The sequence below is a fragment of the Hahella sp. HNIBRBA332 genome, from assembly GCF_030719035.1.
In the GTDB taxonomy this organism is placed as follows: Bacteria; Pseudomonadota; Gammaproteobacteria; order Pseudomonadales; family Oleiphilaceae; genus Hahella.
Window position 1 is genome coordinate 6,588,719 of sequence record NZ_CP132203.1, and the last position, 57,671, is coordinate 6,646,389.

At 56.3% G+C, this 57,671-nt stretch carries 51 protein-coding genes (2 of these 51 running past the window's edge); 35 read left to right on the plus strand and 16 right to left on the minus strand.

All coding sequences use genetic code 11. The annotated features are described in order from the left end of the window. From O5O45_RS29375 to O5O45_RS29390, 4 genes are all read right to left on the minus strand, one after another. Positions 1 to 414, minus strand: the 5' end (the start) of a protein-coding gene (locus O5O45_RS29375; RefSeq protein WP_305902812.1) for an efflux RND transporter periplasmic adaptor subunit. Its footprint begins 708 nt before the window's first position; 414 of the gene's 1,122 nt are visible here — the first part of the coding sequence; it begins with the start codon at positions 412 to 414; the stop codon falls past the left edge of the window. Next, entirely contained in the window at positions 411 to 989 is a 579-nt protein-coding gene (locus tag O5O45_RS29380) for a metal-dependent hydrolase (RefSeq protein ID WP_305902813.1), read from the minus strand. Before O5O45_RS29380 ends, O5O45_RS29375 begins: the two co-directional genes overlap by 4 nt. A gap of 10 nt (positions 990 to 999) precedes the next feature. Then, on the minus strand, positions 1,000 to 1,575 hold the full coding sequence (locus O5O45_RS29385) for a serine O-acetyltransferase (RefSeq protein WP_305902814.1): 576 nt from the start codon (positions 1,573 to 1,575) through the stop codon (positions 1,000 to 1,002). A 213-nt stretch (positions 1,576 to 1,788) separates the two neighbouring features. Continuing rightward, positions 1,789 to 3,066, minus strand: coding sequence for a glycosyltransferase family 4 protein (locus O5O45_RS29390; protein WP_305902815.1), 1,278 nt, complete (start codon positions 3,064 to 3,066; stop codon positions 1,789 to 1,791). 874 nt (positions 3,067 to 3,940) lie between these two features. On the opposite strand from O5O45_RS29390, the gene cysC reads away from it, so the two are divergent. The 25 genes from cysC (at position 3,941) to O5O45_RS29515 (ending at position 29,364) form a co-directional block, all read left to right on the plus strand. After that, complete coding sequence (gene cysC / locus O5O45_RS29395) at positions 3,941 to 4,603, plus strand: adenylyl-sulfate kinase (protein ID WP_371748016.1); 663 nt, start codon at positions 3,941 to 3,943, stop codon at positions 4,601 to 4,603. A 77-nt stretch (positions 4,604 to 4,680) separates the two neighbouring features. Further along, the gene (locus O5O45_RS29400; RefSeq protein WP_305902817.1) at positions 4,681 to 5,745 is read left to right on the plus strand and encodes a GHMP family kinase ATP-binding protein; all 1,065 of its coding nucleotides are present in this window, start codon (positions 4,681 to 4,683) and stop codon (positions 5,743 to 5,745) included. A 60-nt stretch (positions 5,746 to 5,805) separates the two neighbouring features. Further along, entirely contained in the window at positions 5,806 to 6,615 is an 810-nt protein-coding gene (locus O5O45_RS29405; protein ID WP_305902818.1) for a glycosyltransferase family 2 protein, read from the plus strand. Between the two features lie 17 nt (positions 6,616 to 6,632). After that, positions 6,633 to 8,072 (plus strand): class I adenylate-forming enzyme family protein, encoded by a 1,440-nt coding sequence (locus tag O5O45_RS29410; RefSeq protein WP_305902819.1) that lies wholly within the window; start codon positions 6,633 to 6,635, stop codon positions 8,070 to 8,072. A 29-nt stretch (positions 8,073 to 8,101) separates the two neighbouring features. After that, a complete protein-coding gene (locus O5O45_RS29415; protein WP_305902820.1) occupies positions 8,102 to 8,683 on the plus strand; it encodes a chorismate--pyruvate lyase family protein in 582 nt (193 codons plus the stop codon). A gap of 74 nt (positions 8,684 to 8,757) precedes the next feature. Continuing rightward, positions 8,758 to 9,009 (plus strand): acyl carrier protein, encoded by a 252-nt coding sequence (locus O5O45_RS29420; protein ID WP_305902821.1) that lies wholly within the window; start codon positions 8,758 to 8,760, stop codon positions 9,007 to 9,009. A 22-nt stretch (positions 9,010 to 9,031) separates the two neighbouring features. Next, positions 9,032 to 9,631 (plus strand): serine O-acetyltransferase, encoded by a 600-nt coding sequence (locus tag O5O45_RS29425; protein WP_305902822.1) that lies wholly within the window; start codon positions 9,032 to 9,034, stop codon positions 9,629 to 9,631. A 9-nt stretch (positions 9,632 to 9,640) separates the two neighbouring features. Next, on the plus strand, positions 9,641 to 10,222 hold the full coding sequence (locus O5O45_RS29430) for a serine acetyltransferase (protein WP_305902823.1): 582 nt from the start codon (positions 9,641 to 9,643) through the stop codon (positions 10,220 to 10,222). Continuing rightward, on the plus strand, positions 10,215 to 11,060 hold the full coding sequence (locus O5O45_RS29435; protein ID WP_305902824.1) for a sulfotransferase family protein: 846 nt from the start codon (positions 10,215 to 10,217) through the stop codon (positions 11,058 to 11,060). The genes O5O45_RS29430 and O5O45_RS29435 overlap by 8 nt, the downstream gene beginning before the upstream one ends. 407 nt (positions 11,061 to 11,467) lie before the next feature. Further along, complete coding sequence (locus tag O5O45_RS29440) at positions 11,468 to 12,397, plus strand: type IV pilus biogenesis protein PilM (protein ID WP_305902825.1); 930 nt, start codon at positions 11,468 to 11,470, stop codon at positions 12,395 to 12,397. Further along, entirely contained in the window at positions 12,397 to 13,086 is a 690-nt protein-coding gene (locus O5O45_RS29445; RefSeq protein WP_305902826.1) for a hypothetical protein, read from the plus strand. Before O5O45_RS29440 ends, O5O45_RS29445 begins: the two co-directional genes overlap by 1 nt. Further along, the gene (locus O5O45_RS29450; protein ID WP_305902827.1) at positions 13,083 to 13,721 is read left to right on the plus strand and encodes a hypothetical protein; all 639 of its coding nucleotides are present in this window, start codon (positions 13,083 to 13,085) and stop codon (positions 13,719 to 13,721) included. The genes O5O45_RS29445 and O5O45_RS29450 overlap by 4 nt, the downstream gene beginning before the upstream one ends. Beyond that, positions 13,714 to 14,085, plus strand: coding sequence for a general secretion pathway protein GspB (locus O5O45_RS29455; protein ID WP_305902828.1), 372 nt, complete (start codon positions 13,714 to 13,716; stop codon positions 14,083 to 14,085). The genes O5O45_RS29450 and O5O45_RS29455 overlap by 8 nt, the downstream gene beginning before the upstream one ends. A gap of 2 nt (positions 14,086 to 14,087) precedes the next feature. Continuing rightward, positions 14,088 to 15,773, plus strand: a complete 1,686-nt coding sequence (gene mshL, locus O5O45_RS29460; RefSeq protein WP_305902829.1) for a pilus (MSHA type) biogenesis protein MshL — start codon at positions 14,088 to 14,090, stop codon at positions 15,771 to 15,773. Between the two features lie 18 nt (positions 15,774 to 15,791). Further along, positions 15,792 to 16,640 (plus strand): ExeA family protein, encoded by an 849-nt coding sequence (locus O5O45_RS29465; protein WP_305902830.1) that lies wholly within the window; start codon positions 15,792 to 15,794, stop codon positions 16,638 to 16,640. Further along, positions 16,637 to 17,962, plus strand: coding sequence for a tetratricopeptide repeat protein (locus O5O45_RS29470; protein ID WP_305902831.1), 1,326 nt, complete (start codon positions 16,637 to 16,639; stop codon positions 17,960 to 17,962). The genes O5O45_RS29465 and O5O45_RS29470 overlap by 4 nt, the downstream gene beginning before the upstream one ends. A 34-nt stretch (positions 17,963 to 17,996) precedes the next feature. Further along, complete coding sequence (locus O5O45_RS29475) at positions 17,997 to 19,733, plus strand: GspE/PulE family protein (protein ID WP_305902832.1); 1,737 nt, start codon at positions 17,997 to 17,999, stop codon at positions 19,731 to 19,733. Between the two features lie 2 nt (positions 19,734 to 19,735). Continuing rightward, positions 19,736 to 20,965, plus strand: a complete 1,230-nt coding sequence (locus O5O45_RS29480; protein ID WP_305902833.1) for a type II secretion system F family protein — start codon at positions 19,736 to 19,738, stop codon at positions 20,963 to 20,965. 2 nt (positions 20,966 to 20,967) lie between these two features. Next, the gene (locus O5O45_RS29485) at positions 20,968 to 21,540 is read left to right on the plus strand and encodes a hypothetical protein (protein WP_305902834.1); all 573 of its coding nucleotides are present in this window, start codon (positions 20,968 to 20,970) and stop codon (positions 21,538 to 21,540) included. 84 nt (positions 21,541 to 21,624) lie between these two features. Further along, positions 21,625 to 22,083 (plus strand): prepilin-type N-terminal cleavage/methylation domain-containing protein, encoded by a 459-nt coding sequence (locus O5O45_RS29490; RefSeq protein ID WP_305902835.1) that lies wholly within the window; start codon positions 21,625 to 21,627, stop codon positions 22,081 to 22,083. Positions 22,084 to 22,113: 30 nt separating this feature from the next. Beyond that, complete coding sequence (locus tag O5O45_RS29495) at positions 22,114 to 22,635, plus strand: pilus assembly FimT family protein (protein ID WP_305902836.1); 522 nt, start codon at positions 22,114 to 22,116, stop codon at positions 22,633 to 22,635. Continuing rightward, positions 22,613 to 23,116: a type IV pilus modification PilV family protein gene (locus O5O45_RS29500; protein WP_305902837.1), complete on the plus strand. Its 504-nt coding sequence runs from the start codon at positions 22,613 to 22,615 to the stop codon at positions 23,114 to 23,116. The genes O5O45_RS29495 and O5O45_RS29500 overlap by 23 nt, the downstream gene beginning before the upstream one ends. A gap of 8 nt (positions 23,117 to 23,124) precedes the next feature. Then, on the plus strand, positions 23,125 to 23,907 hold the full coding sequence (locus O5O45_RS29505; protein WP_305902838.1) for a PulJ/GspJ family protein: 783 nt from the start codon (positions 23,125 to 23,127) through the stop codon (positions 23,905 to 23,907). After that, complete coding sequence (locus O5O45_RS29510; RefSeq protein ID WP_305902839.1) at positions 23,897 to 24,322, plus strand: hypothetical protein; 426 nt, start codon at positions 23,897 to 23,899, stop codon at positions 24,320 to 24,322. Before O5O45_RS29505 ends, O5O45_RS29510 begins: the two co-directional genes overlap by 11 nt. 32 nt (positions 24,323 to 24,354) lie before the next feature. Then, entirely contained in the window at positions 24,355 to 29,364 is a 5,010-nt protein-coding gene (locus tag O5O45_RS29515) for a LamG domain-containing protein (protein WP_305902840.1), read from the plus strand. A gap of 1,167 nt (positions 29,365 to 30,531) precedes the next feature. On the opposite strand, the gene O5O45_RS29520 is transcribed toward O5O45_RS29515, so the two are convergent. After that, positions 30,532 to 32,019, minus strand: a complete 1,488-nt coding sequence (locus tag O5O45_RS29520) for an AAA family ATPase (RefSeq protein ID WP_305902841.1) — start codon at positions 32,017 to 32,019, stop codon at positions 30,532 to 30,534. A 170-nt stretch (positions 32,020 to 32,189) separates the two neighbouring features. Between O5O45_RS29520 and O5O45_RS29525 the strand changes: the two genes are divergently transcribed. Beyond that, positions 32,190 to 33,053, plus strand: a complete 864-nt coding sequence (locus O5O45_RS29525; protein WP_305902842.1) for a phosphoribulokinase — start codon at positions 32,190 to 32,192, stop codon at positions 33,051 to 33,053. A 31-nt stretch (positions 33,054 to 33,084) separates the two neighbouring features. Here O5O45_RS29525 and rrtA read toward each other — a convergent pair whose 3' ends face one another. The 3 genes from rrtA to O5O45_RS29540 all read right to left on the minus strand — a co-directional run bounded on the left by rrtA (position 33,085) and on the right by O5O45_RS29540 (position 35,305). Then, positions 33,085 to 33,675: a rhombosortase gene (gene rrtA / locus O5O45_RS29530; RefSeq protein ID WP_305902843.1), complete on the minus strand. Its 591-nt coding sequence runs from the start codon at positions 33,673 to 33,675 to the stop codon at positions 33,085 to 33,087. A gap of 45 nt (positions 33,676 to 33,720) precedes the next feature. After that, the gene (gene speD, locus O5O45_RS29535; protein ID WP_216737679.1) at positions 33,721 to 34,515 is read right to left on the minus strand and encodes an adenosylmethionine decarboxylase; all 795 of its coding nucleotides are present in this window, start codon (positions 34,513 to 34,515) and stop codon (positions 33,721 to 33,723) included. A 358-nt stretch (positions 34,516 to 34,873) separates the two neighbouring features. Continuing rightward, positions 34,874 to 35,305, minus strand: a complete 432-nt coding sequence (locus O5O45_RS29540; protein ID WP_305902844.1) for an OsmC family protein — start codon at positions 35,303 to 35,305, stop codon at positions 34,874 to 34,876. A gap of 536 nt (positions 35,306 to 35,841) precedes the next feature. On the opposite strand from O5O45_RS29540, the gene crp reads away from it, so the two are divergent. Continuing rightward, positions 35,842 to 36,489, plus strand: a complete 648-nt coding sequence (gene crp, locus O5O45_RS29545) for a cAMP-activated global transcriptional regulator CRP (RefSeq protein ID WP_011399839.1) — start codon at positions 35,842 to 35,844, stop codon at positions 36,487 to 36,489. Positions 36,490 to 36,794: 305 nt separating this feature from the next. On the opposite strand, the gene O5O45_RS29550 is transcribed toward crp, so the two are convergent. Next, entirely contained in the window at positions 36,795 to 37,004 is a 210-nt protein-coding gene (locus O5O45_RS29550; RefSeq protein ID WP_305902845.1) for a DUF1127 domain-containing protein, read from the minus strand. An 86-nt stretch (positions 37,005 to 37,090) separates the two neighbouring features. Here O5O45_RS29550 and O5O45_RS29555 point away from each other — a divergent pair, with 86 nt between their 5' ends. After that, positions 37,091 to 38,014 carry a LysR substrate-binding domain-containing protein gene (locus O5O45_RS29555; RefSeq protein ID WP_305902846.1) on the plus strand — a complete coding sequence of 308 codons (924 nt, stop codon included), beginning with the start codon at positions 37,091 to 37,093 and terminating at the stop codon, positions 38,012 to 38,014. A gap of 69 nt (positions 38,015 to 38,083) precedes the next feature. Here the strand turns inward: O5O45_RS29555 and trpC are convergent, their stop codons facing one another. The 7 genes from trpC to O5O45_RS29590 form a co-directional block, all read right to left on the minus strand. Then, complete coding sequence (gene trpC / locus O5O45_RS29560) at positions 38,084 to 38,881, minus strand: indole-3-glycerol phosphate synthase TrpC (protein WP_305902847.1); 798 nt, start codon at positions 38,879 to 38,881, stop codon at positions 38,084 to 38,086. Positions 38,882 to 38,891: 10 nt separating this feature from the next. Continuing rightward, complete coding sequence (trpD, locus tag O5O45_RS29565) at positions 38,892 to 39,932, minus strand: anthranilate phosphoribosyltransferase (RefSeq protein ID WP_305902848.1); 1,041 nt, start codon at positions 39,930 to 39,932, stop codon at positions 38,892 to 38,894. 89 nt (positions 39,933 to 40,021) lie between these two features. Continuing rightward, positions 40,022 to 40,612, minus strand: coding sequence for an anthranilate synthase component II (locus O5O45_RS29570; protein ID WP_305902849.1), 591 nt, complete (start codon positions 40,610 to 40,612; stop codon positions 40,022 to 40,024). Positions 40,613 to 40,664: 52 nt separating this feature from the next. Next, complete coding sequence (gene trpE, locus O5O45_RS29575; protein WP_305902850.1) at positions 40,665 to 42,140, minus strand: anthranilate synthase component I; 1,476 nt, start codon at positions 42,138 to 42,140, stop codon at positions 40,665 to 40,667. Between the two features lie 256 nt (positions 42,141 to 42,396). Continuing rightward, positions 42,397 to 43,440, minus strand: a complete 1,044-nt coding sequence (locus O5O45_RS29580) for an ACP S-malonyltransferase (protein ID WP_305902851.1) — start codon at positions 43,438 to 43,440, stop codon at positions 42,397 to 42,399. 54 nt (positions 43,441 to 43,494) lie between these two features. Continuing rightward, positions 43,495 to 45,732 carry a thiamine pyrophosphate-dependent enzyme gene (locus O5O45_RS29585; protein WP_305902852.1) on the minus strand — a complete coding sequence of 746 codons (2,238 nt, stop codon included), beginning with the start codon at positions 45,730 to 45,732 and terminating at the stop codon, positions 43,495 to 43,497. Between the two features lie 71 nt (positions 45,733 to 45,803). Then, positions 45,804 to 46,991: an acyl-CoA dehydrogenase gene (locus O5O45_RS29590; protein WP_305902853.1), complete on the minus strand. Its 1,188-nt coding sequence runs from the start codon at positions 46,989 to 46,991 to the stop codon at positions 45,804 to 45,806. 141 nt (positions 46,992 to 47,132) lie between these two features. Between O5O45_RS29590 and O5O45_RS29595 the strand changes: the two genes are divergently transcribed. The 7 genes from O5O45_RS29595 to O5O45_RS29625 all read left to right on the plus strand — a co-directional run. Continuing rightward, a complete protein-coding gene (locus O5O45_RS29595) occupies positions 47,133 to 48,002 on the plus strand; it encodes a LysR family transcriptional regulator (RefSeq protein WP_305902854.1) in 870 nt (289 codons plus the stop codon). A gap of 169 nt (positions 48,003 to 48,171) precedes the next feature. Then, entirely contained in the window at positions 48,172 to 48,741 is a 570-nt protein-coding gene (locus tag O5O45_RS29600; RefSeq protein ID WP_305902855.1) for a zinc ribbon domain-containing protein, read from the plus strand. Positions 48,742 to 48,849: 108 nt separating this feature from the next. Continuing rightward, positions 48,850 to 52,224: a zinc ribbon domain-containing protein gene (locus O5O45_RS29605; protein ID WP_305902856.1), complete on the plus strand. Its 3,375-nt coding sequence runs from the start codon at positions 48,850 to 48,852 to the stop codon at positions 52,222 to 52,224. Further along, entirely contained in the window at positions 52,221 to 53,405 is a 1,185-nt protein-coding gene (locus tag O5O45_RS29610; protein WP_305902857.1) for a DUF1266 domain-containing protein, read from the plus strand. Before O5O45_RS29605 ends, O5O45_RS29610 begins: the two co-directional genes overlap by 4 nt. A gap of 213 nt (positions 53,406 to 53,618) precedes the next feature. Continuing rightward, a complete protein-coding gene (locus tag O5O45_RS29615) occupies positions 53,619 to 55,826 on the plus strand; it encodes a type I secretion system permease/ATPase (RefSeq protein ID WP_305902858.1) in 2,208 nt (735 codons plus the stop codon). Continuing rightward, entirely contained in the window at positions 55,823 to 57,193 is a 1,371-nt protein-coding gene (locus O5O45_RS29620) for an HlyD family type I secretion periplasmic adaptor subunit (protein WP_305902859.1), read from the plus strand. The genes O5O45_RS29615 and O5O45_RS29620 overlap by 4 nt, the downstream gene beginning before the upstream one ends. 1 nt (position 57,194) lies before the next feature. Then, positions 57,195 to 57,671 carry the 5' portion of a hypothetical protein gene (locus tag O5O45_RS29625; protein ID WP_305902860.1) on the plus strand. Its footprint extends 60 nt past the window's final position, so 477 of the gene's 537 nt are visible here — the first part of the coding sequence; its start codon is at positions 57,195 to 57,197; its stop codon lies off the right edge, out of view.

Sequence of the window (57,671 nt, forward strand, 5' to 3'; positions counted from 1 at the left end):
GGCGCTGTAGTAATCCAGCAAGGTTTTGCGGTTTTCCACCAGGGACTTCGCCAGGGTGTAATTGGATTTATAGAGCGTGTCATCCAGGCGGAATAACTCCTGGCCTTCGACCACCAGATCGCCCAGCTTGACCGGCTGCGCCCTGATGGCGCCTTCAATTTGCGGCCGAATGGCGACGGATACTCCCTCAGTGGCCACGGCGGTGGCGGCGAAACGGGAAGTGACGGCGCCCGCACCGACCTTATGCAGTTCCACTGGCGCGGCGTTGCCCACCGTGCGTGCGATTTCCGTGTTGGTGATTTCCATATGCTTCTTGGCGGACAGCAGCAGGTAGCCAATCAATCCGACGATCGCCACGATGAAAACAGAAAATACGAAATTGCGCTTCATGATGTTCAGCATGCGTCCAGTCATTTGAATCCTTCTGTGATGTTGCGAGCCCTGCGCGCCTGTCGCCAAAGCAACCAGGTAAGCGGCGCGAACAGCAATAACTCGGACGCCACCGCCCACACATTGCGCCAGCCGATAAAGCGCGCCAGGGTGTCGTGGTGAGGTCCAATCAATAAAGTAAACGGCGCGGAGGTGCGCGTATCGCTTAACGGCCAAAGCAGCGGCGCGCCAAAGCTGCTGTGCAGCCCCCGTTGCGGGCCGGTGAAAAAGTCCAGTAGGGTGTGGCTGAGCAGGGCGCAGGCGATCAAAGCGAAGCGCTGAACATAACCAGGCCAGAGCGCCAGCGGACTCCAGCGCGGCCAGGCCAATAAGGCGGCCACGACCAATAACGCCGCCGGCGCATGAGACGCGCGACTATGATAGGCGAGATGATCACCGCTGACGAAGTAGCCGTACAGCATATCCAGATCCGGCGCATTGCCGAGCAGCGCGAAAAACGCCAGCGCGGCCGCTCCAGGCATAAGCGCGCCGCCGCGCAGCGCATGGGCCGCCAGGAGGCAGTCGATACCGCAAAGTGCGTGGGCTACGGTGGTCGCCATAAGTACGCCGTCAACTCTTGGGCTGCTTGAACTTGAGATAACTGCTGGTGTTGTTGCGGGAAACCACTCGGGCCGGCGCGCCGACGACAGTACAGTTGTCCGGAACCGAGTCGATCACTAGCGCGTTGGAGGCGACCACTACGTTGTCGCCGATGGTGATGTTCCCCAGAATCTTGGCGCCGGAGCCGATAAAGACATTGTCTCCCAGTCGGGGACGGCCTTTGCGTTGATAGTCTGGACCGACGGTGACGCACTGGTTGACGGTGCAGTCTTCGCCCACGATGTCCGCGTCGATAAAAACGCCGGAGAAATTATGGATGACCAGACCGGGGCCGATAGCGACCTGGGGAGGAATGCGAATGCCGGTAATGGAGCCCAGCAGAAACTCGGTTGGGAAATATAAAAGCCACGCCGCCAGCTTTAGCAAGGGATTGCGCGCTCGCGAGGCGTAATGTCCCAGACGATACGAGCACAGATAGAGCGTGCCCAACTGGAACGTGATTTTCAGGTACTTGTTGACGAAATTATCGATGCGCACATAGTGTGAACGCTTCCTGCGGATATCCGCCGCCAGTAAACCGGCCATGGTTACCTAACCTCCATATAAATCGGCTGCAAGAGCCTGTTCCCTGGGCTGGCGCTGACGCCTGACCCCACCGGCGTGACGCGGACGCCGGCTTCGCCGTTGTATGAAGGCGAATGCGCAGATTGCCAGAATCCGCGCATTCGCGCCAGCGTTTCAATGACGTTGGAAAAGGACGGTTCGCTCCCTTGCCGCACTACATTCCATTTATACACTTCAAGATCTTGCGTCGTTTGGAGAGTAAGTCTCCAGAATGAACTCACGCAGCTTTTCCCTGGGCGCTCGTTCTCCTCCCGTATACAAATGTTCGTACAGCACTTCAATGCCCTGCGCCAGTTGTCGCCAGGTGTAGAACTTGTCCACCACTTGTCGGGCGGCCTGTCCCAGACGCTGGCGTTTGGCGTCGTCGTCCAACAATTGAATGGCCGCGTCGGCGAGCGCGTCGCAGTCATGGTTGTCTACGATCAGCGCATTGCTTTCATGGGTCAGTCCCTTGGCGCCGCCGCGAAAGCCGGCGATGGCGACGCCGGCGGACATGTAATTCAACACTTTCACCGGATGTCCCGGGCACTCTGGACGAGGAATCACCGCCACATCGGCGACCGCCAGATAGTCCGGCAGTTCATCCAGGGGCACCTGATCACAGAACAGCACCTGATGGGCGATGCCGAGTTCCTCCGCCATGCGCTGGTATTTGCGGTGGGCTTCCGGGTTGGAGATATTGCCGACCAGTAGCAGCTTCACGTCATTGCGGCGGGCGGCTACCCGCGCCATAGTCTCCAGCAGGTAGTCGATTCGCTGAAAGGCGTCTAGACTCCCTGTGTAAACCAGATAATGATCGTCTTTGCTTAATTGGTGGCGGGCGTAGATCCGCTCAGGATTGGGGTTATCGAACATCTCCGGTACGACGCCGGCGGGCAGTACGGTGATTTTGTCCGCGTCCACGCCCAGCTCCACCAGAAAGTGTTTGAGATCGTCGGACACGGCGGTGACATGATCGCCTTTGAAGGGCAGGGTTTTGTCCAGAAAAGCCGCCAGCTTACGGGCGAAGTCTTTGTTTTTGAAAAAGTCGTAGGTAGGCAACTCGTCGGTCATGCTGTTGACCGCGTTATACAGCAACGGCCGGCGCGTGATCAGTTTGGCCAGCCAGCCGATCAGCACGCCTTCATAATTATGGGCGTGAATGATGTCGATATCATATTTGAGGATGACGCGTATGAGCTTGAACACCATCAGCGGGTTGAACAGAAACTTCTCAGGGGAAGGGCCGACCCGAATGGCGTTTTTCTTGAAACCGGGAACCCGCACCCGATGTATGTGCGGCCCAACTACGGGAATATCCTCTTTAATAGGATAAGTGACGATATGGACTTCATTGCCCAGGCTTACCAGCGCTTCCGACATTTCCCTGATGGAAGCGGGCGATCCATGATTGGCGGGAAAAGGGCAGGCCGCCACCATGGCGATTTTAAATTTCCTTTTTTCTGGCTTCACTTTGTATGCATTCCTTCTAAAAGTGACGTAGATCCTGGCTGAAAAGCAAACAGGCTTAACCTGCTGTTAACTCCGAAAAAGGCAATATTCGAGCCAAAGGAGGCGGGCCAGAATGACAGGTTTGTAAAATGAAAACCCGTGGTGATGACGATAAATGAGCGCAAATTCTCCTTTTTGACGCCAGCTTTTTCTCGCTGAAATACCCGATGAATAGAGGCTATGGCCCGGAAACCCTTTAGTGGCGCGGGATATTGGGAATAAGTTGACCGAGTGGTCAAAGGTGGTGCAAAAACGGAGTGTAAAAAATATAGACACTTCCGGTTTGTTGTGTCGTTAAAAGTATTGAGAATGTTTACAGAGATTAATAAGTAAACAGGGAAAATGGGTAAAGCGTAAACTGAATCGACATTCATCTTATTATTTTCTTTACACTTAGCGCATAAGCGGCTGCACTTTCTTCTTCATCGGCGCCCTCAAATGAATCAAAAATGGATGTAAAAATCGGGCTGTTTTCATTCCGGTGCGTGAGAAAGAATTCATTTTTTTTCGGTGTTTTTTACGGAGGCGTAGGCTCAAAGTCGTGATCTCGCATCTCGACTTCTTCCCGCGTAGGCCATCGTTAAACCCGCCTTAAGTGGAAGATAAAACAGTTCTTTATTTGTTCAGGTCGTAACCGGCGCCCGTGGACTGTGTGTTTTCCTCTGACTGTCATATAAACGTCATCTGTGTTTTTTCCCTGTTTTGGCCCTTGCTCGGGCATGCTTTTTGCCTCGCTGAGGACATTGGGCTGCTGCTTTACTCTGCTGAGATTGCTCCCACGGATAAGGAAATGAACGCGGATTTGCGTTTCGCTCATGGCTTCAGGAGTACGACGGTGGCTAAGGAATATACAATAAAGTCTGGGAATGACGTCTGCGCCGACATTGTCTGGCATCAGCATAAAATCAGTAAATCCCAGCGCGCGTCTATCAAGACGCAAAAGCCTTGTCTACTGTGGTTCACCGGCATTAGCGGAGCAGGCAAATCCACGATCGCCAATGCGGTGGAGGCGCAGTTGTTTGAGTTGCAGCGCCACACCTATCTGTTGGACGGTGATAATGTCCGTTATGGGCTGAACAAAGACCTGGGTTTTTCCGACGAATCCCGGGTCGAGAACATCCGCCGAATAGGCGAAGTCGCCAGACTGTTTGTCGACAGCGGCATGATCGTTCTGAGCGCTTTCATCTCCCCCTTCCGCGAAGATAGAAAAATGGTGCGTCAAATGCTGGAGCCCGGCGAATTTGTCGAGGTCCATGTGTCGACGCCTCTCAACGTATGTGAACAACGCGACCCCAAAGGCTTGTACAAGAAAGCCCGCGCGGGCCGCATCGAAAAGTTCACCGGCGTTGATTCTCCTTATGAACCGCCAGTCAATCCGGAATTGACTCTGAATACTGATGCAGTATCCCTGTCCGAATGCGTGGAGAGGGTTATCGGTTATCTCATTGCACAGCAATTTATTGTTGAAAGGGACGCAACACTGTATCGCGCTTCCTGAAGCGCAAGGACGGCAGTTTGTTGTAACTGGACGTATTCAAAATGATTAGGTTACAAAACTAGGGAAAGGACTACTTTATGTTTTACCGATCAAAAGCTCCGCTAAGGATCAGCTTCGCCGGAGGCGGCACCGATATCGCCAGCTACTCCGATATATATGGCGGCAATGTGCTGAACGTCACCATAAACAAATACGCATACACTCACCTGGAGTTGCGGGAAGTTCCGCAAATAGAAATCTACTCGCAGGATTTCGAAAGCATCACTCGCATCAAAGCCAACAAGGATCTTCAGTTCAATGGCGAGAGCGATCTGGCCAAAGGCGTGATCAAGCGCTTTTACGAAGGTTCGGCTGGGTTGCGCATCGTCACCCATAATGACGCCCCGCCAGGGTCTGGTCTGGGCTCTTCGTCAGCCATGGTGGTGTCGTTGATCGGCGCTTTCCGAGAGCTGAAGAACCTGGCGTTAAGCCCCTACGACATCGCCCGTCGCGCCTGCGAAATCGAACGAGGTGATCTCAGTATTCTGGGGGGCATGCAGGACCAGTACGCCAGCGCTTTCGGCGGCTTCAATTTCATGGAGTTCCAGAAAGACCATGTCATCGTCAATTCGCTACGCATCGACCCCTGGGTTATTCATGAACTCGAATACAACCTGATTCTGGCGTACACCAGAAAAAACCGGTTGTCTTCGCGCATCATCGAATCTCAGGTCAAGAACGTGGAGCGCAACGACCAGGCGAGCCTGAACGCCATGCACAACCTCAAGGCGCATGCGGTGGAGATGAAAAAAGCGCTACTGACCGGTCGCCCGGATGAATTCGGCAAACTGCTGGATTACGCATGGCAAGAGAAGAAGAAAATGGCGGCGACCATTTCCAACGGTCAGCTCGACCAGATCTATGAAGACGCGGTGAAAGCCGGCGCCCTGGGCGGCAAAGTCAGCGGCGCGGGAGGCGGCGGCTTCATGATGTTCTATTGTGAGTCCACCCGTAAACGTCGGGTTATGGAAGCGTTGGTGAAAGCCGGCGTGGAAGTGATGTCTTTCAACTTTGAACTATCTGGCGTGCAGTCCTGGCGCAGTTCCCGTGAGCTGCGAACGCCGCAGACGGTGTTCACCAAGGACAAATTTCTGGCTGCGTGATTTACGGGTGGTTAAGTAAACGCCGCAATGGAATAACCCAGCGAAACAAAGGACAGTTCAATGGAAGCGGACATCATATTACGTAAGGTGGATAAGGCGCCCACAGAGGATGCCCAGACGGAAGCTTCGGTTTCCGCGCAAAATAAAAAATTATCTAGCGTATCTGTCGTATTCCCCGCCTATAACGAAGAAACGAATATAGAAATGACGGTCCTGAAGGCGATAGGAGCGTTTAAGAAGCATTTTGAAACCGTAGAGATCATTGTCGTCAACGACGGCAGCTCCGATGGCACGCGGGATATCCTCGAACGCCTGCGTCAGGAGCATGAAGAAGTGCGCCCTATTCACCATGTGCAGAACAAGGGATATGGCGGCGCGGTCAGGACCGGCCTGAAGTCGGGGCGGGGGGATTTTATTTTCTTCTCCGATTCCGATGGTCAGTTCGACCTGGAGGAAGTCGACCTGCTGCTGCGGCACATCAACGATTACGACATCGTGGTGGGTTACCGGGCTCAGCGCGCCGACCCCTGGCATCGCAAGCTGAACGCATACTGTTGGGGAGCTCTGGTGCGTTACCTGTTCGGTATCCGGGTGCGGGATATAGATTGCGCCTTCAAGATTTTCCGGCGCGATTTTATCCAGAGCATTCGGATTGAGGCGGAAGGCGCCATGATCAACACCGAGATTCTGGCTCAGGCGGGCATGATGCACTGTACGATCAAGCAAGTGCCTGTCAGTCACTATCCCAGGTTGTCAGGGGCCGCCACCGGCGCCAATCCGTTAGTCATCTTCAAGGCGTTCGTAGAGCTGTTCAATCTCTACGGCAAATTGAAGGCCACCGGCTATAAAGAGCTGCAAACCAAAGCATAGAGTGAAGTCGTAAGCATATGTTATTTGCACGTTTTATTGAGCAGGCGCAACGGTTTCCTGACAAGGAAGCCGTTGTTTGGCGCGAGACTGCCTACAGTTATCGCGAAATTGTCAGCGCCGCCGTTGGTTACGCCCACGCATTGCGGGCGGCCGGCGTCGGCCCCGGTGAGGCGGTGGCGGCGCTGGTTCCCAACTCCATTTACTTTGTGGCGACCTCGCTTGCGGTCTGGGCCAACGGCGGCGTACTGTTACCGTTAAACGTGGCTTACACGCAGGAGGAAACTGCGTTATACCTCGACAACGCCAGAGTACGCTTCGCCTTTGTCGTTCCTGAGGCGGAAGCGAAGCTGCCCGCTGAGATGGCCCGTTGTGTGATCGGGTTGGATGACGCGTTGCCGACGTCAGATGAGGCCACACCAGAAAGTCGTTACCCGGGGGCGGCGGACGCCGTCATTATGTTTTCGTCCGGCTCCACCGGCGCGCCCAAGCAGGTAGTGCGCACGCAGGCGCAAGTGCTGGCGGAAGTGGAGGGCTCCGCCGCCACGTTGCGCATCAATCATGAAGACGTCATCGCCTGCAGCGTGCCGCTGTTTCACGCTCATGGCTTTGGCAACTGTTTCCTGGCGGCGTTGATGAATGGCGGAACCTTGTTGATTCATCATGGCGAGTTCAATGCGCGAAAAATGATGCGGCTGGTGTCGGAGCATCAGGCGACCTTGCTGCCTTCCGTGCCGTTTATGTGCAAAATGATGGCGATGACGCCATTCAAGCAGGCGCCGGATTTGAGTCGATTACGCCTGGCGTATACGGCTGGCGCACCGCTGGAGGAAGACATATTCATCGGCTTCCGCGAGGCCTTCGGTATTCCTCTGGGGCAGTTATACGGCTCTACGGAAACCGGCGCCGCGGCGGTGAATGCGCATGTCTCGGCCGCCAATTTCCGCTCTGTCGGCAAGCCGGTGTCAGGCTCCGTTATCCGTTTGATTGACGATGAGGGAGAGCCTGTGGCCGCAGGACAGGAAGGCGAGGTGGTGATCGACTCCCCGGCCATGACCCATGAGTACCGGGGGCTGCCGGAATTAAGTGCGGAAACCTTCCGCAAAGACGGTTACCATACGGGAGACTTGGGGCGCCTGGATGAGGAAGGCAATCTGATCATCGTTGGACGCAAAAAGCTGATGATCAATGTGGCCGGTCATAAAGTCGATCCAGCGGATATTGAAGAAGTGATCCGGCGTATTCCCGGCGTGCTGGAAGTAGTGGCGTTGGGCAAACCCGACGGCATGTACGGCGAGATGGTGAAGGTGGCGGTGAAGGCCGGCGCCGGCGTCACCAGGGAGATGGTGGCGGCCTGTTGCGCGGAGCGTCTGGCGGCTTACAAAACGCCGAAAATTATCGAATTCGTAGACGAAATTCCAAAGAGTCCTCTGGGCAAGGTGCTCAGAAAATATCTTTAATCCGCAAAGTTAAGTACAAGGTGGAGAGCATGTTAGATTGTTTTAAAGCAAAGGGATATATTGCTGGCGGCATCATTACCAACAAGCGCGATGAGAGTCTCGACATCGCCGCGATGCCGCCGATTTTGCGGACGCTGCTGGTCACTGACGGCACTGTGACCAAAACTCTGGAAGCCTATTACTGGGAGCCGTTGATGGTCGAGCAACTCGGCCAGCACGAACAGGCGTTGGAAGAAGATGTGGAGGAGATGTCCTGCCACAAAGGCGATACCGTATTGCGACGCAATGTCTGCATTCGCGGCGTGGAAAGCGGCGACATCTACGCGTACGCCACCTCCATCATCAAAACGCAGGACCTGCCTGAGCAAATCAGCGAACAATTATTACAGGGTAAAATCGGTATTGGCGAGCTGCTGCGGGAGATGGGTCTGGAGACCTATCGTCAGGTCGCGGATATCTACCGCGAAATCAAACAGGAAGTGGTCCCGGGCAGCTCCAGTTACTACTGCGGCGAGCTGATCTGCCGCACTTATTATATCTACGTGGGTCACAACCCGGTGATTCAGGTGACTGAGAAATTCCCCTATCGCTTGTATATCAAAAAGGGCTGACGCTTAACCGCGCAGTCCCCAGGAAGGATTACGGAAACAAAGGCTTAAACGGAAGTGAACATGGAGAAAATAATATGAGCCAATCAGATACGCTAGAACGCTTGAAGTCAGTCGTAGGCGGCGTCACCCGCATCGATTATGACGGAGTGGGCCTCGATGAACCCCTGAACCTGGATTCCATTCAGCGCATTTCACTGATTGTGGCGTTGGAGGGAGAGTTCGATATCGAGATCGACAGCGAAAGTCTGGAGCCGGAAACGTTCGACACTTTCGGCGCCATGGCGACGTATGTGGCGGGGTGCGTAGCGGAATCCGCCAGCGTCTGAGCAACGGACAGCAAAAGGACTTATGCAAAAGATGGGACTTATCAGCCTGATCAAGGCGGACGTCAAATTCAAGCAGCAATGGTTTCTCAGCCAGAAAAGCTGGTTCACCCGTAATGTGCGGGTCTTTCTGGAGCCGGGCACCATCGCCGTCATCGTCTATCGTTACGGAAGCTGGGCGCGCGGCATCAAGCCCGCGCTGCTGCGCATTCCTCTGTACATTCCCTACGCTCTCGGCAAGGTATTGGTGGTGCTGGGATTCGGCATTTACATTCCCTCCAAGGCCAAAATTGGTCCGGGGTTCGTCATTCACAACTTTTCCAACATCTTCATCAGCGAAGGCGAAATAGGCGGCAATTGCATTGTGTTCCAGGGCGTGACCACCGGTCACCTGCGTGAACAGCCGGAGCCGCCGAAGCTGGGGAACAATGTGTTTCTCGGCGCCGGCGCCAAGGTGCTGGGCAGTGTGAAAATTGGCGATAACGTGGTGGTCGGCGCCAACTCGGTGGTGATCTCCGACGTGCCGGACAACTGCACGGTGATGGGAAACCCCGCCCGTATTATTTCCCGGGAAACCAACTGGATGGCGGAGAAGCGGGAAGGCAAGAAGGTGGTTAATTACTGAAGACGGATCATGATAACGAACATTAAACAGGATGTGAGGCGCAAGGCGGAGCTGCTCTACGGCGACGCCTCCACCGCCAATTGTCTGCGCGCATTGCCGCACAGAGGGACGTTCGCGGCGATGGTTTATCGCTTCGGGAGACTGGCGGGCTCCGTCAGATTCAAACCCTTGTCGTTGCTGTTAAAAGCGGCGTACTTCGTTTTGTTTTATCTGGTGCAAATGTTCACCGGCATCAGCATCCAGAGCTATGCGAGGATCGGCAAGGGCATGGTGGTGTGTAATTTCTCCGGCATCTTTGTACTGGCGGAGGAGATCGGCGAGAACTTCACCGTGTATGAAGGCGTCACCGTCGGCAATATTCGCGGCAAACCGCGTCTGGCGATCATCGGCGACAACGTCACCCTGGAGCCTGGGTGCAAGGTTTTGGGCGACGTTACTATAGGCGATAACGTAGTGGTGCGCGCCAACAGTCTGGTGATCACGGACGTGCCCGCCAACTCGATTGCCGTCGGCAACCCCGCGCGCATCGTTCCCATGAAGACTGAGGAAAAAGTGGAAGAGCCCAAGGAGAGGATGGCGCAACATGGCTAAACCATTCAACGTCGACTTTATCGGCATCGGTTCAGGAAAATGCGGGTCCACCTGGTTTTTCGAAAATCTGGTGCAACACCCGGAAATATTCGATGGCAACCCGAAAGAAATTAACTATTTCAGCGACCTGTACGATCAGCATGAATTCGCCTGGTATGAGTCACAGTTCAAAGGCTGCGATGACCGCCTGCTGAAGGGGGAGTTCTCCGTGACGTACATGTATCGACCGGGAACGGCGGAACGCATACGCCGCCATTTCCCGGAGGCCAAGATCATTGCGATTGTGCGTGATCCGGTGCAGCGCACGTTTTCCGACTACCTGCACGCTATCCGCAAAGGCGATATCGCCGGCAGCACCTCTTTCGCGGAGTTTATCCGCAATGAAGAGCACCTGAAGTTCGGCTGCTACACCCAGTACCTGGAGCCTTTTTTTGCGAGCTTCCCCAAGGAGCAGATCAAAATCATCGTGCTGGAGGATTTCAACAGGGATTACGCCAGAGGGTTTCGCGAAGTATACGAATTCCTCGGCTGCCAGGACGTGAACTTCCTGCCTGAGGGAGTGGAGCAGCGCAGAAACCAGGCGCGGTCATACCGTTTTCTGTTTCTGGAAAACATCATGGTGCGCACCTATCGAATGCTGGCCAAATCCGGTTACACCCGGCTGACGGAAGTTATCAAGCGCACCGGCGTGCCTGAGCTGTTGCGGCGCTTGAACGTGAGTTCCAAACCGCTGCCGAAAATCGACCCGGACAGCCGGGAAGTTCTCAGCAGCTACTACTCCGGCGAGAAGAAATTCGTCGCCGAATTGACCGGCAGTAATCTGTCGGCCTGGCAGTAAGAACTCTTGTTTGCATCTTCGCCCGGAAGGGCTTTCAAGGGGCGCGGCGGCGCCCCTTTTTTGTCGTTGCGCTGGCGCGCAGGCCTTCGTAGCAGCCTCTGGACCGCCGGTGCAGCCTAACGTTCTGTTGATGGCGCGGAGTGAAGCGGTCATTGCCAGCTATGCTCACAGTGCGGATTTTTCACTCGCCTGAAAGCCTTTAAATGACGTCGCATTTCACTATTTGGGACACCTGGAAAGCGCCGTTTTTGTCAAATCCTTTTTTACACTTTTACATTTGCAACAATAAGTTAGTGGTCTAAGCTGAAGTTATGTAAAAACTAGGATCAGTGTGCCCGTTGTAAGGATACCGGCCGTTAAATATCGCTCTGTGATGCGGCTGTCGGCGCTTAAAACGAGGTATTAGATTGCTTTCATGGCTTTCCTTTTCCAAAGGCAAAAAAGGGCTGGTCGGCATTGAAGTAAGGCCGGACGGAATGGCTATCGCCGTCTCGGAGCCGTTCGGCGGGCAATCCCAAATACGCGTCATCGATTATCTGGACGCCCGCGCTGCGCAGCGGGCTGGCGCGCTCAAGGCGTTCGTGAGCGAGCGCAAACTGGAAAAAATGGCCTGCAATCTGGTGTTGTCGCCGGAAATGTACGCCCTGCATCAAATCGAACGTCCCAGTGTCGAGGAAAGCGAACTGCGTGAGGCGGTGCGCTGGAAGGTGAAAGACCTGCTGGATTACGCCATCGACGACGCCATCGTGGATGTGTTTGAGTATCCCAGCGACGCCCTGCGCGGCAGACCCGCCCAAGTCAACGTGGTGACGGCCCGTAAATCCCTGCTGAAAGAACTCATCCGCGTTATCAACGACAGCGGCCTGGTGTTGTCCTCTATCGATATCACAGAATTGGCTCTGCGCAATCTGGCGCAGCCTTTCGAAGAAGACGGCAAGTCCCTGGGCCTGATGATGATGCGGGAAAACACCGGTCTTATGCTGCTGATCAAAAACGGCTCTGTCTACCTGTCCCGTCGTCTGGATGCGGACATGGAGGCGCTGGCCGATCCTGAGCGTAAATCCTGGGTAGGGCAGCAACTGGCGTTGGAAGTGCAGCGCTCCTTTGACTATTTCGAAAGCCAGATGGGCCAGGCTCCGCCCCGCCGATTGATGGCGGGTTCTGTGGTGAATGAGGCGGAGCTTCTGTCGCAGTTGGACGAAGCGTTGGGATTGACCGTGCAGACATTGCAGGAAGACAAAGTCGGACTGCCGGACGATCAACTCGCGTCAGCCATTCACTGGGTGGCCTGCGGCGGCGCCATGCGCAAAGCCGCCGGGGGAAGGAAAGGCGTCTGATGCAGCAGGTTAACTTATACGTAGAAGAGTTTCGCCCACGGCGAGATCCGCTTTCCATCCCCGTGATGATCGCCGCTGCAGTGGCGGTGATGGTGTTAGGCGGTTTTTACTCCGGCTATCTGGTATGGCGCAGCGCCGAAGTGACGATGAGCCAGGTCGCCGCCGAATCCCGCAAACAGGCGTTGGTGATGGAAATAGATACCATGCGCAAGCAACTTGAAGCCCGCGCCAGAGATACCCGCCTGCAGTCGGACAATGATCGTCTGCGTCTGCAAATGCAGAATACGGAGGCGTTGCTGGCGGCGCTGGAATCCGGTCTGAAAGCGGACGGCGGCGCTATGTCCTACAGCGAGCTGATGGTCGCCCTGGCCCGGCATCGTCAGGAACCTTTGTGGTTGCAGCGCATTCGGATTCAACAAGGAGGCGAGCGCCTGATTTTCAGCGGCGCCACCCTGCAGCCGGACTTACTCCCCGCCTATCTGCAAGCGCTGGGCGATGAGCCGGCCTTGCGCGGCCGCGCATTCAATATGCTGACCTTGAAGCCGGAGCAGGAAAGCGCCAGCGCCCGATTATTCGAAGTAGACACTTATTTAGAGACGCCTGAACAGGACGGCCAGTCACCCCGCCCAGTGGCGAGCAGCCGAGCGCTCAATCAACCTGTGGTCAGCGCGGGAGGCAAGCAGCCATGATGAAGAAATGGATCTCCCGCGTGAACCGCCTCAGCTTGCGGGAGAGAGCCATCTTGTTGGCGACGGTGCTTGTCGCACTGATATTGCTGTACGCCCAGTTCGCCTGGGAGCCGTTGTGGCGAAGCAATCGTTCGGCGGAGCAAGCGATCGCCGCCGCCAATTTGGAGCTGGTGGACCTCAGCGCTCAGGCGGATGTGTTGCGCAGGCAATTGGCGCAGGATCCGGACGCTGCTCTGCGTAAGGAGAACGAGCGTTTGCGCAACCAGCTCAGCGCCCGTCAGGAGCGGCTGAAACAAAGTCTTTCCCGTCTGGTGGCCCCGGAAGAAATGCCCGAATTACTGATGGAGCTATTGCGCAAACATTCCGGCTTGCAGGTGATCGCCGTCGCAAAACTGCCGCCCAGAAAAATTCAGCACGGCGAAGGCGAGGCCGCGGCGGTGTTATTCAGTCACCGGGTGAAAGTCGTGCTCAGCGGCGGGTACTTTGACACCTTGCAATATATTCAGAAGATTGAACGCAACGAATCCCGCCTGCGCATCGTGGACATGGATTACAAGGTGGACGCCTATCCCAGGGCGGAAGTGACGCTGGAGTTTGAGACCCTGGGCCTGGATGAGAGGTGGCTGGGTGTCTGAAGTAAAGAAATGGTCGCTGAGTCTGCTGCTGTTGGGCGTGGCGATGCTTGGCCGAGCAGAAAGTTTCCGGTTGCCGGATGGCGAAGTCCTGGCGGACCCCACCCGGCCCATGGGATGGCGCGCGGATGGCGTAGTGGTCAGCGGGGCGCCCAGCCGTCCGGCGATCAGTGTGGATTCGATCCTGTATTCCTCCTCCCGCAAGGTGGCGACGATTAATGGCGTCGCCCTGGCGGAAGGACAGCAAACCGGCTCCGTGCGCGTGGTGAAAATCGAAGCGCGCAGGGTGTTATTGGACTGGCGCGGTCAGCGCTGGTACGAAAGTGTTCAAGGCGCGTCGCAGGATGCGCTGATTATTCGGAGATAAGAATGAGAAGTCTTTGGCGGACCTTGTTGTCAGTTTGGGTCGGCTTCGGCCTGGCGGCGTGCGCCAGTCAGCCTGCTACGCCCAAGAAGGATGAGCCCGAGCCGCCGCCGACCAGCGCGCAGGCGATCGGCCTGGCGATGCAGGAAGCCGAAGAGACCATGGCGCAGGCGCAGCAGCCCGCGCCGCCGCCGGATGTTATGCAGGCGCTGCTGCCGACCATACCGGCGGCTGAGACGATGCAGGCGGCGGAGCGCTTTGACATCACCGTCAATAACGCGCCGGCCAGAGATTTTTTCATGGGACTGGTGAAAGGGACCGGCTACAACATGGTGGTGCATCCGGCTGTGGAAGGGGCGATTTCCCTGGACTTGAAAAATGTCACGCTGGATGAGGTGATGGAGATCGTGCAGCAGCTCTACGGCTTTGAATATCAGCGTAAGGGCAACCTGTTCAAAGTATTGCCCGGCGGCGTGCAAACCCGCATCTTTCAGATCAATTACCTGAACGTCAAACGCAAGGGCGCGTCGGACATCATGGTCAGCTCCGGGCAGTTGTCCAATTCCTCGGGCTCTTCATCCAGCAGTTCCAGCAACAGCAATAGTAACAACAACAGCAATAATTCAGGCGGCTCCGCCAACGCGGTGCTATCGCGCATCACCACACAGACCGACTCGGATTTCTGGAGCGCATTGCAGGAGAGTCTGATCACGATCGTTGGCAACGAAGAGGGCCGCAAAGTGGTGACGAATGGCGGCGCGGGCATTGTGATCGTGCGGGCGACGCCGAGTGAACTGACGGCGGTGGAGGAGTATCTCGATAAGGCTCAGCTGATTATGCAGCGGCAGGTGATTCTGGAAGTGAAAATTCTGGAAGTGGTGCTGAACAAAGGCTTTGAGCAAGGCGTGAACTGGTCTTATTTCGATGAATTCACCTCCAAAGTGGACGCCTCTGGCGATCCCACCAAAAGCCTGACTTTGGGACAGACTTCCAGAAGCGTCACCAACCCGGGGTTGGAAGGCGTCTTCAGCGCCGCGCTGCGCATCAACGACTTCACGACGCTGCTGCAGTTGCTGGGTGAGCAGGGCACGGTGCAGGTGCTGTCCAGCCCTCGCATCTCCACCATTAACAACCAGAAAGCCGTCATCAAGGTGGGGGATGACGAGTTCTTCGTCACGGGAATCGAGACTAACGACGCCACCACCACCAGCGGAACCAGCAATCTGATTTCGGAAGTGGAGATCACGCCGTTTTTCTCCGGCATCGCTCTGGATGTCACCCCGCAGATTGACGAGAACGGCGATGTGACGCTGCACGTGCATCCGACGGTAAGCGACGTAGAAGACCAGACCAAGACTATCTCCCTGGGCTCCAATGATCTGGTGCTGCCGCTGGCGTTCAGCTCAGTGCGGGAGACCGACAGTGTCATCAAGGCCCGCAATGGGCAAGTGGTGGTGATTGGAGGCCTGATCCGCAACCTCACCGAAAAAACGCAGGCGAAAGTGCCGCTGCTGGGGGATATCCCGCTGCTGGGGCAGGCGTTCAGACAGAAACGCGACACGGAACTCAAGAGCGAACTGGTGATTCTGATCCGGCCGATTATCGCTGACAGCGAAAGTTACCGTCAGGATCTGCGCGGCAGCCGCCAGCGCATGGACAAACTGCAACACCGGGCTAGCGAGCAATTCTGACCGGCGAAAGGAGGGCGTATGTACGAAACACATTTCGGATTGCGCGAGGCGCCGTTTTCCCTCACGCCCAATACGCATTTTTATCTGGACGCGTCCACTCACCGTAACGCCTTTGAAACGGTGCGCGCCGCGCTGGAGAGCATGGAAGGCTTTATCAAAGTGGTCGGTGAGGTAGGCACGGGGAAAACCCTGCTGTGCCGCCGCTTGTTGAATTTTCTCGATGGCGAATACGTCTCCGCCTACATCCCCAACCCGCGCCTGTCGCCGCAGGACCTGTATTTGGCCCTGGCGGACGAGCTACGGGTGAATTTGGGCGAGCTGAACGGCGGTCGTCATCAGTTGTTGAAACTCATCAATGAACAACTGATCGCCCATTGCGCGGAAGGCCGGCGCGTCGTACTGGTGATTGATGAAGCGCAGGCGATGCCCGAGCAGACAATCGAGGCGCTGCGTTTATTGACCAACCTGGAAACCGAATCGCGAAAATTGCTGCAAGTCGTGCTGTTCGGTCAGCCGGAACTGGACGTCATGTTGTCGCAGCCGCAATTGCGGCAACTGAAGCAGCGCATCACATTTCAGGAATACATCCGTCCGCTGGATAAATACTCGGTGGAGCAATATATCCGGCATCGCCTGATGGCGGCTGGTTACAACGGCGACAGCCTGTTTCGCGCCGACGCCGCCAAACTCATATTTCGCGCCAGCGGCGGCGTTCCCAGACTGGTGAATGTATTGGCGCATAAAGCCATGCTCGCCGCTTACGGCGATGGCGATAAAACTGTGGCGGCCGGTCATGTGCGGCGCGCCGTGAAGGATACGGAAAGCGCACGTCCGCTCAGGTTCGCCTGGTTGGGAGGTTGGGCGTGAGTTTACTCAACGATGTGCTCAGAGATCTGGATAAGCGGGAGTCGGCGCCACGGACGCCTGTTCCCCATAGCTTGCAGAAAGCGCCCCCCGGCGCGACCCGGCGTTGGTCTGGCGTGCTTGCGTTGGTCCTGGTGACGACGGGACTGGCCGGCGGTTACTGGTGGATGGCCGCGCCATCGGAACCGCCGACGCCAGTGGTGTCTCAGGTGGCGATGGTGAATACGTTGTCGGCGCAGAACGAGAAGCCAAGTACGCCTGATCACAGGATAGAGACTCCATCGGAAGTCACGGAGTTGGATACGCCTGTTGTCGCAGAGGTTCCGCCGGCAATCAGAGAAACGTCGCCGCAACCCGCTTCCCAGTCTGTCGTCGCAGCGCCGCAATACCCTCAGGAACCAACGCGACAAACGCAATCCAAACAAGCGTCAGTTGTGATCGTCGAGGACGATCCGCTCCCCCCCTTGGCGATGCAAAAAACGCCTCCCACCGTCAAGCAGGAAAGCCCGCTCGCCAGTGAAGCGAAGATGAATAACGCCAGTGCTGATACGGAGCCCAGGGGGCAAGTCAGTGCGGCGACAGTTTCTCATAATGCGCTGGAGACGCCCGCACCGCCGGCGGCTGAACCGGATCGAGTGCAGGAGAAGACGTCTACGCCAATGCGTCATATTGATATCGCCGCCGCTCAGGCGGAGGAGATCGCACCTTCTCCGAGCGCGATGAATATCGCACCGTCGCAAACACCGGAAGCCATCGCCGCCCGCGCTTTGCAGCAGGCGCGAGAGGCCTATCGCCAGGGCGATGTTGACGCGGCTGAGCAAGGTTTGCGGGATTTGCTGACGTCCATGCCGGAACATGACGCCAGCCGTTTTCAGTTGGCGACCTGGCTGATCAGCGCTGGCGATTACGCTCAGGCGCTGCAAGTGATGCAGAACGTCGATGCACACAGCAGCGTGGACTTTAAATTGATGAAGGCGCGCACGCTGGCGGCCACCGGCGCGGTTACGCAGGCCATCGCCCTGTTAGAGAGTGAAGCGCCGAAAGTGGAAACGGCGCCGGATTACCACAGCTTGTTGGCAGGCCTTTATCAACAGACGCGTCGTTATGAAGACGCCATCGCTTCCTACGCCGCTCTGATCGAAGCCCATCCCCATAAAGGCGACTGGTGGGCGGGACTGGGCATCGCCCTGGATCAGACAGGGCGCAGTCAGTCGGCGTTGCAAGCCTACCGTCAGGCGGTAGGCGATCCGGCATTACAGACGACTCTGGCGCAGTACGCCAGCCGCCGCATCCAACAGTTGGAGCCGGGCGGCGGGGGCGGCTGACACCGCAAGCGCAGCGGAGAGATAGAGAGTAATTATGGTCGAACCGAAAAAGAAAATACGTTTGGGCGATTTGCTGGTGCAAAACGGCGTCATCACGGAAGAGCAACTGATGACGGCCTTGAGCGAGCAGAAAAAGGCCGGCCGCAAGCTCGGCCGCACTTTGATCGACCTGGGGTATATGGATGAGGACAGCCTGCTGCGTTTCCTGTCGCAGCAAATGGGCATTCCTTTCGTGCAACTGCGCCATTACCAGTTCAATCAGGAACTGATCAAGCGCCTGCCGGAAACCGCGGCGCGCCGCTTCCGCGCTATCGTGCTGTCGGAAGAGAAAGGCGAGTTGCTGGTGGGCATGTCCGACCCCATGGATATCTTCGGCTATGACGAACTGGTGCGAGTGCTCAAGCAGCCGATACGACAGGCGGTGGTGCGCGAAAGCGAGCTGCTGGACACGCTGGATCTGGTGTATCGGCGCACCGAGGAAATCGCCAGCATCGCCGGCGAACTGGAAGACGAGCTGGGCGAAGACGCCTTCGATCTGGCGGAATTGGCGGCGGGAGGCGATGACACCGAAGCGCCGGTAGTGCGCCTGCTGCAATCCATATTTGAAGACGCCGTGGTGGCGCGCGCCTCGGATATCCACATCGAGCCGGACGAAAACGTGGTGCGTCTGCGCCAGCGTATCGACGGCGTACTGCATGAACAGGTGATGAAGGAAAGGCGCGTCAACGCGGCGTTGGTGTTGCGTCTGAAACTGATGTCCGGTCTCAATATTTCCGAAAAGCGTCTGCCTCAGGACGGCCGTTTTAACGTGCGTGTCAAAGGCCGTTCCATTGATGTGCGTCTGTCCACCATGCCGGTGCAGTATGGCGAGTCGGTGGTGATGCGCCTGCTGGATCAGACCGAGGGCATGCTGAACCTGGAAGCCACCGGGATGCCGAAAAAGCTGCTGGACAGGCTGCGCATCCTGATCAAACGGCCTCATGGCATCCTGCTGGTGACCGGGCCGACCGGTAGCGGAAAGACCACTACGCTCTACGGGGCGTTGACGGAACTGAATCGACCGGAAGTGAAAATCATCACCGCGGAGGACCCGGTGGAATACCGCTTGCCCCGGGTGACCCAGGTGCAGGTGAATCCAAAAATCGGACTGGACTTTGCGTCAGTGCTGCGCGCCGCATTGCGGCAAGACCCGGATGTGGTGCTGGTGGGGGAAATGCGGGATCAGGAAACTGCTGAAATCGGCTTGCGCGCCGCCATGACCGGCCACTTCGTGCTATCCACGCTGCACACCAACGATTCCATCTCCAGCGCCATGCGCCTGATCGACATGGGCGCGGAACCCTACCTGGTGGCCAGCGCGCTGACCGCGGTGGTGGCGCAGCGTCTGGTGAAGCGTATTTGCGATAACTGCAAGCAGCCCTATCAAGCCAGCGAGCAGGAAAAAATCTGGCTGCACGCCATGACCCAGGAGTCCTTGCCCGCTCACTTTTTCAGAGGCGCAGGCTGTTATCAATGCGGCAACTCCGGCTATCGCGGCCGTATCGGGGTTTATGAGTTACTGGAAATGAGCGACGCGCTACTGGATGCGCTACGTAAGAACGATCAGAGCGCTTTCACTCACGCCGCCAAACGTTCTCTGCATTATCGTCCGTTGGCGCTGAGCGCGTTGGACTATGCCCGTGAAGGCGTCACCACGTTGGACGAAGTATTCCGCATCTCGGCGTCGTTGGGCGATCTGCCGCACTCACCGAGCCACCTGGAGTTCAGCTGATCGTGGCGAATTTTGCATTCAAAGGGCGGGACAGCAAGGGCGCGTTGATCGAAGGCGTGCAAGAAGCCGTCAACCGGGAAGCGCTGGCCAATGAACTGCTGCGTAAAGGCGTGACGCCCACCAGCATTCAGGAGCAGGAAGCGCAAACCGATGTGCTGTTGTGGCTGAAAAAACTGCCCATCTTTCGTAAAAAAGTGACGCTGGATGAGCTGGTGATTCTCTGTCGTCAGATGCATGCGCTCAGCCGCGCCGGCATCCCCATTATTCGCGCCATACGCGGATTGGCGGACTCCACGCGCTCCGAGACGCTGGCGGAAGTGCTGGACGATGTGGCGCGGCGTCTGGAGGGCGGGGTGAATCTGGCCACCGCCATGCGCGCCCATCCCCGCACCTTCAACGAGTTGTTCGTCTCCATGATTCTGGTGGGGGAAAACACCGGCCAACTGGAAGAGTCATTTCGTCAGTTGGGGGAAAATATCGAATTGGAGCGAGATACCCGTAAGCGGGTGGCGCAGGCGGTGCGTTATCCCATCATGGTGGTGGTGGCGATCGCTATCGCGCTGCTGGTGGTTAACTTTTTCGTGATTCCCGCCTTCGCTGGCGTGTTCTCCAAGTTCGGCGCCGACCTGCCGTTACCCACCAGGATTTTGGTGGCGACGTCCAATTTTCTGATCAATTACGGCTGGTTCGTGGCGGCGGGGTTGGCGGCTGCAATTTATGGTTTCTTCCGCTGGAAAAAAACGCCTCAGGGCGCCTATCGCTGGGACCGCTTCAAGTTGCGTATTCCCATCGTCGGTCCCTTGTTTGAATTGGTGGCGTTGTCCCGTTTTTCCCGCAACTTTTCCATGATGCTGGCGGCGGGGCTGCCGGTCACCTCCGCGCTGACGCTGGTGGCGGAAGCGGTGGACAACAAATATGTCGGCTCCGCCATTGCTGACATGCGCAACGGTATTGAGCGCGGCGACACTCTGGTGCGAACGGCGCGGGCCACCAACATGTTCTCGCCATTGGTAATGCAGATGCTGGCGGTGGGAGAAGAAACTGGTTCAGTGGATAGTCTGCTGGTAGAAGTGGCGAATTTCTATGACGAGGAAATCGAGTACTCCCTTAAACGACTGGCTGAATCCATTGAGCCTATTCTGTTGGTGGTGATGGGCGTGATGGTGCTGATTCTGGCGCTGGGCGTGTTTCTGCCCATGTGGAGTCTGGGTCAGGCGGCGCTGGGTAAATAAGCATGGCGGGACGTTGGCTGAGCCAGTTTCTGCGAGTGGAGATATGGTTGATTGGCGCGCTGATCGCGGTGCTGACAGGCGTGTTTCTGCGCTCAGTGGACGACCTGGTGGATAACGCCGGCGAGGTGGGCGCGCAGCAAATGAAGGCCGCGTTTCTGACCAGCTTGCGACTGGCCCATACCGCTTGGTTGGCGAAGGGCGGCCGCTCAGACTCGGTCGAGTTGGGGGCGCTGGCTGTGGGGTCGGATTTCAGCCCCGATGATTTTCAGGAGCAGGGCGGAGGCATATTGCGGATGAATGCGCAAGGCTGGCCGGTTGACATTGGCGATAGCAATCCTGCGCCGCCTGCTGCGATGACCGATGAAAGCTGCCTGCGCCTGTATTCCGCGCTGCTGTTACGGCGCGCAGGCGGTTCGCAAATGGCGTTGCAGGAAAAGGTTGAAGCATTGGCCGTGGGAACGGTCTGCGCCTATCAGGTTGGCGTTCAGGGGAAGGATTTTTTTTCACTGCTGTATAACGCCGAAAGCGGCGAAGTGAGGCTGTCCATACAACGTAAAAGCGCTGATAACGATTGAAATATTTAACTATTTTACAAACAGAAGAATAACTTGGCGTCTATACTTGATTAAAAGCTTATATGTTCTCGTGGAGGGACAACTATGCAAAAGCGGATAAAGACACAGCAGTCGGGCTTTACGCTGATAGAGCTGGTCATGGTTATCGTTATTCTGGGAATACTGGCGGCGTTTGCGTTGCCGAAATTTGCGGACCTGTCTTCACAGGCCGAGGCGGCGACGCGCTCAGGCATAGAAGGATCAGTAAGGTCGGCGTCGGCGATTGTTCATGCCGCCTGTTTGGCAACGACGGCCTGCGACGATCAGGCTGCGACCAGCACGGTGACTGTAGATGGAACATCGATTGATGTTGTGTTTGGGTATCCGGCGGGCACTGCGACGGGAATTGAAGCTGCATCGCAAGTTGATGGCGGAAACGTAACAGTAGCCCACTCAGGCGGAACCACTACCGTGACTGTCGCGACCAACTGTACCGTTACTTACGCGCAATCCGCGGCGGCAAATACCGCTCCTGTTATTGGCGGTACAACCACTTGCCCTTGATTGTTACCTTAAGCTGAGTCAGGTCCGTGTGTGAAGGTATTCCGACGGCGAGGGGGAGGCAAAGCTCTCAATAGCGGCTTCACCATGATCGAGATGATCATGGTGATGATCTTGCTCGGAATCCTGTCAGTCACGGCCATCAGTCTTTTCGCCACACGGGACGCTTATTCGGCCCGTGTGGTCGCCGATCAAATCCTTTCTCAGGCGCGTCTGGCGGAGCAAATCGCCCTTGGTCGCCGCGCTGCAACCACGACCACTCTGACCCTATCGCTGTCCGGCTCTGACTTTTCCGGCGTAGTGGCCCAGGGCGGCTATGTTTCACTACGCGAGGTCGACGCATCCGGCGTCAGCATCAATTGGAGCCAGAGTGCGACCACTACATGCGCGGGCGGCGCCTTGCCGGCGACCATCACCTTTAATCAGGACGGCGATGTGATTAATCCCGCCTCCAGCGGAACCACCAACACGCTGATCTGCGTCAGCGGCGATACGGTTTACCCGATTTGCATCACCACCTTGGGATACGCCTATGAAGGCTTTTGTGAATCCTGAGCGCCAAAGCGGCGTCACTTTGGTGGAACTGGTGATCACCATTATCGTAATTGGCGTCGCCCTGGTGGCGATCGTCACCGCCATGAGCGGCAGCATCGGCCGCAGCAGCGATGTGCTGTTGCGCAATCGCACCATTCAGTTGGCGCAGGCGTATCTGGATGAAATTCTGGGTAAGCGCTATGACGAGGCCACTCCTTCCGGCGGCGCGCCGCCAGTGACCAGTTGCAATATCGTCACCGAGGAGGGCAGTCGCGACGAGTATGACGATGTGGACGACTACGACGGCATCGTCAATGAAGCGCCGCGCTCGCAGACCGATGCGGATTTCAATAATTATCCCGGCTATCTGGTGAGCGTGTCGGTGACCTGCGCGGGGGCGGACATTGGCTTGTCGGCGTCGAACGCCAAGCTGGTGAGGGTGACGATAGCGCCGCCTTCCGGACCGGCGATGACCTTTTCCGCCTATCGGGCCAATTTTTGAGGCGTAGTATGAAGACAGGACGCTCCCACGGGTTTACATTGATTGAATTGGTGATGGTGATTGTTATCGTCAGCGTGCTGGCGGTGGGCGTGACCCGTTTTATCACCGCGACCGTGGGAGGTTATGTGGACACGGCGGAACGTCAGCAAATGGCGACGGCGGGGCTGATCGCGGCGGAAAAAATGTCGCGCGCAATCCGCTCTGCGTTGCCCAACTCTGTGCGGGTCGCCAGCGGCTGCATCGAGTTTATTCCCGTGCTCGCCGGCACGGACTACGTCAGCGCCCCCATTTCCAGTCCCGCCGCCAGCATCGATGCGGTAGGCGCTCGTCTGGACAATGCGGTCATTGGACGGGCGGCTATTTATCCCATCGATCAGACTGAGCTGTACGACCCGCAGAGCCCGGGCCCGAACTCTTTGTCGGAGGCGCTGGCGCAACTGCCCACCGGCTCCGATGACATCACCGTCACTTTATCGGCGAATCATCAATTCCCTACGGATTCCCCTGCGCGGAGATTATATCTGGTGGGAACGCCAGTGGCGTTTTGCCAGTCCGGTGCGGCGATCTATCGCTATGTAAACTATGGCTTCAACGCCACGCCGGACCTGCCTCCTTCAAGCGGTGCGGTGCGGGAAATGTTGATCAACCTGGTGGCCGCGGGCACGACGGACTTCAATTACACCCCGGCGTCGCTGGTGCGTAATGCGGTGGTGCAAATGAGCTTTCGGGTGTCCGACGGGGGAGAGAGCTTCGACATTCAGCAGGAGGTGAACATTCGCAATGTGCCCTGATCGTCGCCTCTTCAATCCGATTCATCGCCAGCGACAGGCGGGCCTGGGCTTGCCTGCGGCGTTGTTCGTCATCGTGATACTGGGACTGTTGGTGGTGGCGATCACCGAGTTGGAGCGCTCGACGGCGGAAGGCGTTTCGATGGACATTCTCTCAACGCGGGCATTCTATGCGGCGGAAACCGGCGCCCAGGCTGCGCTGGGACGATTGTTTCCCGCTGGCGGCGTAGATAACAATTGCTCCGTGGGGTTTCCAGTGCTTAATTTCAGCGCGGAGGGTTTGGCGGGATGCTCAGCGTCAGTGGTGTGTTTGACGGATTCCGCGGGCGGGGAAGATTACTTCACCCTGCGCAGTACGGGTAGCTGCGGCGGTGGCGATGAAACCGCCTCGCGCACCATTGAAGTGAGGGCGCACTGATGTTCCGGCGGCGTCAGGTTCTGCTAACGCTTATGGCGCTGGTCTGTTTATGCGCCGCCAGCACGCGGACATTCGCCGCCTATGTGGTGGAAACGGTGTCCGGCACGGCCTTTGACTCGACTTCGTCCACGGTCACCTGGAACCGGGACAGCTCACTGACCGGTTATCCCCGCGACGACGACTTCCAACTGGTTAATATCGGTTTCACTTTTTACCTGGGACAGACCGGCTACACCCAAGTGCGCATTCTCTCCAACGGCGCATTGCACTTCGGCGCCGACCAAGGTTTTTACAAAGATTACACCAACGAAGCGTTGCCAATCGAAGGCGCTTGCACAGGGACCTGTCCGGGCTATGAAGAACCCGCCGATAGAGCCATCTTGGGCTACTGGGATGACCTGGAGCCGTCATTGGGAGGCAGCGTCACATACAGTACCTTAGGCAGCTCACCCAACCGGCGCTTTGTCGCATCCTGGAATGGAGTGCCTCGTTACAACGGAGCGGGCACCAGTTACTCCCTGCAAATCGTTCTGTATGAAAACGGCAATGTGCTGTTCCGTTATGGCAATGACAACGTGAATGGCGCCAGCGCCACCATCGGTATCGAGGTGGATAATTCCGATTACGCTCAGTATTCCTTTGACACTGTCTCCGTCAACGACGCCACGGATCTGTTGTGGCGACGGGAGTTTCCGGCGTTATCCGCCGCGGCGGCGAGCTGCACGACGCCAACCCAGGTCACGGTGGATTTCGCTGCGCCGGTGTCGCCGGCGCGGGCGGTAGACGCTTCCAATTACAGTCTGGACAACGGCGCGTCCGTCCTGAGCGCGTCTCTGGTGGACTCAGACACGGTGCTGCTCACCACCAGTTCGTTGAGCTTGGGCGTTACCTATACGCTGCAAACCACCTATCCCACTCAGAGTCTGTCCTTTAGTCTGGATGATCCCACCAGCGCAGATTTCAGCGATGATTTCAGTTCCGGCGGCTATAGCGGCGGCTCGGGCGCCTGGAGCGGCAGCTGGCAGGAACTGGATGACAACGGCAGCGCCAGCTCGGGCTTTGTTCGGGTTAGTGGAGGCGCGGCGCGCTTTAATGGTTACTTTAATTTCACAGGTTATCCGGCGCTGTACCGGGAGGTGGACCTTTCATCCTTCACTTCGGCGACGTTGACATACAGTTACAGCACCACTAACAATCTGGAAGGCTCGGACAGTTTCGACGTGGCGGTCTCCGCCAACGGCGGGTCCAGCTACACAGTGGTGGCGTCGTATTCTAATGACGTCAGTGGAACCGCGACGATTGATTTAACGCCCTACCTTTCCGCCAATACCCGCATTCGATTTCGCGTCAGCAGTAATTACAACAACTACGATGAGTTCATGTATATCGACAACGTGACCATCGCCGCCCGCGGGGCGCCCAGCGCATGCGGATTTTCCGCCATCGCCATCTGGCGCATGGAAGATGAAGTCTGGAACGGCTCCGCCGGCGAAGTCAGTGACGCCAGCGGCAACAACCTGAGCGGCCGCGCCTATAACGGCGCGCAGACACTGGATACGGCTCCGGCGATCGCCGGCGATCCCGGCACCTGCGCCTACGCTGAATTTGACGGCAGCTCGCAATATATCGAGATCGCTGATAACAACCTGCTGGACATTACCAATAACCTGACTGTTAGCGCCTGGGTATACCCCAGGCAGATCCCCACTTCGGAACTGAAAACCATCCTTTCCAAAGATGAAAACTACGAGTTCCATATCGATAGTTCCGGGGAGATATACTGGTGGTGGAACGACAGCGGAGGAACAACGCGTTCGATTACCACCAGCGGCGCCAACATGGTGGCCAACGCCTGGCGTCATATCGTCATCACCTATGAAAGCGGCGCCCAGAGGGTTTATGTGGATGGCGTGGTGCGCGGCTCTGCGTCCTATACCGGGACGTTGTTGACCAACTCCGACCCGCTGCAGATCGGGCAGGACCAGGGCTACTCCGTGCGCTACTTCAGTGGCCGCATCGACGAAGTGCAGATATACAATAAGACGTTGTCCGCGACGGAGGTCGGCGATCTATACGCGGAAACGCATCCCTGCGCAAGCAGCGGGGCCTGTCTTGGGACTTTCCCTGACGCCATCTCCAGCCACTCCGGTGGAACCGTCAGCTTTGGTTATAACTCTCAGGTTATTGATAGCCCCGATAATATCCTGGATGCAGGAACCGTGACAGTGAATGGCGGTTCCTCGGTGCTGAGCTGCACCTCCACCACCTGCGTCGCTTCTGGAGATTCGGTGGATACGCTGAATCCGGGAGCCTTTCCCGACACCAGCGTCTATGTGACGGATTTGAATGTGAGTGGGGCGGGCACACTGGGCGGGGCCACTAACCAGTATCGCACGGTCTCCGTTAGCGACGCCTCGGTCATGAACGTGTCGAGCAGCTATTCCGAGTACTTTATCAACCAATTGAGCATTGGCTATCAGGGCAAGGTTAACCTGCAACCGGGAGACTACTGGATAAACCAGCTAACGCTGGGCAGTGAGGTGGAAATCAATGTAGCCGGATCGGGTACGGCGCGTCTTTTCGTCAATCAGTCCTTATCCATTGGTTACCAGAGCTATCTGAACGCTCCCGGCGGCTCATCTTCCAACGCCAGCCGATTGTTGCTGTACGCATACGGCAATGTGACATTCAGCTCCGCCGTGACATTTGCCGGCGTGCTCTATAGCGGAGGGGATGTGAGTCTGGGTTATCAGAACAAGATCTACGGCGCGATTACAGCGGAAGATGTGACCAGCAACAGCGACGTTGACGTCACCTACAATTCCGGCAGTGTGTCTGCGCTGGATTATGGCGCGCTGTGCAGCGTCGGCGCCTTGAACCGTTTTGTCATCACCACCGGCTCTACCGCCAGCACCTGTCTACCGCATGCGGTGCGCATCGAAGCCCAGGACTCCAGCGGCGCCACTTTATCGACCTACGCCGGCACGGTGGCGCTGAGCACCTCTCGTTCGCGCGGCGTATGGGCGGTGCAGACCGGTGCGGGAACCTTGTCGCCGGACCCCGATAACAGCGACGACGGGGCCGCCGCTTACACATTTTCCGCGGCGGACGCCGGCGTGGCGCAATTGACTCTGAGCAACAACCTGGCTGAATCATTGACCCTGACGGCGACGGATGCGGACGCTTCCATCAGCGGCGTCGGCGGCCCGATTCAGTTCCTCGATAATATTCTGTATATCGAGGAGAACGACAGCCTTGATTACGACCTGATTGCGGGACGTCGGCATAATTTCAAAGTCTCCCTGATAGCCAAGGACCCCGGTGGAGCCGGTAGTTGTGGACCGGTGGAGGAATACGATGGCGGCGTCAACCTGAAGGCCTGGCTGACGCGCAGTAGCGCTGACCCAGCGGGCGTAGCGCCGCAGATAGTCGGCAATACCACCGCGACGCTTCCTGACAGTCAGCCTGCCAGCGCCAATCTTAATCTGAGCTTCACCAGTGGCGAAGCGACCTTTGCATGGGATACGTCCGATGTGGGCGCCTACGTGTTGAATCTGCGGGATGACAGCAGTGGGCTGATTCTGGACGAGTCGGATAATCCTCTGACCATCGCCAGCGATAACGCCTCTGCGCCCTGGATCGTCAGGCCGTTCGCCATTCGGGTCGATGCGGTGGGCAATCCCGCCGCGACCGGGCCCAGTGGCGGGGCTTATCGCAAAGCCGGGGCGGACTTTACGCTGAATGTCGGCGGTGTGTTGTATCAGGCGGCGGATGATCTGGATGGCGATGGACAGGCGGATTCAGGCGCGGATTTGTCCGGCAATGGCTTGGCGCCAGCGTTTGGTAATGAAGGGGAGATGGTACAGCTTTCCGTATCGAGTATTGCGCCGGCGCCCAATGGCGTATTGTCTGGAGATTTGAGCCTGCCGGGAGGCTCGACCTTATTCAGTGGCGGTCAGGCCAGCGGCGCCTATCAATTCAGCGAAGTGGGCGTCATTAATCTGAGCGCAGTCATTGACGACAGTAATTATCTGGGCGCCGGTTCCGCCAGAACGGCGAAAATCAGCGGCGCCAGCGGTGATATCGGACGTTTTTACCCCGCCTATCTGGCGGTGTCCGCCAACACACCCACCTTCACGCCGCCCTGGGCCTGCGCGTTCACCTATCAGGATCAGAGTTTCCCTTATGACGTGAGTCCGGTATTGACCTTGGTTGGTAAAAACGTAGCGGGGGCCACGACGCTGAACTATGACGCCGCCTACTTTAAGTTCAGCAACACGTTGCAAAGCAATCGAAGCTACAGCGACGCCAGTGGCCGCAGTTCAACGCTTAGTTTCGACAGCAGCGGCGCTTCGCTTTCGTTGAGTACTGGCGCGGTGTATGACGGCTCTGGAACCCTGTCCCTGTCCGGTGACACGTTTACTTACCAGAAATCCAACTCACTGCCCTTGGCGGATGACGATCCGTTCGCGGCCAATGTGAATCTCACCTTCGCCGCCGCGGACCTGCAGGACAGCGATGGCGCCTGTTACAAGACCAGCGATGCGGACGCCTGTCTGGACTTCGCCATCACCGGCATCGCCGGCACGGAAATTCGGTATGGCCGCCTGCGCATGGAAAACGCCTATGGGCCGGAAACCGCCAGTCTGGAGTTGCCCATGTACATCGAGCATTGGAACGGAGCCCGCTTCGTCGAAAACGCCTCAGACAGCTGCACCAGCTACAGCAGCAGCCCGGCGACACTGGCGATGAGCAGTTACAGCGGCAACCTGAATTCCGGCGAAACCCGGGCGGAAGTCGCCGGCAACCCCGGCGCCGGCGGCGCCTTCGCCTCCGCCGTCTATCCCGACGGACAGGAGGTCTACCTGACCAGCCCCGGCATCGGCAACGAGGGGACGGTCGGCTTGCGTTACAACACCGATCTATGGTTACGCTTCGACTGGGATGGCGACAACAGTCTAGACAACCCCTCCGCCACGGCCACCTTCGGGCAATACCGGGGCCACGACCGCATCATTTATTGGCGAGAAGTGACCCAGTAGAGGCCAGGTCACGCCCCCCCCCACACAATCTCCCCGTTCGTCCTGAGCCTGTCGAAGGACTTCCCAGAGCGTCAGACCCTACCACGGGTTTACTTCAGTAAACTTTATACTGGGTTAACCCTCGATACGCCTGCATTGCATAACGCCCTTCGACAAGCTCAGGGCGAACGGAGGGGGACAAACGATACTGGCGGCTCTCTGACTTGTCTGAGGTAAACGGGGCATGTATTACAGGAAGAAACTCGTAAAGGTAGAACCGAACCGCAACCCTAAAATTTCCCCGTTCGTCCTGAGCCTGTCGAAGGACCTCCCAGAGCGCCAGACCCTGCTTCAGTAAATTTTAGCCTGGGTTAACCATTGATACGTCTGTATTGCATAACGCCCTTCGACAAGCTCAGGGCGAACGGGGTGCATGTTATCAGTGCCCGATTCGCTGGTGTTTCTTGGTTGGTATGGATGTGTGTATTTGACGAGGAGGATTCGGAGGAGAATCGCGTGCTACGGTTAACTCACCATTAATGTGTGTTCGAACAATGACGGACCGCAGCCCCTAAATTTCCACGTTCGTCCTGAGCCCGTCGAAGGACCTCCTAGAGCGCCAGATCCTATTTCTGAAACCTGAATTGGCGAGACGTGAGACCCGAAACGGACCGCAGCCCCTAAATTCCACCCGTTCGTCCTGAGCTTGTCGAAGGACCTCCCAGAGCGCCAGACCTACTTCAGCGGGTTAACCATTGATACGTCTGTATTGCATAAAGCCCTTCGACAGGCTCAGGGCGAACGGAGGGGGACAAACGATACTGGCGGCTCTCTCTGTTTGGCCCGAAACAAATGGGGCGTGGTCACATCACTTATTGCATGAAGAGGCTCATAAAGGTAGAACCGAACCGCAACCCTAAAAATCCCCCGTTCGTCCTGAGCCTGTCGAAGGACTTCCCAGAGCGTCAGACCCTACCACGGGTTTACTTCAGTAAACTTTATACTGGGTTAACCCTCGATACGCCTGTATTGCATAACGCCCTTCGACAGGCTCAGGGCGAACGGAGTGGGTGTTGCCAGTGCTCACTGGTGGTATAGGCGAGTGGGGCATTCAGGGTGTAGAGAGTATTACGAAGAAAAGGCGGCGGACCTTGGCCGGCCGCCGCCATGTCTGTATTGAGAAAGGGCTCAGTCCGCCGGGACGCAGCGGGCGGCGGCCCAGGCGCGTAGGGCCAGCATGTCCTCGGCCATCACCACGGAGAGAGGCTGGGTGTTGCTGATTTCCTCCAGCACTAACTCGGTTGTCAGCGGTTGCCCCAGGGCGGCGGCGGAGTAGAGGGCGGATACCACCGCTTGCTCGATTTCCGCGCCGGTGAAGCCATCAGTGGACTCCGCCAGCAATTTTGCGTCGAAGTTGGCGGGGGACAGTCCGCGTTTTTGCAAATGAATGTCGAAAATAATCTGGCGCACTTCCAGGGTGGGAAGATCTACGAAGAAGATTTCATCAATACGCCCCTTGCGCATCAGCTCCGGCGGCAGCGATTTGATATTGTTGGCGGTGGCGACCATGAAGACCGGGTGTTTGTTTTCCGACATCCAGGTAAGCAGCGTGCCCAGCACCCGCTTGGAGACGCCCTGGTCATTGCCGTCCTGCCCCAGGCCTTTTTCGATCTCATCGATCCACAGCACGCAGGGAGACATCAATTCCGCCAGTTGCAGCGCCTCGCGCATATTCCTTTCGGTCTCGCCGAAGAATTTGTTGTACAGCGCGCCCATGTCCAGGCGCAGCAGCGGCAGGCCCCACATACCGGCGACGGCTTTGGCGGCGAGACTCTTGCCGCCGCCTTGCACGCCCAGCAGCATGATGCCTTTGGGCGGATCCAGTTGCGCTTCCGACTTGCCTTCAACGAATGCGACCCGGCGTTGCTGCAGCCATTTTTTCAGGGACTCCAAGCCCCCTACATCGGTGAATTTGGCGGTGTCGTATTCAAAGCTCAACACGCCTTCCATGTCCATCAGCTCAAACTTGGCCCGATTGACCTCAGGAATGTCCGATTGCGTGATGGCTCCGTCATCGAAAATGGCGCCGCGAGCCAGACGTCGAGCTTCTTCGAAGGTGACGCCAGACATATTGCGCACCAGCTGCTGCAGGGTTTTGTTGTCCGTTTTCACCTTCTCGCCATAGTGTTGTTGCGACCAGCGAGCGGCCTCTTCACGTACAATATTGATTAACTGATCCGCGTTAGGCAGGCGCATCCTGAAATTGGCGCTCAGATGCTTGAGTTCTCCTGGAATATCCAGAGAGTGACTCAGTAGGATCACCGTGTGCCCGTTGTTGCGATGGGTGAGGGCGATATCCTTGAGCAGACGGATATGTTTGGGCTCGTCGTCCAGAAATGGGTGGTAGTCGCAAAGAACGAAGATGCTCGCGGTATGGCTGCGCTTGATATGCTCCAGAATCTTTTCTGGATCTTTCAGCTTATCCTCCTGTTCCAGATCAAAACCGAAACCCAGCCGTTTCAGGCCGTCCGTTACGGTCCAGGAGAACAGCGGCAGGCTTTTCTTGATCGCCAGACGGGTGACGGTGTCCAGCACCCGGGTCTCTTCATGGCTTTGAATCACTATCAGGGGAATCCGGGAATCAATCATCAATCCCAGGTCATGTACTTCGGGCATAGGCGCCTCTGCTCTCTGCGATGTCGTCAAGGTTGTGTTTATCCTGAAAGCAAGATTACCATAGCCCCAGCCTCGGCATGAACCGCCGCGCGCAGCCAGTTCAGTAAACGCACGGAAACAGTCACGTATAAGGCTCTCTCCGATTGGAAGCCGTAGAAGGATACGCATTCATGTCCGCCCGCCATCCCATTATCGCTCTGACCGGATCTTCCGGCGCCGGCACCACCACGGCCAGCCGCACCATGCAAAAGATCTTTATGGAAGAGGGCGTGAACGTCGCCATTGTGGAAGGCGACAGTTTTCATCGTTATACCCGCGAACAGATGGCGGAACTGGCCAAGCAGGGGCGCTATGGCCAATGGAATCACTTTTCTCTGGCGGCCAATCATATCGATAAACTGGAAGAGCTGTTCTGCGATTACGGTCAGAACGGTCAGGGTCGCTTTCGTCATTATATTCATGACGACGATATGGACCTGATTCGGGGCGGCGGCGCGCCGGGCACGTTTACGCCCTGGCAATCGCTGCCCAAACAGACAGATTGCCTGTTTTATGAAGGACTGCATGGGGGCGTCAGCACCGACGATTACGACATCGCGAGCCATGTGGACTTACTGATCGGAGTAACGCCCATTGTCAATCTGGAGTGGATTCAGAAGATCCATCGCGACACTCATGACCGCGGCTATAGCCAGGAAGCGGTGGTGGCGACGATTCTCAATCGTATGGAGGACTACGTGCGTTGTATCGTGCCGCAGTTTTCCCAGACCCATATCAACTTCCAGCGGGTGCCGACGGTGGATACATCCAATCCCTTCATCATGCGGGAGATTCCCAGTCACGATGAAAGTTTTGTGGTGATCCGTTTCCGCAATCCCCGGGAAGTGGACTTTCCCTATCTGATCAACATGATCGCCAACGCCTTCGCGTCCCGTCACGATACCCTGGTGGTGCCCGGCAACAAGCTGGCGCTGGCCATCGATCTGATCATCCGGCCAATGGTGCTGGAGATGATCGAACGCAGCCGGACCTAGCCCTGAAGACCGCTACAGGGCTGATTCAGCGTCAACGGAATTTACCGAGAAAGCGCACGACCACGGCGATGATGACGCCGCCGAAATAGCCGAGCAGGTGAGCCTGTTCCGCCACCGGGCCGCCGATCAGGCGCGCAATCTGGCCTTCATCATAGTAAGGCGTCTGCTCCCAGATAATTTTGCCGGTGACGCCGACGAACAGCGCGATCAACACCCAGCGCGGAAAGCGTCCGCCCCCCAACACGCCAAGCACAAGCAGTCCGTGTAATACGCCAGATAGACCAACATAGGTGCGGGTGGTTTTGTAAAACAGCAATAATCCGATGGATATCAAAAGACTCAGGAGTCCCAGATAGAGGGGGAAGCGCCAGCCTTTGAAATTGTGGTCGAAAGAGTCGTAGATCAGGTAGGCCGCAACGGCGTTCAGGGCCAGATGAACCCAACTCAGATGCACGAAATGGCCGCTGATCAGACGCCAATAATCGCCGCTCATGATCTCTGGGCGATTGAAATTGAGCAGATAGCCGTACCAGTGAGAGAGGACTTGCATTAAAACAAGAAGGGCTGCGAAAAGCAGCCCAATCTTGTTCAACGTCAGGGATAAAGAAATGCGATTACTCATTTACGCCTGTTCCGTCGAATCTATACGCCTGTCTTGAAGACTTGATCAATAAGGCATATTACGGGAATAGAAGATCTCCAGCATTTCCTTTTGCAGTCGTTCCCTGATGTTGGAGGCTTCGTTGGCCGTCAGCTCGCTGATGCCGGTTCCAAACAGATAATTATCCAGGTTGAATTCCTTCAGAATCATCTTGGTGTGGAACAGGTTCTCCTGATACACGTTCACGTCGATCATCTGATAGGCTTCCTGCGTGTCTTCACTGAGGAAGTTTTGAATCGAGTTGATGTCGTGGTCGATGTACAGCTTGGCGCCGTCGATGTCACGAGTGAAACCGCGTACGCGGTAGTCGATGGTGACAATATCGGAATCGAAGCTGTGAATCAGGTAGTTCAACGCTTTCAACGGGGAGATCAGACCGCAGGTGGACACATCGATGTCCGCTCGGAAGGTGCTGATGCCGTTATCGGGATGACTCTCCGGATAGGTGTGTACGGTCACATGGCTTTTATCCAGGTGAGCAACCACCGCATCGGGCAGCGGTCCGGGCGACTCTTCGCTGGAGTCAGCCGGCGGGGGCACTTCGTGTTCGGCGATCAGCATGGTGACGCTGGCGCCGTGTGGATCATAATCCTGCCTGGATACGTTAAGAATGTGGGCTCCGATAATTTCCACAACGTCGGTCAGAATTTGTGTGAGGCGCTCGGCATTATATTGCTCATCAATATAAGCAATATATTCCTGTCGGTGTTTCTCCGATTGCGCGTAGCAAATGTCGTAAATATTGAAACTTAGCGATTTCGTCAGATTGTTGAAACCGTGGAGTTTGAGCTTTTCAGACATCTCAGACCCTCAGTAGATTTGCTGTTCAACACATCGCCGGAAGATCCGGCGCCTACATTCACACAGTGTTCAGACCTGCTCTTCAGACAATCCGGCGAAACCGGAGAATGCGCCGGACGACTGCCCGGAAAAGAGGTCCCGGACGGCATTTGTCCCGGCTGCGGAAAAGCCGCATATTATGCAGGCTATGATAGCCCTTGGATAGTGCAATTTAATGTCGCGTTTATGAGTTTTTCTTATTAAAACCGGGCGAGCGATTAGCAACTTCATTAAACGGGCGCCTCATTACGCCCGTATAAAGAGTAATCGATGGTGACAGTGTAAATATTTGAGGCTGGTGGAGTTTTTGAAACGGCGCTTACAGGGCGTCCTCAGGGGCGCGAATTTCAAAGTCGTGGGTGATCTCCACGCCGCCTTTTTCCAGCATGATGGAGGCGGAGCAATATTTCTCAGCGGATAGGTCCACGGCGCGTTTTACCACTGGATCACGCAGATCTCTGCCGGTGACGATGAAATGGATATGGATCTTGGTGAACACGGCGGGAACAGCGTCGGCGCGCTCCGCAGTGATTTCCGCCACGCAGTCGGTCACGTCGGCGCGGGCTTTTGTCAGGATGCTCATGACGTCAAAAGAGGTGCAGCCGCCAAGCCCCAGCAGTAACATTTCCATCGGGCGCGGGCCTTGATTCTGACCGCCGTGATCGGGAGGGCCGTCCATCACCACGTCATGGCCGGAGCCGGTCTTTCCGATGAACTTGGCGTCGCCGCCCCAGGTAATGGTCGCTTTCATCTCATACTCCCACTGGATTTTCTGACTCGCTATGGCCGCAACTGCGCGGGGCGGTCAGAGTAGCATAACTCCTTGTCGTGGAAAATATTTCACAAAAGATGGTCTATACTGTGGTTAGTAACCTGCAGTAAACGTCTGTAGCCGGATTTTTTCGCCCGGTTGTCGCATGGCGGCGCAATAAAATGGCCGGCGTCTGAAAAACTGAAATGCGGAAATTTAAAAGGCCGGCTGGCGAAGTATTCACACTTATGTGATCCAGGCCGCATTGACGCCCCATGACCTCCATCAGGCGCAGGGGGAAGGGCGGGGCGTCTCTTGCCTAAAGTGATTATTCGTGCTTAATTTAGGGAACATCTTGATAATTAAGCGGTTGCGGCCAAGCGCCGATCGGCTTCGGAGCGACTCCAACGCGCCGGATACCGGAGTCGAAACGCCTGTGATGGTTATTAAACAATTAGAAAAACGTTATACCGAACTCAGCGAAACATCCAAGGCGGATAAGTTTCTGCGCCAAAGGTAATGAATGGGACATTAACATGGTCACGATTGCTAAACCGGTCGAGCATAAAACCAAACATCTGGATTACTTCCTGTCGCAGTGCCATCGTCGCCGCTATCCCAGCAAAAGCACCATTATATATGCTGGCGATAAGAGCGATTCACTGTTTTACATCGTCAAAGGGTCCGTGACGGTCATCATCGAAGACGACGATGGTCGTGAAATGATCATGGCGTATCTGAACGCCGGAGACTTTTTTGGCGAGATGGGGTTGTTCGATCAGGATCAAATGGGTTCCCGCAGTGCATGGGTCAAAGCCAAGACCGAGTGCGAAGTGGCGGAGATCAGCTACACGAAATTTCGTGAAATTGCTCAAGAAGACCCCCGCGTACTGTATTTCATTGGCGAGCAAATGGCCTCGCGCTTACGCCAGACCACCCGGAAAGTGGGGGACCTCGCGTTTCTCGACGTGACGGGGCGGGTCGCGCGCACCCTGCTTGACCTGTGTAAAGAGCCGGACGCGATGACGCACCCGGACGGAATGCAAATCAAAATCACCCGCCAGGAAATCGGGCGCATTGTCGGTTGCTCACGGGAAATGGTCGGCCGCGTGCTGAAGGCGCTTGAGGATCAGGGGCTGGTGCAGGTCAAAGGGAAAACCATGGTGGTGTACGGCACCCGATAACTTTCTCCAGATAATCGGAACTATAAAAAACGGCGCACTGCGCCGTTTTTTTCGCTCTATTGCTTTGAGCCCTCATCAATGACGTCAAAATCAGGTCGCCCTGGATAGCCGAGTCGAGTAAGCGCAGTACTGTTCCGCATAGATGAATACGTTGAGGTTATAAAAGCGTCAGTTCTTCTGCGGCGGGATAGAAGCCTGTCTATAAAAGGAGGTATTTAGAAAATGTGTTATTTGCAGGAGACCACCATAGGGGGCGGCAACGAAACCGGCGTTCCCTCGCCGGTGAACCGGGAATTCGGCAATGCTCAATTTCTCCAGAAAGGTTTGCCGGCTTCCTGACGCCGATCCTCTTCGGTAATTCCCAGATCCCTGAGCAGGTGGTCATTCAGATTAGCCAGCTCGCGCCGGGTTCTGGCCTGCTTTCTCCATCGCCGTGTTAATTTTTTCAGTTTGGTTAGTAAATCTAATGTCTCTGCTTGCTGTGCGTTCTGTGCTAATCTGATTGCGGTTTTCATATCTGGCCTCCTGTGTTGTGAAAATAGTACGGCGGCTAGACTTGGCGTTAAAACGATATGTCCTAATTCATGGATTAGTAAAACTTATGAGTAGGTTGGTTCATCAGTTAAAGTCTCTGTGGGTGCTGGATGTGGTGTTGCGCACTGGCTCATTTACGGCGGCGGCGGAAAGACTGAGCGTAACCCAGTCGGCGGTCAGTCAGCATGTTAAGGCGCTGGAAGAAGAGTTCGGCCCCTTGTTTGAGCGCGGCGCAAGGAGTCTGATGCCAACGCAGACGGCGTTACGACTGGGGCCGCACCTACGCAAGGGGTTCGATCATCTGGAGGAGGGGGTGGAGACGATTCGCCGTTGCTGCAACCAGGTTACCGTCAGCGTATTGCCGTCCTTCGCCAGCGCCTGGTTGATTCCTCGATTGCATAAATTCAACGCTGAGTTTCCCGACATTGATATCCGCATCGCCATGTCCAATGAGGTGGTGGACTTCCGCGATGTAGATGTGGACGCCGGCATACGTTTCAGCTCCCGCACCTTTCCCGAACTGATTGTGAAAGATCTGGCGGAAGAGGAAATCTTTCTCGCTGCGAGCCCGGAGCTGGCCAAGGGGATTGGTAGCGACCTGCGCGTGCTGAAAGATCATGTCTTGGTGGACTCCGATGCGCCGGACAGCTTCAACTGGAGCGCCTGGAAGAGAGCCGCGGGACATCCCGATCTGGAGCCGCGCCGCCGCATTATTATTTCTGACTCCAGTCAGGTGATTCGTCTTGCCTTGGCGGGGCAGGCCGTCGCTTTGGTGCGCAGAATACTGGTGCAGGAAGAGCTGAATGCCGGGAGGTTGGTCAGACTGTTCGATTTTAGTCTGAAGATAGATCAGCGCTATTTACTGGTCATGCCTACGCGTTCCCGTGGTAATGCGGCGTTAAGGCATTTTACGCAATGGTTGCAGCAGGAGATTGAAGCGGCGTCGGCGCCGCAACAAGACGGGTCTGGTATTCATCCGACAGGCAAATAGCTTCTTACTATTCATTTTCCTGCGTCGACAGGACCTGCGTATGGCTGGTCCTGTCTTTCACAGTTGCGGTCAGAGAAACAGCTCGCGCAATTTCGCCCCAGGGTCGTCCGCGCGCATGAAGGACTCGCCCACCAGGAATGTATTAACCCGGTGGTGCTGCATCAAGGCCACATCTTCTGGCGTATGGATGCCGCTTTCCGTCACGACAATGCGGTCTTCCGGGATGCGGTCCAACAGGTTGATGGTTGTATCAAGGGATACCTCAAAGGTGTGCAGATCGCGGTTGTTGATGCCAACCAACGGCGTATTCAACTCCAAAGCGTATTCCAGCTCCTGGGCGTTATGCACTTCCACCAGTACGTCCAGATCAATCTCCCTGGCCTTGGCGCAATAGCTCTTCATTTGCTGCGGCGTCAGCGCTGCAGCGATCAACAGAATACAGTCCGCATTGAGCAGGCGACTTTCATATACCTGATACTCATCCACGATGAAATCCTTGCGCAGCACTGGCAGAGACGTAGCGCTGCGAGCCTGAATCAGGTATTGGTCAGCGCCCTGAAAGAAATCAATATCAGTGAGAACGGAAAGGCAGGCGGCTCCGCCTTGTTCATAGCTTTTGGCGATGGCTTCGGGATCGAAATTTTCCCGAATCACCCCCTTGCTGGGAGAGGCCTTCTTGATCTCAGCGATGACCGCCGGGGCATTGTGCTGAAACCGCTTTTCGATGGCGCGGGCGAAGCCGCGCACCGGGCCCGCCCGGTGCAGGCCGTCTTTCAGAACGGACAAAGGCTGGCGCAACTTGAGCGCTTCCACTTCCTGTTTCTTACGGTCAATGATCTTTCTCAGAATCGTAGGCGTGTCGTTCATAGGTTGACCTTTATTCCTCTTCCTTAAAGCAGGCCGAAAAACTGGCCAGCTCTTTTAGTTTAGCAAAGGCCAGCCCGGAACCAATCGCGTCCTGGGCCATTTCCACGCCTTCTTGGAAGGAGCGGGCCAGGTCTGCGGCGTAAATCGCCGCCCCGGCGTTCAGGGCGACAATATCCCGGGCTTTTTGTGACGTTTGATCCGTCGCTTTGGTCAGCGCTGCTTCAATCAGTTTCAGGCTTTCCTCGGCGCTGGTCACGGTCAGGCCGTCCAGAGAGCGGCGCATGATTCCTGCGTCTTCTGGAGTAAGCGTGTATTCGGTGATTTTACCGTCTTTCAGTTCCGCCACGTGGGTTTCGCAGGCGAGACTGATTTCGTCCAGGCCGTCCGCGGCGGAGACAACCAGAACGTGCGTGCTGCCCAGCCGTTGCAGGACTTCCGCCAGCGGCAGGCACAGCAATGGGTTGAATACGCCGATGACCTGTTTGGTCACGCCGGCGGGGTTGGTCAGGGGGCCGAGCATGTTGAAGATGGTGCGGATGCCCATTTCCCGTCGAGGCCCGATCGCGTGCTTCATGGCGCTGTGGTGGGCCGGGGCGAACAGAAAACCAACGCCGATTTCCTTGATGGCGCGGGCGACCTGCTCGGTGTTCATATCCAGGTTGATCCCGGCGGCTTCCAGTACGTCGGCGCTGCCGGAGCGGCTGCTGACGCTGCGGTTGCCGTGCTTGGCGACTTTACCGCCGGCGGCGGCCACCACGAAGGCGGCGGCGGTGCTGACGTTGAACAGGTTGGAGCCATCGCCCCCGGTGCCGCAGGTGTCCACCAGGTGTGGATCATTGATGTCGACTTTGCTGGCCAGCTGGCGCATGACCTGGGCGGCGCCGGTGATTTCGCCGACGCTTTCACTTTTGAATCTCAGCGCCACCAAGAACCCGCCAATCTGTGCGGGAGTGGCCTGTCCGGTCATGATCTGCTGCATGACCTCAATCATTTCTTCGGTGGTGAGGTCTTTTCTATCGACAACTTTGGCGATAGCGGCTTTGATATCCATGGCGCAATTCCTCGTAGTTTTTAGACTATGTTGTTTTCTTATCCGGCGCGCAATTAAACCTAAGCTTACGCCGTTGGCTGATCTCTGGCTTAGCGGTTGACCGATTGCTGCAAGAAGTTGCGCAGTAAGTCGTGGCCCTGCTCCGTGAGAATGGACTCCGGGTGGAATTGCACGCCTTCTATCGCCAGTTCCTTGTGACGCACGCCCATGATTTCTTCCAGACCGCCGTCTTCATTCTGGGTCCAGGCGGTGACTTCCAGGCAATCCGGGAGGCTGTCCGAGCGGATCACCAGTGAGTGATAGCGGGTCGCTTCAAACGGATTGTTGAGGCCTTTGAATACGCCAACGTCATTGTGATACACCTTGGAGGTCTTGCCATGCATGACTTTGCCGGCGCGAATCACTTCACCGCCGAACGCCTGGCCGATGCTTTGATGGCCCAGACATACGCCCAGGATAGGAAGTTTGCCGGCGAAATGCTTGATCGCCGCGACGGAAATCCCCGCCTCATTGGGGGTGCAGGGGCCGGGGGAAATCACCAAATGCTGCGGTTGCAGCGCCTCAATTTCTTCTATCGTGATCTCATCGTTGCGGTAGACGCGCACGTCAGCGCCCAGCTCGCCCAGGTACTGTACGACGTTGTAAGTAAAAGAGTCGTAATTATCAATCATCACCAACATGTTCAAACCCTCAAAATTCTGTCTGTATATTCGCCGTCATGTGATAGAAGGCTCATAGCCCTTTTTGCGCCATGGCCACGGCCCGGAATACGGCGCGGCCTTTGTTGAGGGTTTCCTTCCATTCCAGGCGCGGCACGGAATCGGCGACCACGCCAGCTCCGGCCTGAATATAAAGCGTCTTGTCCTTGATAACCGCTGTGCGAATAGCGATGGCGGTGTCCATGTTGCCGTTCCAGGACAGATATCCGATAGCGCCGCCGTAAACGCCGCGTTTGACGGGCTCCAGTTCGTCGATGATCTCCATGGCGCGGATTTTCGGGGCGCCGCTCAGCGTACCGGCGGGCAGGGTGGCGCGCAGTACGTCAATGGCGCTCAGGCCCTGGCGTAGTTTGCCGGTGACGTTGGAGACGATATGCATCACATGGGAGTAGCGCTCGATCACCATCTTGTCGGTCAGTTCGACGCTGCCGATATCGCTGACGCGGCCGACATCGTTACGGCCCAGGTCGATCAGCATCAGGTGCTCAGCGAGCTCTTTTGGGTCCGCCAGCAGTTCTTCTTCCAGCGCTTTGTCTTCCGCCTCTGTCGCTCCCCGTTTGCGAGTGCCGGCGATGGGCCGCACGGTGGCGACGCCGTCTTCCAGGTGCGCCAGAATTTCCGGTGAGGAGCCGACCACATGAAAATCGCCGAGATCCAGATGGTACATATAAGGAGAAGGGTTGAGGCAGCGGAGGGAACGATACAGGTTGATGGGCTCAGCGGTGAAGGGGACGGACATACGTTGGGATATCACCGTTTGCATCACGTCTCCCGCCAGCACGTATTCCTTGATCTTTTCCACGGCGGCTTCGAAGTTGGGCTGCGTGAAACCGGAGGCGAAATCCTCCTCCGCGATCTGCAGGTCCTGCTGTACGTGCAGGTTATGCTCGGGAATAGGACGTCGCAACAGAGTTTCCAGCTCATCCAGGCGGGCCTGGGCGCGTTCGCTGGCTTCCGCCGCGCCGGGGTCGGCATGATGAATCAACATTAGTCGGCCGCTCAGGTTATCGAACACCACCAGCTCATCCGACACCATCAATAGAATATCCGGCGTGCCCAGTGGGTCCGGCGGCGTGCTTTTGGCCAGCTTCGGTTCAATGTAGCGGATGGTGTCGTAGCCGAAGTAGCCCACCAGTCCACCGTTGAAACGGGGCAGACCCTCTACGTCCGGCACTTTGAAACGTTGCTGGAAGGTTTCGATATAGGCCAGCGGGTCTGCGCATTCGGTGGATTCAACCAGCGCATTGTCTTCATAGACATTGATCTGATGGCCGTTGACCTTCAGCACGCTGCGACAGGGCAGACCAATAATCGAGTAACGCCCCCACTTGTCGCCGCCCTGGACGGATTCCAGTAGGTAGGTATAGGGCGCGTTGGCCAGTTTCAGATAGGTGGACAGCGGGGTGTCCAGGTCCGCCATTACTTCGCGGACGACCGGGACGCGGTTATATCCCGCCTGATGATAGGCGGCCAATTGTTCGGGTGTCATGATGAATCTCGCCTCCGAGCTCGAATAAGCTAAGCACTAAAATACAAAGATTTGAAATATAGGCATGCCGATGGAACGGCAAAAAAGAGATGTGCGGCGCCTAGCGCCATCGAGTCCAGACGGAGGAGGGAAGAAAGATGTTCAGGACGTTTTTTATATTCACTGAAACATGGGTCTCTGGTGCATGAACAATATCGTAACCGCCCAGTAGCTTACAAAAGCTCCGGCGGTGAATCAACAGGCAAAATCCCCGGCGTTATTTTTTACGCAGGGGAGTCGCTTGTTCTTCACGTCCCATGGCCAGCAGAACCGGGTCGGCGCTCTGTCTCGCGGAGAAGCTGTGTTTATCCTCGACGCCGCGCCAGTGAGTGCGCGCCATGGTTTGCGCCACTGAGCCGCCCAGGGTGTCGCCAGGACCAAGTACGACAACGCGGTCCGGGGCGAATTCTTTCAGCGTGACTTCCACTGCTTTGGTGAAATCATAGGTCTCAACGACCTGGTGGCCCAGCGTGTAATCCCACAATGCCTGCGTGTCCGTGCTCCAGGGCGTCCAGATGACGCCGCGCCCGTCCACTAACGGCGTCTGGGGCGCGCGAAACGGCGCAGAGGTGAGTTCCCGGCGGGCCTGCTGCATAACGGGATTTTGCAAGGGCGTATGGAACGCGGCGTGGTTATGCAGCTTCATCGGGAAACGCTCCTGCTCCGGTGGCAGTTGCGTCATCATCATTTTGCAGGCGCGATCGCTGCCGGCCAGCACCAGCATGCCGCCCAGCTCTATAGAGACAAAGGCCTCTTCTGTCCCAAGTTCGTCATTAATGTCGTTAAGAAGCGCCAGAACCTGTTCACGTCGACCGGGAAGCGGATTCCATTGCGGATCAAGCAGGGTGTAGACCAACTGGCCGCCGATAAGCGCGTTGTGCATCGCCACGCCCATGTGATTGATCAGATGCAGGGCGTCCATGGGCGCCAGCGCGCCGGCGCAGGCCAGTGCGATGTACCAGCCCATGCTGTTGCCGGTGACGGCGACAATATCGTAGCGGTCGCGATCGATACTGAGAAAGTCCGCGTAAGCGCAGGCGTAGATTAGGGCGGATGCGTTGTCCCCGGACGAGTGCTCTTTCAGCGAATATTTGTCGCGGCCATCCAGGTCGCTAAGCGTCGCCTGTCCCTGTTGCGCGCGATAGGCGTCGAACTCGCTGAGCAGGGCGAACCTGTCGCCATGATTGCGTTTCAAGTAGCCCAGCTCATTCTGGTTGTAGGTGCCGCGACCGGGGCAGACAATGGCGATTCTTTCTTTCATCTTGTGTTCCGCACGCTTTTAATTGTCTCTACGAGTTATTCCGCTTTCGTCTGATTATTCCGCTTTCGCCAGGAGGATATGGCCGAGCAGAGCCCTGGCCGCCTCGACGATGCCGTCTCTGTCGGGCAATGTACAGGTGGCGGCGCGACCCAGGGGAATGAAGGAGTCCTCCGCGCACAGACGGCTGACTTGTGTACGATCCCAGCCGGACTCCATGAGCAGGGTCATGATTTCCTCGTTGACAGATCCTGTGCGTCGGCACTCATCCACCACTAAAACCCGCTCACAGCCTTCAATGGCCTCTAACAACGCGTCTTCCGGCAGCGGCAGTAGCCAGCGCAGATCGATGATGCGCAGGCGTACGCCATCCTGCTCCAGCGCTTTCGCCGCCTGACGGCTCAGATAGTAGCCATTGCCATAGGTGATGATCGCCAGATCTTTGCCCTTGCCCCATTGGCCGATTTGCCCGAAGCCAATGTGCTGGTTTTCCTGTGGCGGTAAGTAGGGGTAAGTCCACTGACCGTCGCCTTCTTCGTGTAAATCGCGAGTCATGTACAGGGCGATGGGTTCGAGGAATATCACCACGCGTTGTTCTTCTCGGGCCAGACGGACGGATTCACGCAGCATGGACACTGCATCCCAGCCGTTGGAGGGACAGGCCACAATCAGGCCGGGGATATCGCGGAACACGTTAAAGGAGTTGTCGTTATGGAAGTGTCCGCCAAATCCTTTCTGATAGGCCAGACCGGCGATACGCACCACCATGGGATTGGTGAACTGCCCTTGGGAGAAGAAGCTCAGGGTGGCGGCTTCCCCGCGCAGTTGGTCTTCGGCGTTGTGTACGTATGCGAGAAACTGGATTTCCACGATGGGCAGCAAACGGTTGTGGGCGACGCCAATGCCCAGTCCGAGAATGCTTTGTTCGTCCAACAGCGTATCGATGACGCGGTGGGAGCCGAACTTCTCCTGCAGCTTTTGGGTGACGCCGTATACGCCGCCTTTGCGACCGACATCTTCACCAGCGAGGATGATGTCGGTGTGACTCAACATCAAATCGCTGAGGGCCCAGTTGATCAGGCGGGCGGTATGTTGCGGCGACTCCATCTGCACGCGCTCGCGGGCGAATATGCGCTCGCGCGCTTCCTGGTAAGCGTCGTCGTATTCCGTTTGCGCCGCCACGGCGCGACGCGGCGGCGTCAGGCTGGCCATCACGGATTTGCTGGTCAGTAATTTGGGGCGCCTGATCGCTTCCTCCGCCGCCTTTACCACGCGCTCTGTGGTGCTCTGATACATCTCGATAATGTCGTGAGCGCTCAATATCCCATGCTCAATGAGAAGGCGCGCAGAGTGCAGTAAGGGATCCTGCGCTTCGTGGGCTTCGATTTCTTTCATGCTCAGATAAGCCTGCTGGGCATCGGAACCTGCATGCCCCATCAGACGCACGCAGGACATGTGCAGAAATGCAGGTTCGCGGCGTTTTCTGACGAGGCTTTCAGCGTGGCGGGCGGCGGCGTAGACATCCGCAAAATTCAGTCCGTCGCAACGCAGGTAATGCAGACCGGGGCGGCGGCTCATGTTCGCTTCCACCCAGCCCTGGGGCGTGCGTACGGAAATGCCGATGCCGTTATCTTCGCAGACCCACAATAAAGGCAGCGGTACGCGCTGGTAGGCGGTCCAGCATGACGTATTAATGGCCCCTTGAGCTGTTGAATGATTCAGCGACGCGTCGCCAAAACTGCACAGAACTACCGCGTCGTCAGGCATTTCGCCATTGAGCTTGAGGCGACGGTTGAGGCCGATGCTGTACGCTGCGCCCACCGCCTTCGGCAGATGCGACGCGATGGTGCTGGTTTGCGGAGGAATGAACAGCGATTTTGAACCCAGTACTTTGTGGCGTCCGCCAGCGATAGGGTCTTCCGCGGACGCGGCGAAACTGAGCAGGAAGTCCCAGGCGATAGTCTGCCCTGGAACCTGCTTGCTGCGCTGAATCATAAAGGCGGCGTCCCGGTAATGCAGAAAGGCCATGTCGTTGTGCCGGAACGCCGCAGCAATGGCGGCATTGCCCTCATGGCCGGAACTGCCGATGGTGTAGAAACTTTCTCCCCGGGCCTGCAACTTGCGCGAGTGCAGATCCAGAATGCGCGAGAGCGCCTGGGATTCGAATATCGCCGCCGCCTGCGCCGGACTCAAGCCAGCCTGTTGCGGGGAGGTGTCGGACAGTGGGGCGGGTAGATCCCCTGCGTTGACGCGACGAAGAAAGTTTTGTTCCACCACTTCAGCCCGGTTTTGCATGAAGAGCTACCTCAGCCTGATTCAGTTCTTGGAAAAGCTGTTTATGTATTGATGGCGTGGGGCCGGCGCGTTTAAGCGCCGGTGAATGCCTGAATGCCGGTTTGCGCACGTCCTAAAATCAGGGCGTGGATATCGTGCGTGCCCTCGTAAGTGTTCACCGCTTCCAGGTTGCACACATGGCGTATGACGTGGAATTCGTCGGCGATGCCGTTGCCGCCGTGCATGTCGCGGGCGATGCGGGCGATATCCAGGGCTTTGCCGCAAGAGTTGCGTTTGATCAGTGAAATCAGCTCCGGCGCGCAACGCCCTTCATCCATCAGGCGACCGGCCTGTAAGCAACCCTGCAGACCAATGCTGATTTCCGTTTGCATGTTGGCGAGTTTCAGTTGAATAAGCTGATTCGCCGCCAACGGACGGCCAAACTGCTTGCGGTCAAGGCAATACTGACGCGCCTGGGTCCAACAGAATTCCGCCGCGCCCAAAGCGCCCCAGGCGATACCGTAGCGAGCTTTGTTGAGACAGCCGAAGGGGCCCTTCAACCCGGAGGCATTGGGCAGCATATTGGCTTCAGGAACAAAAACGTCGTCCATCACAATCTCGCCGGTAATAGAGGCGCGCAGAGAAAACTTGCCTTCAATTTTCGGCGCAGTCAGGCCTTTCATGCCTTTTTCCAGAATAAATCCGCGAATCTCTCCTTCCAGCTTCGCCCATACCACCATCACGTCGGCGATAGGGGAATTGGTGATCCACATTTTGGTTCCTTTGAGCAGGTAACCATCAGCGACGCGTTCTGCGCGGGTGCGCATGCTGCCGGGGTCGGAGCCGGAATCGGGCTCAGTGAGGCCGAAGCAGCCTACCCACTCGCCGGAGGCCAGCTTAGGCAGGTATTTTTTGCGTTGATCTTCATTTCCATAGGCATAGATCGGGTGCATCACCAGTGAGGATTGCACGCTCATGGCGGAACGATAGCCGCTGTCCACTCGCTCCACTTCGCGGGCCACCAGTCCGTAGCTGACATGGTTGGTGCCGGCGCAGCCGTATTCCTCGGGCAAAGTGCAGCCTAGCAGACCCAATTCGCCCAGCTCGCTCATGATCTCCCGATGGAAGATCTCCTTGCGGTTGGCTTCAAGAATGCGGGGCATCAGCTTTTCCTGCGCATAGTTGCGCGCCGTGTCCCGAATCATGCGCTCGTCGTCAGTCAGCTGGGTCTCCAGCAGAAACGGATCGCTCCAGTCGAATTGGGGTTTGCTTGCGCTCATTGGATCACCTTTTCCTGAATTGGGTTCGCGCCATACGCGCGCCAGTTTAGGTCTAGCATACGAGCGCTGTTGGTAAAGTAGAAATATTATTTATATGCATGTGATATAGTTAATTCCTATATCAAAGCCCGGGTATCAGTCATGGATTTACGAGAACTGCGTTACTTCATTGCGGTGTATGAGTTGGGTTCTATCTCTGCCGCTGCAAGGCGTTGTTATGTGGCGCAGCCTTCTATCTCCGCCGCTATTCAGCACCTGGAGGCGCATCTTGATACGATGCTGTTTTCCCGTCACAGCAAAGGCGTCTACCCCAGTGACTCGGCGCAGCGTCTTTACCCCCTGGCGAAAAAGCTCACCAGCGAGGCGCAGGCGATCTCCCAACTATTTCGCAACAAGCCGCAGCCCATGCCATTTTCGCTTGGTCTGATGCGTTCACTGGGGGCGGAGCGCATGAGTTTTTTGTTGAAAGAGCTGATTCAGTCGGTAGAGTCGCTGGAACTGAGCTTGGTGAATCCCGAGGAGCCCTGTGACGCTCGTATCATTACGCCAGCCTATCTGCGTGATGACGAACACTTTCAACCTATCTGGCTTGATCGCTATCTGTTGGCGCTGCCGGCGGGGCATTCGCTCAGTCTGCAGGAGCAAGTAACATTGGAGGAGCTGGATAATCTCCCCTTTATTCATCGCAGTCCATGTGATGCGCTGGAAAGCCTGCAACAGGAATTGCGCCATCGCAAAATCAGCTTTCTGACACGGGCGAATATCCGCACGATTGAGTATGCGTTGGGGCTGGTCAGCGCTGGCGTGGGCGCTGCGCTGGCGCCGGACTGGCCGGAAACCCGTGAGCGCAAGGACATCGTATTGCGCCCGTTGGTAGATGTGAATCTGGAGCTGGAGATCGGCCTGGCGTATCCGAAAAAGCGCGCTATGGAAGGGCCGCTGGCCTGCCTGCAAGGCCTGTGTCTGAGGCGCTGGGAAGAAACGGGCGCACAGGAACGCACCGGCGGATGACGGGTTCTGCGTAAAAACGCCGCTTGGTTTGGCTGTGCTATCGCCTAAAAATGCGCAGGGCGTACCGACGTGAAAAACTGAGCCTATGTTTGACGATAGGGCTTTGCTAAGTTTAGAGATGCTCTTTCTAAACATTCCCTCCTTTACTTTGACCAACGGATGAGAAGTTATGGCGTTTTCCAAACTAGAACAGAATATATTGAAAGCTAAAGGCCTAAGTGACGACAACATTCAGGCGTTAGTGGACGCTGGCATTGAAAGCAAGCAGGACTTTCACACCGTTGGCGATGCTGGCACCCTGGCCGCACTGTCCGGCCTTGATCCAAACGTCGCCGCTGAAGTGATGGCCTGGGCGGTTGGTCCTCAAGCCGCCACCTCTACTTCCGCTTCCTCATCTATTTTAAATCCGTCCGTCGTCGTTGAAAGCGCGGACATCGTGAAGTGCGCGCATTGTCAGCATCGTCAGCCTAAAGATTACAAAAGCGGCGACCTGTGCGTTTCCTGCGGACGTCAGGTCGAGCGTTTCGCCACCTGTCATTGGTGTGCGGCGTCCGGCCCCGGCAATTTCTGTCGTTCATGTGGGGCTGAGTTTGTGCCGGTGGCGGACTTCGAAATCGCGGTAATGCTAAAACGAGAGGGCGTCGCCAAAGATCAGATTGCGCAACGGGTGCGAGACCTGTCCGCAGATGAAAAAGACACTTTATGGGGACGGATTCGCAGTCTTCGCGGCCATTCTTAACCGCAGCGATCAAGTTTCTCTACGCAGCGCCAGCGCGCTGCGACTCTATTTTTGCATCATCGATTGACGTGATTCGGTCTGCGTCATGATTCAGTACAGGTGTTTTCAATGGATGTAATGTATTGCGAGCAATGTCATGCGAAGCAACCCAATGACTGGCGCGCTGGCGACAGTTGTGTGGAATGCGGCGGCGTTGTGCGTTCCGATGTGCGCTGTGGCTGGTGCGCCAAGCTGACCGCGCCGGGCAAGTTCTGCCGGCAGTGCGGCTTTGAAATGACGGAGGCGGAGCACTACGGCGTCGCTCGTATGTTAAAGCAGGCCGGGGTGGACCAGCTGCAATTAAGGGAGCGTTTGCTGGGCCTGCCGCAGGACCGCATCGACCATTACAACAGTCTGTACCATCAACATCTCACCCTGGCGCTCAATCGCATCGACGAACTGCGTTTATGTCAGCGCTATTTGACGCTCAAGGAACATGTTTTCAATCTGGAAAATGAGCTGATTGGCCACTTACCGTGGAATGATCAACAGTCCGCTTTGATGAAGTCAGGGCCGCAAGGGCCATTCGAGAATCAGCTGGAACGACTTCCTGAAATCGCCGCCGCCAGCCCCTTGTCCTCAACGCGAATTCTCGCATGCATCGCGTGGGTGCGCTGCCCGGCAATCGATATCGCGGAGGAGTTGGAAAGCCATTGGTTTGACGCAGTCTTGGCGGCCATGCAGGCCGGAGGCGTCATCGCGGCGGAGGCTTTTAATGTTGTTGGTCATTGGCGGGCGCAGGGACGTCTGGCGGAGGCAGGTCCGCTCAGGCAGGTTGATCGAGCGCAGGAATGTTTGCAATCCATGCTCAAGTTATGGGCAGCCCCTCCAAACAATGAACGCGCCTGGCTGGCCTGCGCGCTGTTGTCTCTGTCCCGACTGCTACAACTGAAATTACCGCAGGCTGTGCAAGAGGAGGTCATGTCCTTCGTGAACGGAGCACTGACGTCCGCGGAAGCTGATCTGCGTTGTTCTGCGGCATTGTTGCTGGAGGATGAAGCGGTGCTCTCTGAGAGCCTCAATTCACCGTTTCCCTCTCTTGTGTGCAAGGCGATAGTCCTGTTGGCGCGCCAAGGCTCTGGCGCACTGGCTGGCTATATATCCCGTCGCGGCGAGCAGTGCGAGTATGCTCTGTGGCGACTGTCTGAGGAGACGTCGTCGACATTACCGGAGGCGTTAAGGTTGTCCTTGTGGGGGCTCCTGGAAGACGAGACCGTGGGCGAGCGTTTGCGGCGTTACGCCATCCAGATACTGCTGACGCTGCCGCAGGACGATCGGGATGACTTGCGCATCGCGACGATTTGTCAGCGCAGTCAGCTGCTGGATGGGCTATACAGTATGCTGGTCCACGGCGACGAAGGCGCTCAACGTTGCGCTTTGGAAGCGATGGGGGAATATCCGCTGGAGCCGCAGTATTTGGAGGCCATCGCCTATGCGGCGTCCCGAACGCCCATGCCTCTGAATATGATCGAAGCCTGGCGTAAATTCATACTTGAAGCGATTGGCGCCGGAACGCTGGATCAATACAGCAGAACCCTGGGACAGATTCTTTGCGGCCAGATTAATCTGGACGGCCATGAAGGTTTTCTGTGTTTGCGTTTTATATTGCAGCAGAGCTTTAACGCCAAAGCCCCTCTGTATGCAAACGCCTGTTTCCAGTTGTTGCGCGATTCAGCGGGAACGCGCATGACCTATCGTTCCCCTGAAGACGGCTCTATGACGGAGTTGGAGATGGGGCCAGAGTTTGCGCGCCACTTCTTTGGCTCCGCTGACCTGTTCGCCACCCTGTTCTGCGAGCTCATCGCCAGGGCTGGAGACATGCTGGTATGGAATTGGGCGCTGGAACAATTGGACTGCTCTAAGTTCGATGGCGTCCAGGATAGTATCTGGATGCACATTTCGCCCTCCAAACCCATGTTGCTTGAAAGACTCGCCACGCAATTGGTGGCCCGCGCAGGTCATGGAGATTATGATCGCAGAAAGATCGCCAGATTTATGTTTCAGGCGCCGAACGGGGTTATTTCGCCACTGGTCAAAGGATTGGAGAAACTGAGCGTCGACGCCAATAATCTGGAAGTGATTCTGGACGGCGAAGATTGTGGCGAATATTCCGCCAGAATGGTGGAAAAAATCTTTGAGTTCGCTTTAACCCAGGAAGATGAAGAAACGGATCGCGCTATAGCCCAGTTTGCTGAATATCAGGCCTATCGGCGAGGGGTGGGGTCTTATCATGTATTGCGCACGCTGCTGACGATGGCGCTGACCTATGAGTCCGCCACGTTGACCCGTCGCGCAGCGAAGTGGGCGCGCAACCTTTCATTGTCTTTGCACCGCTATCGAACTTCCCCTGAAAGTGAAGAACGCCCTTGCAGACTCAGCGCTCAGTGGATCGAGGATATGTTTCATGATGAAGGCTACTTCCTGCAAAGCCTGATCAATTTGTTTTATGCGCCGCAACCGTCCATCTCCGCAGCCTGGTTTGTGGAGAAAGTGGTGCGCGAGGATGAAGATAATTATCTGTCGACCTTGCTGGCGTCGCGTCCCAACGCAGCTATCTACTTCATGTGCGCCGCGCTGAATCTGCTACGTTTCAAAGATCTGGATGAAGACAACTCACATTGGCGCAATTACCTCAGTCGCGCCACGCAAAAAGCCTTTGATGAAAGTTATGTCTCGGAAGAACTTATCTGGCGGCTGTCGACGTTGCCGGATATTACTTCAGACATGCATTACTACATAGAAAATATGTTGGCCCGCTCGCTGCGCCGGCTTGCGGAGCAAGATCCGCAGACATGCGCCAACATGACCCAGGCCTTAATGGAGCATCCGGCGGTTAACTCAAGTCTGCTGTATGTGCTCAAAGACTTCTGGGCGGAGTGGGGACAGGCATGGATGGCTTCTCAACCACAGGCGGCGGAAGCAACGCCGGTTGAAGAGCCCGTTGAAGATTCGAATGAAGAGACGGTCTGCGAGGAAGAAACACAGGAGGACGCTCCTGCTTCTTTAATTGAGCTCGCCGCCTGTTGCGATGGGTCGGAAACCTGGCTGGCGGAAGCCGTGGAGCGCTTGTTTGCGCCTGAGGACGAAAACTTACCCGTGCTGCTCGGCGGCATGCACGGTCAGGTCAGCGAGTTGAAGGAGACTGTCACGGGGTCTCCTGGTCTGGCGAATACACTGTTCGCTCAATTAACTCGGTTGGTGACCCATGCCGGCGATTTGCCGGAAGACGAAGGCATGACGGTTTTTTATCAGGCGTTGATCTTATTTCAGCAACTGGCGGAGGGCAGTCCTTTTCGCTATCCCTACATGTTGCAATTGGCGGAGTTCCATCAGGCCAGAGAGCGTGGGCAAGTGTATGAGTTTAACCTGAACCAGATGTTTGAGGCCCTATCCGACGATACTTGGCGGGCGATGTCGCAACAGTACAAAGGAACGCTGCAATGATAAAGCACAACCGAATCAGTGACGCGGTTATCCAGCGAGTTGTGGATGACCCGTTATTGCAGGCCTATTGGCTGGTGTGTCCGGGCGAAGACATTCCCTATCAGCGAGTGGCGCAAGTGTCGCTTGGTCTGCATACAATCCGCTGGCAATACAATCTGGAAAAAGGGCAGTACTATCTGCTGCCTTTGCGGGTGGACGGCGCTTTGTTTCAGGAGTGGTTGAACAAGGACGCGACCATGGGCTGCATTATATGGACGCACTGCGATATGGAAACCGTGGCGGAGCATCTTCGCTTGCGTCGCGATGCCGGTGAGGAAGAGTGGCTGGCGGCGGATATGCGGCATTGGGCCTGGACGATGGAGGGACTCACTCCGCAAGGTCTGGGGCGATTTCTAGGGCCGATAGAGGCGTTTTGGTCGCATCACCCAGATGGAGACTGGCGCGTTTTCACCAACGCTGCCCCGGATGGCGGCAATGAGTCCCCCGCCAGAACGCCGCCAGATAAACCCTTGTCTGACGTCCAGCTATGGGGACTGGCGGTTTCCGCCATTCTGACTGAGTTCAACCGGGCTCGGCATGACTTGCTAGGGAGCGAAGTGGCGACGCCGGAAAGCGTGCAGGCCTGGAAGGAGGGGCTGCAGCAATGGTGGTCGGTGACGGACAGAGACAGCCTGTTGGAGACACTGGACTTTCTATTGGAAGGCGGCCACCGGGCGGGCTTCGATAAGCTGCGCGAGCAGGTCATGCCGCTGACGGCGGAGCAATACAAAGCCGCTTGGGAAGCGAATGAAGACGAAGCGCTTCGCGCTAATATGAAAATCATTCGCCGCTTTTCCAACGCACTGGGCGAAGCCGGCATCGCCGCGTGGGATATTGCGCGCTATATTTCCTTGTGCCGCTGGGGATATTTGGTAGGCATGATGTCCGAAGAGGAGGCTTGGGAGCGTATTCTGCACGCGTCAAGGGCGGTGCAGAGCATGTATCATAGCTGGCGGCAGATGGGGCTGGGATATGTTGTCGGACGGATGTACTGGCAATCTGACGCCAGCGATGAGCATATGACAAAGTTTTTCAATCTGCTGCGACGTCAGACGGTCAATCCTGACAGCTATTGGGTGACGCTGCCCTGGGACCTTGACCTAGGCGGAGAAGAAGAGAAAAACCATGGCGCGGTGCACTAGCCGCGCCTGTCTCGTTCTGGGCTCATTGCTTCATTCCTGTCACATAATCGTCAACTCCTGTCGTTTTGCTTTGGCATAATTTCGCTTCTTCATAACAATGAAATTGGCGGCGGGAACGCCGTTGCAGTTTGTCATTTTTATAGTTGATAGAGGCGGGTGATCAAAATATAATCCGCCCCCGCTCACCCACCGTTAGTTGTCATGGTAGTCAGGATGTCTGAAATAAATTCCACAGGGAGGTTGGATACCGGCCTCGCTGCGTTGGTGATGTTGGCCCGGTTTCACCAGGTCGCCGCCGATCCCGCCCAGATTCAACACCACTTCGGTACTCACGAAAACGCCTTTACTGAACAGGCGCTTATCCGTGCTTCCCGACATCTTAAGTTGAAGGCCAAAGCCTTTACTTCTTCCTGGGAGAAGTTGGCGCATATCGCGCTGCCGGCGATAGCCGCGACGCAGGACGGTCGTTTTGTCGTGCTCGCGCGCGCGGCGGAAGACAAAGTTCTGATTCAGGACCCGGCGGGTCAGGGGCCGCAGACTTTATCCAAAGAAGAGTTTATGGAACTCTGGTCAGGTCGCCTGATTCTTATTACAAAACGTTCAGTGTTGCCGGGCATGAGCGGGAAGTTCGATATCAGTTGGTTTATTCCCGCCATTCTCAAATATAAGTCCCTGTTGCGGGATGTGATCATCGCCTCGTTTTTCATTCAGCTTTTTGCGTTGATTACGCCCCTGTTTTTCCAGGTGATCATCGATAAAGTGCTGGTGCATAAGGGCTTAACCACACTGGATGTGCTCGCTTTCGGCCTGATTGTCCTCTCTATATTTGATGTGGTGTTGAACGGCCTGCGGAACTATGTGTTCAGCCATACCACCAACCGGGTCGACGTGACGCTTGGCTCCAAGCTGTATCACCACCTGATTCACTTGCCGATTTCTTACTTCCTGATGCGCCAGGTGGGCAATACCGTCGCCAGGGTGCGGGAGTTGGATACGATCCGCAATTTTATCACCAGTTCAGCGTTGACTCTGGTGATCGATCTGTTCTTCACCATCGTCTTTTTTGTGGTGATGTACTTTTACAGCCCGACCCTGACCTGGGTGGTGCTGGGCTCGATACCTTTCTATGTGGCGCTGTCTGTCTATATCACGCCAATCCTGCGCAATCGTCTGGATGAGAAATTCAAGCGCGGAGCGGAAAACCAGGCGTTTCTCACTGAGTCCGTCTCCGGCATGGAAACAGTCAAAGCCATGGCGGTGGAGCCGCAGATGCAGCGTCGCTGGGAAGAAAATCTGGCGGCCTATGTTGCAGCTTCTTTTAAGGCGAATAACCTTGGCAATATCGCCAGCCAGTCGGCGCAGTTGATTAATAAAATCGTAACGGTATTAATTCTGTGGATCGGGGCGACGTTGGTGATGCAAAACGAGTTGAGCATCGGCCAGCTCATCGCATTTAACATGATCGCGGGACGCGTCAGCGGTCCAATTCTGAAGCTTGTGCAACTCTGGCAGGACTTCCAGCAGGCGGGTATCTCCATTGCGAGACTGGGCGACATTCTCAATACGCCGACGGAACCTGGACATAATCCCAACCGCACCACCTTGCAGCAAATCCAGGGGCAAGTCAGTTTGGAGAATGTCTCTTTCCGTTATAGCCCCGACCAGCCCCATATCTTGCGTAACCTGTCCCTGGATGTGAAACCGGGAGAAGTCATCGGCATCGTCGGCCGCTCCGGCTCAGGGAAGAGTACGCTAACCAAGCTGGTGCAGCGTCTCTACGTTCCTGAAGCCGGCAGAGTATTGGTGGACGGCGTGGACCTGGCGCAAATGGAGCCAGCCTGGTTACGCCGTCAGGTCGGTGTCGTGTTACAGGAAAACCGCCTTTTTAACCGCTCAGTGAAAGACAACATTGCCCTGGTTGACCCAAGTTTGCCCATGGAGCGCGTTATCCAGGCTGCGAAACTGGCTGGCGCTCATGAGTTTATCGTGCAGCTGCCGCAAGGTTACGACACGGTCGTGGGTGAGCAGGGCGCGTCTCTGTCTGGAGGCCAGCGTCAGCGTATCGCCATCGCCAGAGCGTTGATCTGTAATCCGCGCATTCTGATTTTTGATGAAGCCACCAGCGCCCTGGATTATGAATCTGAGCGAGTCATTCAGGAAAACATGCGGCATATGTGTCGCGGGCGCACGGTGTTCATTATTGCTCACCGGCTTTCCACCGTTCGTCAGGCGGATCGCATTATTGTCGTGGATAAGGGCGAAATCGTGGAAAGCGGTAATCATGATCAATTGCTGCAGCAGGGCGGCTACTACACCAAGCTCTACAGCTACCAGAACCATACCCCCGCGATACGTAAAGTGGAGACGCCGGCTCCAACTGAAACGGTTATCGCCAATACTGAAAAAGGAGGCGCGCAATGAGCCAGGCGCAACCTCAGCCTCAGAAAAAAGAAATTCTTTCCCAGCAGGAAATTCTGGAGTTCCTGCCTGCGGCGATTGAAATCGAGCAAACGCCGGCGTCGCCTTTGGGAAGAGCCATCCTATGGGCGATTGTCCTGTTATTTTGCATCGCCGTGGTCTGGGCATGCTTCGGCAAAATCGACATTGTCGCCGTCACTCAGGGCAAAGTCATTCCCAGTGAAAGAGTCAAAACCATTCAGCCGCTGGAAACTGCGGTCATATCCAAAATACATGTCAGTGATGGTCAGCTGGTCAAAGCCGGCGACTTGCTGATAACCCTGGATGGTGCGCAAGCGGAGGCGGATTTGCGCAGACTGGAAGGCGAATGGCGGGAAAGCGCGGCTCAGGCGCAACGCTACAAAGCCATGGCTGATTGGCTGCAGCAGGAGCGGAAAGGCGTTCCTGTCATGCAGGAAGATGAGGCGCTGCCAGCTATTCTGCAGCAACAGCATCGCAATTTACTGCAACAGGAAGCGGCTGAATTTACTGCCCGTTTGAATGCCTTGGAGCGAGAGGCGACCCGGCTGAATGCGGAGCATGATATGACCGTTGCCGAGATCACCAAACAAAACCGTATCCTGGAAGTGCTGCGGGAACGGGTGAATGCCCTGGATATCATGCAAAACCGTAAGCTGGGCTCGCGAGTTCAATATCTGGAGCTAAAACAGGAATTAATTGAAGTCGAACAGGATCTGGCGGTACAGCAAGCGCGCCTGAAGCAGCTTGGCGCTTCTCTCGCAGCGAACCAAGCCCAGCAAGAAACCCTGATGCATGAACAGTACAAAAATACGCTGGCGCAATGGCGGGAAGCAGATACACGCGCCGCCTCGCTGCAGGAGGAGCGCATCAAGGCGGAGCAACGCAGTCGTCAAACCCGCTTGTCTGCTCCCCTAGATGGAACCGTGCAGCAATTGGCGGTGCATACAGTTGGCGGCGTTGTGACCCCAGCCCAGGAACTGATGCTAATTGTGCCTGAACACAGTGAAATGGAAGTCGAGGCGTTAGTGCTTAACAAAGACATCGGCTTTGTTCAGGAAGGCCAGTCCGCCGAAGTAAAAGTAGATACCTTTAATTTCACCAAGTATGGAATTATCGACGCAGAACTCGTCGATCTTTCCGACGACGCCATCCAGGACGAAAACCTCGGACTGGTCTACAAAGCCAGACTCAAACTCAAACAGGATGGACTGACGGTGGAAAACAAATACGTCCGCCTAAGCCCCGGCATGTCCGTCACCAGTGAAATCAAAACCGGTCAAAGACGCTTGATTGAATACTTCCTGTCGCCGTTGCTGCGGTATAAGCAGGAGAGTTTGGGGGAGAGGTGATATGAGAAATTTGGTGTTAATCCTGATCTTGGCGGGTGTTGCGCATTTCGCTTGGAATAAAGTAACTGAAGAAAAGCCAGATTGGTTTCTGGATTTAGTCGCTGACTCAATACTATTTGATTCAACCGTTAATATAAATCTTAGCGCAGATCCAGGATGGACGGAGAACCAGTTAGTTCAGCAATTTGGGCATCTTTACCTTGTTTGCAGTAATGAATCATCGAATTTGGGTGATCGAGTATGTTGGACGCGTATATCTTCTCTCAATGGCGTTCCCGCCAAGGATATTGCTTTTTTCTTTCGAGATGACAGATATAGCTTCCTTAGAGTGACTTTCGAGGTGGAAAAGCACAGAGACCTTAAGTCTTATTTGGATGATAACTTTCGTTATGTCGGTGTTTCACCAAGATCTAAAGAGGAAGTAGGTCAAGAGTTAGGGGTATGGAAAACGCCAAAAAGTACATTGGCTACTTATATA

Bases quoted from the DNA above. Each gene is read 5' to 3' on its own strand.
- O5O45_RS29380 (WP_305902813.1), bottom strand. From the start codon at position 989: ATGGCGACCACCGTAGCCCACGCACTTTGCGGTATCGACTGCCTCCTG.
- O5O45_RS29385 (WP_305902814.1), bottom strand. From the start codon at position 1,575: ATGGCCGGTTTACTGGCGGCGGATATCCGCAGGAAGCGTTCACACTAT.
- O5O45_RS29400 (WP_305902817.1), top strand. From the start codon at position 4,681: ATGTTTTACCGATCAAAAGCTCCGCTAAGGATCAGCTTCGCCGGAGGC.
- O5O45_RS29405 (WP_305902818.1), top strand. From the start codon at position 5,806: ATGGAAGCGGACATCATATTACGTAAGGTGGATAAGGCGCCCACAGAG.
- O5O45_RS29410 (WP_305902819.1), top strand. From the start codon at position 6,633: ATGTTATTTGCACGTTTTATTGAGCAGGCGCAACGGTTTCCTGACAAG.
- O5O45_RS29415 (WP_305902820.1), top strand. From the start codon at position 8,102: ATGTTAGATTGTTTTAAAGCAAAGGGATATATTGCTGGCGGCATCATT.
- O5O45_RS29420 (WP_305902821.1), top strand. From the start codon at position 8,758: ATGAGCCAATCAGATACGCTAGAACGCTTGAAGTCAGTCGTAGGCGGC.
- O5O45_RS29425 (WP_305902822.1), top strand. From the start codon at position 9,032: ATGCAAAAGATGGGACTTATCAGCCTGATCAAGGCGGACGTCAAATTC.
- O5O45_RS29430 (WP_305902823.1), top strand. From the start codon at position 9,641: ATGATAACGAACATTAAACAGGATGTGAGGCGCAAGGCGGAGCTGCTC.
- O5O45_RS29435 (WP_305902824.1), top strand. From the start codon at position 10,215: ATGGCTAAACCATTCAACGTCGACTTTATCGGCATCGGTTCAGGAAAA.
- O5O45_RS29445 (WP_305902826.1), top strand. From the start codon at position 12,397: ATGCAGCAGGTTAACTTATACGTAGAAGAGTTTCGCCCACGGCGAGAT.
- O5O45_RS29450 (WP_305902827.1), top strand. From the start codon at position 13,083: ATGATGAAGAAATGGATCTCCCGCGTGAACCGCCTCAGCTTGCGGGAG.
- mshL (WP_305902829.1), top strand. From the start codon at position 14,088: ATGAGAAGTCTTTGGCGGACCTTGTTGTCAGTTTGGGTCGGCTTCGGC.
- O5O45_RS29465 (WP_305902830.1), top strand. From the start codon at position 15,792: ATGTACGAAACACATTTCGGATTGCGCGAGGCGCCGTTTTCCCTCACG.
- O5O45_RS29475 (WP_305902832.1), top strand. From the start codon at position 17,997: ATGGTCGAACCGAAAAAGAAAATACGTTTGGGCGATTTGCTGGTGCAA.
- O5O45_RS29485 (WP_305902834.1), top strand. From the start codon at position 20,968: ATGGCGGGACGTTGGCTGAGCCAGTTTCTGCGAGTGGAGATATGGTTG.
- O5O45_RS29490 (WP_305902835.1), top strand. From the start codon at position 21,625: ATGCAAAAGCGGATAAAGACACAGCAGTCGGGCTTTACGCTGATAGAG.
- O5O45_RS29500 (WP_305902837.1), top strand. From the start codon at position 22,613: ATGAAGGCTTTTGTGAATCCTGAGCGCCAAAGCGGCGTCACTTTGGTG.
- O5O45_RS29505 (WP_305902838.1), top strand. From the start codon at position 23,125: ATGAAGACAGGACGCTCCCACGGGTTTACATTGATTGAATTGGTGATG.
- O5O45_RS29510 (WP_305902839.1), top strand. From the start codon at position 23,897: ATGTGCCCTGATCGTCGCCTCTTCAATCCGATTCATCGCCAGCGACAG.
- O5O45_RS29515 (WP_305902840.1), top strand. From the start codon at position 24,355: ATGGCGCTGGTCTGTTTATGCGCCGCCAGCACGCGGACATTCGCCGCC.
- O5O45_RS29520 (WP_305902841.1), bottom strand. From the start codon at position 32,019: ATGCCCGAAGTACATGACCTGGGATTGATGATTGATTCCCGGATTCCC.
- O5O45_RS29525 (WP_305902842.1), top strand. From the start codon at position 32,190: ATGTCCGCCCGCCATCCCATTATCGCTCTGACCGGATCTTCCGGCGCC.
- rrtA (WP_305902843.1), bottom strand. From the start codon at position 33,675: ATGAGTAATCGCATTTCTTTATCCCTGACGTTGAACAAGATTGGGCTG.
- speD (WP_216737679.1), bottom strand. From the start codon at position 34,515: ATGTCTGAAAAGCTCAAACTCCACGGTTTCAACAATCTGACGAAATCG.
- O5O45_RS29540 (WP_305902844.1), bottom strand. From the start codon at position 35,305: ATGAAAGCGACCATTACCTGGGGCGGCGACGCCAAGTTCATCGGAAAG.
- crp (WP_011399839.1), top strand. From the start codon at position 35,842: ATGGTCACGATTGCTAAACCGGTCGAGCATAAAACCAAACATCTGGAT.
- O5O45_RS29550 (WP_305902845.1), bottom strand. From the start codon at position 37,004: ATGAAAACCGCAATCAGATTAGCACAGAACGCACAGCAAGCAGAGACA.
- O5O45_RS29555 (WP_305902846.1), top strand. From the start codon at position 37,091: ATGAGTAGGTTGGTTCATCAGTTAAAGTCTCTGTGGGTGCTGGATGTG.
- trpC (WP_305902847.1), bottom strand. From the start codon at position 38,881: ATGAACGACACGCCTACGATTCTGAGAAAGATCATTGACCGTAAGAAA.
- trpD (WP_305902848.1), bottom strand. From the start codon at position 39,932: ATGGATATCAAAGCCGCTATCGCCAAAGTTGTCGATAGAAAAGACCTC.
- O5O45_RS29570 (WP_305902849.1), bottom strand. From the start codon at position 40,612: ATGTTGGTGATGATTGATAATTACGACTCTTTTACTTACAACGTCGTA.
- trpE (WP_305902850.1), bottom strand. From the start codon at position 42,140: ATGACACCCGAACAATTGGCCGCCTATCATCAGGCGGGATATAACCGC.
- O5O45_RS29580 (WP_305902851.1), bottom strand. From the start codon at position 43,440: ATGAAAGAAAGAATCGCCATTGTCTGCCCCGGTCGCGGCACCTACAAC.
- O5O45_RS29585 (WP_305902852.1), bottom strand. From the start codon at position 45,732: ATGCAAAACCGGGCTGAAGTGGTGGAACAAAACTTTCTTCGTCGCGTC.
- O5O45_RS29590 (WP_305902853.1), bottom strand. From the start codon at position 46,991: ATGAGCGCAAGCAAACCCCAATTCGACTGGAGCGATCCGTTTCTGCTG.
- O5O45_RS29595 (WP_305902854.1), top strand. From the start codon at position 47,133: ATGGATTTACGAGAACTGCGTTACTTCATTGCGGTGTATGAGTTGGGT.
- O5O45_RS29600 (WP_305902855.1), top strand. From the start codon at position 48,172: ATGGCGTTTTCCAAACTAGAACAGAATATATTGAAAGCTAAAGGCCTA.
- O5O45_RS29605 (WP_305902856.1), top strand. From the start codon at position 48,850: ATGGATGTAATGTATTGCGAGCAATGTCATGCGAAGCAACCCAATGAC.
- O5O45_RS29610 (WP_305902857.1), top strand. From the start codon at position 52,221: ATGATAAAGCACAACCGAATCAGTGACGCGGTTATCCAGCGAGTTGTG.
- O5O45_RS29615 (WP_305902858.1), top strand. From the start codon at position 53,619: ATGTCTGAAATAAATTCCACAGGGAGGTTGGATACCGGCCTCGCTGCG.
- O5O45_RS29620 (WP_305902859.1), top strand. From the start codon at position 55,823: ATGAGCCAGGCGCAACCTCAGCCTCAGAAAAAAGAAATTCTTTCCCAG.